This is a genomic window from Paraburkholderia elongata, from assembly GCF_013177735.1.
In the GTDB taxonomy this organism is placed as follows: Bacteria; Pseudomonadota; Gammaproteobacteria; order Burkholderiales; family Burkholderiaceae; genus Paraburkholderia; species Paraburkholderia elongata.
Genome location: NZ_WOEZ01000194.1, coordinates 1 through 57,671, shown reverse-complemented (window position 1 = coordinate 57,671; position 57,671 = coordinate 1). Strand labels below are relative to the sequence as shown.

Sequence of the window (57,671 nt, the reverse complement as noted above, 5' to 3'; positions counted from 1 at the left end):
TGTCGTTGACATGCGTGGCGATCTGCGCGCCCGCGACACCGTAAATATGCAGCGAGACAGCGGGCGCGTCGCTGCAATTTCCCAACTGGTGAATGCCGCCCCTGCCGCCGCGCACAAACGACACGGCTCCGGTATTGCGTGCTTGCGTACGGGTGGCGCTTGCGCAGTGCTGTGCGCCGTTCCATTCGAAGACCGTTTCGCTCAGCGTGCCGTCGAGCACCGCGTAGCCGCACCATGTGTGGTGCGCATGCACCGGGCTTGCCTGGCGCGGCAGCCACACCAGCGCGGCGATCGCATAGCGACCGTGCGGATCGGCGGCCAGCAAATGACGCCGGTAATTTTCAGCGGAGCCTTCGCGTTGCGCGGGTGTGAGCAGCTCGGGATTCGCTGCGGCTTCGGTCAGCGCGATGCGCATGCTGCGCGCGAAGAAGGTCGAATCCGAAGGTTCGGGGAATTTCACACAGGCTTCGAACATCGCGTCGAGCGCGTCGCACAGATGCGCGAGCGGCGTGCTACGGTGTGCGTGCGAGGGCGTTTCATTCGCCCCGGCAAACTGCGCGGCGTGGGCGGAGGAACGGGCGGCGGGTATGGAACTGAGATCTTGGTTCATGATCGCTGCGCAGCTGCATGGCTGCTTATGGGCTATTTTCGGATAGACATATTTATACCGGTTTGCCCGGAGAAAGAGTTTCCATATAATTCCCCTTGGAGACTTAAAAGTAGAATAATTTCCTATGAGGGTGTGACGATGGGAATGGATATCATCGATCGGAAGCTGCTCGAGCTGTTGCAGGAAGACGCAACCATGCCAATCGCCGAGCTGGCGCAACGCGTGAATCTGTCGCAAACGCCTTGCTGGAAGCGGCTGCAGCGTCTGAAGGAGACGGGCGTGATTCGCGCCCAGGTGGCGCTGTGCGATGCGCGCAAACTCGGCGTGGGCACGACCGTGTTCGTTGCGGTGCGAACGAATCAGCACACCGAGGCCTGGGCGCAGACCTTTACGCGTGCGGTACAAGAGATTCCGGAGGTGGTGGAGGTGTACCGGATGAGCGGCGAAACCGATTACCTGCTACGCGTGGTGGTGTCCGATATCGACGACTACGATCGCGTCTATAAACTGTTGATCGCCGCCGTGCCGCTGTATGACGTGAGTTCGAGTTTTGCGATGGAACAGATCAAGTACTCGACGGCGCTGCCGGTGCGGCCTTCGGCGGTGGTAGAGGGGCGCTGATTGCAAGCCGAGTGCAAGCTCAGTGGGCGTAGAATGCCGCCTTCCCAGACACTATCCGCGACTGCCTCGCGAACCGAGCCCGCCTCATGAACAAACCGCCGCGCAAGAAGAACCCGACCTTTGGCATTGCTGTTTTCATCGTAGTTGCGGTGTTGGTGGTGATTGCCACGCTCTTCTATAACGCCATCACGGAAAAGCGCGAATTCGACCGCCAGAACGCGTCAGCACCGACGATTTCATCGGACGTGACGGCTGCGGCTACCGCAGCGAAGCCCGCAAGCGGCGCCGCGCAATAAGACGACGCGATCGCTTCACTCTTCCGGCAGGCGGATCATGCTCGCATCCTTGCGAATCTGCGCCGACGCCGTCAGCATCTGCTTGCACTGATGGGCGAGCAATTTCATGTCGTGCACGGCGTCCGCCGAGTAGTCTGGCGATTTCTCCGTCTCGACCACCATCGCATCCAACTCACGCATCAGAAGTTTGATCTGCTCGCCCTGATCGGAGGGCGACGCGCTACCCGCTTCGGCCTCGGTCAGATTGTCGCGAACCACGCTCAACGCGCGTTGCAACGGCTGTAGCGAGACGCGGTCGGCGTGCTGCGCGGAGGTACGCAGCAACGGCGCGGCCGCTGTGATCTGCGAGGCGAGTACGTGGCTGCGCACCAGCAGGTCGTTCAATTCCGGTACGAACTTCTGCGCGGACTTCGGCTCGAGCATCATGCGCTGGAACGCCTGGCCCAGATTGGCAAACGCGACGTGGACGTTCTTGCGCGCGAGCCGGTAGCGATAGTCGCGATCGAGCGCGGTTGCAGCGGCGACGGCGGCAGGGGAGGCGCCACCGGCCGGCTTGGCGGCCGGGTTGCTGACCGTGGTGGTGCCGGCGCTGCCCGACTCAGCGTTTGTAGCTGCGCTGGCACTGGCGGTCGCGCCCGTGTTTGCACTAGCGCTTGCACCGGCTTTGGGAGCAGCGTTACCTCTCGCATTTGCTCCGGCATTTGCCACCGCGAGCGCCGGCTTGCCGAATTCGATCGCCGGATCAGCCATTGCCGCGGCGGGTGCAAACGCGCCGGCCTCAGTTACCGTGGCGACCACCGCGGCGGCCGGCTTGCCGCTCCACCACCAGCTCGCTTCCAGATACTGCCGCGTCGCATTGATCATGTTGTTGACGAGCTTGCCCATCAACCGGTATTCCCAGTAGGGGAACAGGTGGCTCGCCGCAATTGCGATCGCGCAGCCCACCACCGTATCGATTGCGCGTTCGCCGATGATGCGCATGCTGCCCGGCGCGAGCAGATGGAACATGAGCAGCACATACGAGGACGTGAACACCACGCTCGCCGTGTAATTGAACAGCAACAGGCTGTAGCTCATCACCATCGACGCGAACATCACCACCAGCAGGATGTGCGGCTCCTTGACGAAGATCATCAATGCGATGCTCGCCGCACAGCCGATCAGCGTGCCGATTATCCGCTGCCCGTTGCGCTGCTTGGTCAGCGAGTAGCCCGGCTTCAGAATGATGACGGTGGTCATCACGATCCAGTATGCGTTGGTGAGCGGCAGCAGACGGCCGAGCCAGAAACCCACGGCGACCGCAATCGTCACGCGCAGCGCATGGCGAAAGCTCGGCGAGGCCATCGTCAGATTCGAGAAAATCTGGCCGAACGGCACGCGGCGGCTCGATACGAAGCGGGACAGCGCCTTGTCGAGGCGCAGTTCGGTCTCGGTCTCGGTCGCGCCCGGATCGCTCGACAGGCTTTGGTGCATCTTGTCGATCAGGCGCGTGGCGCTCCAGATACGCCGGAAGGTGGACGATATCGCCGAATAAGCCTCGGGATTTTTAGCCGGCAGGTCCTGCTTGCGCATCAGGTCGATCTCGAACTCGATGGCGCGCAATTCGGCTTTTACATTCACGCGCGTGCGCGGCGGCTGGTTTTGCAGCACGGCGAGTCCGACTTCTTCGAGATCGGCTGCGGATTTGCGAATCAGATCGCGGTAGAACACCAGCAGATCGGAGCCGCCAAACGTGTTACGTACCAGCGAGTAATCGACATGTGTACCGACAAACAGTTCGTGAAGATCGACAGTATTGATGAACAGATTGAACAGCATCGCGCGGCGCGGTTCGAGCCGGCCGGTTTTCAGCTTCGGCAAGTTGCGCAGCACGATGTCGCGCGCGGCATCCTGACGCTCGACGGCGGTAATCTGCTTGTCGACCAGATTGCGATAGCACTCGTCGAGATCGTTATCGAGATCGTAAAAGGCGGCGCGCGCGAGCAGATACTCCGCGCACGCGAACACACTTTCGGCGAGCGCCTGCTGTTCGATGCGATGCATCATCCAGCGGCTCACGAAGGTCGACCAGTACGTGTACCAGAGACCGCCCACCAGAATCCACGACGCATTGACGAGCGCCTGCATCGGCGTGAAATGCTCTTCCAGCGTCATGATCATCATGAACAGCGTGGCGAAGCTGATCTGCGGCCAGCGGTTGCCATACACGACGATCAATGAGAGCACGAACGTGAGCGGCACGACCGTGCACCATAGCGCCACCGGGTTGACCGTGGCGAGGCCGGTGGCGAGTGCGGACAGGAAGCCGATCACCGTGCACGCCAGCATCTCGTTGTGCTTGTACTTGAGCGGGCCCGGCATATCGACCACGCATGCGCCAAGTGCGCCGGTCGCGATCGTGAAGCCGAGTTCGCGATCGTGAAATACGATCAAACACAAGATGGCCGGTAACGATACGCCGACTGCGATGCGCAGGCCGCCATAAAAGTACTGGCTATAAAGGAACTTTTTTATTTCAACCGAATAGCGCATCGACTGCCTGGATTCCATTCACTGAGAAAACGCGGTTGAAAAGGTCGACCCGGGGCCGACCCGGAGCAGACCCAAACTGCCGTCGAGTCTAACTGATTTTGTGCATGATCTGACCTCGTCCATTCGGCCAGGTTCTGCCCTGGGAGCGCGTTTGTTATGCTGTCGCTTCACTGTCTGTCGCGGCCCGGGCGTTCCGCTCGCGTCGCCTGCTTCCCCGGGATCCATGCTCCAACTCTTCTACTCGAACCGCTATGAAACCCTTGTCGGCGCGCTGCTCGACGACCTGGCGCAAGCGCCGTCCGATCCTTGGACCGCGCAGCCCGTGATCGTCCCGAGCGCGGCGGTGCGGCGCCGGCTCGAGCTCGACATCGCGGGGCGCCAGGGTATCTGCGCGAATGTCAATTTTGGTTATCTCGCGCAGTGGCTGTGGGCGCAAATCGGCGGCGTGATCGAAGTGCCCAAGCATTCGCCGTTCGCGCCGGACCGGCTGGTCTGGCGCTGCTACCGGCTGCTGGGAGAGGCGGATGAAGCATTGCCCTGGAACGCCTCTCCGCGTCTGCGTACTTATCTCGATGCGGCTGATGCGTCGATGCGCTACGAACTGTCGCGCCGCGTGGCCACCGTGCTCGACCACTATCTGACTTATCGCCCGGAATGGTTGCTGCAATGGCAGAAGGGCGGTTCGATCTTCGCGAGCGGCGCTGCGGACGACAACGGTCCACGTCTCGTCGGCGCAAGCGAGGCTGCGCGTGAGGACGAGCGTTGGCAAGCCGCACTGTGGCGCGCCGTGCTTGCCGAAGTGGCGGGCCACGCGCAAACGCCCGCGGCTGCGCTGCCGCCGGCATATCGCTTTCTCGAAGAAATCGGCACGCTCGATCTGGAAGCCATCTCGAACGCGCAGTGGCCCGAAGCGGTCAGCGTGTTTGCACTGCCGACCATGCCGCCGCTGCACGTCGCGCTGCTGCGTGCGCTGTCGCGCTGGGTCGATGTGCGTCTGTATGTGATGAACCCGTGCCGCGAGTTCTGGTTCGACGTGGTCAGCGCGGGCCGCGTGGAAGCGCTCGATGCCGCAGGCCAGCTCGACTATCAGGAAGTGGGCCATCCGCTGCTGGCTGAGTGGGGCCGCCAGAGTCAGGCGCAACTACACATGCTGCATGAGCTGACTGAGAGCGCCGCATCCGGCGAGACTGGCGACTTCACGGAGAATCCGGAGCCGAGTTGGCTCGCCGCCGTGCAGAACGGCATCCTCGATCTGCGGGCGGAAACGGAGACTGACGAATTGCCGATCGAGAACGGCATCGAAGTCCACGTGTGTCACAGCCTGTCGCGGCAACTCGAAGTGCTGCACGATCGCCTGCTCGGGTGGTTCGATGAGTTCGACGATCTGCAGCCGTCCGACGTGCTGGTTGCCGTGTCCGATCTCGCGGCCGCCGGGCCCTTGATCGACGCGGTGTTCGGCACCGCGCCCTTTGGCGATACTCGCCGCATTCCATATCGGATCACCGGCTTGCCGCCCTCGCAGGCTAATCCGGTCGCGCGTTTGCTGCTGGACTGGCTGGCCTTGCCTGAGCGTAGCGTGGGCGCGCCGGATCTGATCGAATGGCTGCGGGTCGATGCGATCGCTGCGCGTTACGGGATCGATTCCAGTGCACTCGAAGCCGCGCAGGAATGGCTCGCGGCAGCTGGTGCGCGTCGAGGGCTTGTACCCAGCGAGCCGACGGGCGAGCACGTGCCTGTCGCGCGTCATACGTTCGCCGATGCGCTGACCCGGCTGTACCTCGGCTATGCGATGCCGGATGGCGGCGAACCGGTCGATGCCTGGTTGCCCGTTGAAGGTGCCGATGGATCGGACGCTGAGCTTCTCGGCCGCCTGTCGCGTTTCGTCGACGATATCGAGACCTTCGCGCAGCGCTGCGCGGCCGAGCAGACACCTGCCGAATGGACGCAACTGCTGCTCGAAACGCTCGCGCAGTGTTTCGACGGCGGCGTGGAGTTTGCCGATTCGCTGGCGGCGGTGCGCGACGCCATCGACAAGATGGGTGACGCGATGCAAGCGGGCGCAGAAAACGTCGTGCTGCCCGCCGCCGTGGTGCGCGGCGCGCTCACCGAGGCGCTCGACGACCCGGCGCGCGGCGGCGTGCCTTGGGGTAGCGTGACGTTTTCGTCGCTGACCAGCTTGCGCGGGTTGCCGTATCGCATCGTTTGCCTGCTCGGCATGGACGACGGCGTGTTGCCGAGTCTCGCCCGCGCCGACGAATTCGACCTGATGGCCGCGTTCGGTAAAGCAGGCGACCGGCAGCGCCGCGACGACGAACGCAATCTGTTCCTCGATCTGCTGCTGGCTGCACGCGACCGGCTGTTCATCGCCTATACGGGCCGCAGCATTCGCGACAATGCGCCGTTGCCGCCGGCCGCGTTGGTCGACGAATTGCTCGATCACCTTGCGCAAGTGTCGGCGGGGGAAGGGGCGAGTCCCGCGGAAATCGAAACCGCGCGGCATGCGTTCGTCATCGATCATCCGCTGCAGGCGTTCGCGTCGGACTATTTCTCGTCGCAGCGAGGCCTCTTCACTTACGACATGGATCGCGCAGAACTGGCCAGTCTGCTGGCAGCTCCGCAACATCCCGCTGCCGCGCCGTTCTTCGATCAACCGTTGCCCGCCGAAGACGCGGCTCCCGTCGCATTCGACGAATTCGTGCGCTTCTGGCGTCATCCGGCGCGTGCGTTGTTGCGCGACCGCTTGGGTATCGTGTTGTCGGATGCGCAGGGCGAATTGCTCGACACCGAGCCGTTCGAACTCGATTGGGCCGGTCGGGATGCCTTGGCGGAGCGGCTCCTGCCGGTCCTGCTGGATAGCGATGCCGAAGATGACGACAGCATGTTCGAGCGCGTGCGCCGCGTCGCCGCGGCCAGTCCCGAACTGCCGGGTGGCGCGACCGGCGCGGTATGGCGCTCGCGCGAACTCGGCGCGCTGCGCCAACTCGCCGACAGCGTGCGCCGCGAAGTCGCGTCGGGTGTCGAGCGTTTGCCGTTCGTGCTCGATATCGTGCCACGCTGGCCCGATCGTGCCGACATCGCCGAAACGCTCTTCGGGCCTCATGACGTGGCGCTCTGCAAAGCGGCCGAAACGCCGCTGCAACTGCACGGCACCTTGAATTTGCTGACCGAAACAGGACAAGTGATTTTCCGTTACGCCAAACCTACTGCACGCGACTATCTGTCGGCGTGGCTTGCGCATCTGGTCTATTGCGCGGCGCAGCCGAACGGCCCACGCCGCACGGTGTGGCATGGCAGCGGCGAGAGCTTCGAGCTCACGCCGGTCGCCGCGCCGCTCGATGAACTGGCGCCGCTTGCCGCATTGTTCAGAGCAGGGCGCATGCTGCCGCTGCGCTTTTTCCCGAAGAGTGCGTGGGTGAAGGTCAGCGAGAGCGATTCCGCGGCGCAGGGTGTGTGGGTCAATGATCGTGTGCGCGGCGAATCCGACGACCCCGCCTTGCGCATCGCGCTGCGTGGCACGCCGCTTACGCTTGACGAACCGTTCGGCAGTCTTGCCTCGATCGTCTTCAAACCGCTAGTGCAGCATCTGCGGAGTGCATCATGAGCGGTGCCGTTCACCATCACGCGCTGGTCGCGGAAGAGCTCGACGTCTTCGCGTGTTCGCTCGACGGCGTCAATCAGATCGAGGCGTCGGCGGGAACCGGCAAGACCTGGAACATTTGCGCGTTGTACGTGCGGCTGCTGCTCGAAAAGAACCTGAACGCCGATCAGATTCTTGTCGTTACCTTTACGAAGGCGGCGACCGCGGAGTTGCACGAGCGGATTCGCGGGCGGCTCGCGGAACTGGATCGGGCTATCGATACGGACGACGATGGCGGCGATCCGTTTGTCCAGCGTCTCTTTGAAACCACCCTTGCGCCAGAGCGCGGCATCGATCGCGAGACTGCGCTGAAAGTCGTACGCCGCGCACTGCGTACGTTCGACCAGGCCGCGATTCACACCATTCACGCGTTCTGTCAGCGTGCCTTGCAGGAGGCGCCGTTCGCCGCGGCCATGCCGTTCGCCTTCGAAATGGAAGCCGACGACGCTGCCTTGCGTTTCGAAATGGCAGCCGATTTCTGGCGCGAGCAAGTGGAACCGGTGGCCTATGCGCATCCTGCTTTCGCTGCATGGCTGGTGGCCAAACGCGCTGGTCCCGCATCGCTCGATGAGCAACTCGCGCGGCGCTTGAAGAAGCCGTTGGCGCAGCTACGCTGGGGCAAGCTCGATGCAGGTGGAAACGATGCCGATCCGCAGGCGGGTTTCGCTGCTGCCTGCGCGATCTGGCAGGTGGAGCGCGACGCGATCGTGAGTCTGCTTGGAGGCGCACAAGACCGTCTGAGCAAGACCTCGCACAAGCCTGAGCTCGTGAGCGCCGCGATCGCCGCGTGGACCGAATACTTCGCCCAGGGCGATTGCCATGCGCCGCCGCCAAAGGCGGCCTTGAAGCTGACAGCGTCGGCGTTGAAGAAGGCCACCAAGGTCAAGTTTCAACCGCCCGAGCATCCGTTCTTCGAGCACGCCGAAGCGCTGGCTGCAGCCGTGGTCGCGGCCGAAGCTGCGCAACGCGCGCGCTGGCTCTCGCTCGTGGAAACCTGGCTCGACTACGCGCCCGCCGAACTGGTGGCGCGCAAACGCACGCGCAGGGTGGTGTCGTTCGACGATCTGCTGTCCAATCTGTATCGCGCGCTCGCTGCCAACCCCTGGCTTGCCGATGCTTTGCGCACGCGTTATCCGGCCGCGCTGATCGACGAGTTTCAGGATACCGATCCGTTGCAGTTCGCGATCTTCAGCCGCATCTTCGCGCCTGCCGGCCCGCTGTTTCTGGTCGGCGATCCTAAGCAGGCGATCTACAGTTTCCGCGCGGCGGATCTGCATACCTATCTCGCGGCGCGCGCGGCAGCTTCCGCGTGCTACACGCTGGCAGTCAATCAACGTTCGACTGCGCCGATCGTCGAGGCGTGCAACCGGCTATTCGAAGCCAACCCCCAGGCGTTCGTGCTCGACGGTCTCGACTATCAGCCGGTGCGGGCCGGCGAGCGGCGTCGTCCGCCTTTCTCCGAACCTGATGCGGGCGCAGGCGATTTCCGCATCTGGACGCTGCCGCAAGGCGACGCGGCGTTGACCAAACGCGAAGCGCAGCGCGCGGCGAGCGAAGCCTGCGCCGCAGAGATCGTGCGGCTCCTGCGCGGCGCACGCGAAGGGTCGGTGACGATTGGCGACGCGCCGCTCGCGCCGGGCAATATCGCGGTGCTCGTGCAAACGCATAAGCAGGGCAGTCTGATCAAGCGTGTGCTGGCGTCGTGGGGCGTCGGCAGCGTGGAGCTGGCGCAGGCTTCGGTGTTCGCAACGCTCGACGCCGAGCAGATCGAACGCGTGCTGGCCGCGGTCGATACGCCGGGCGACTTGCGCCGTTTGCGCGCCGCGCTCGCCACCGATTGGCTCGGCCTCGATGCCGCCGCGCTGTGGCGCCTCGAGCAGGTCGCCGACGCGCCGGCGTCGGCCGACGATCCCGCGCATGCCGCGGACGCAATGGGTTGGGTCGAACGTTTCTCACGCTATCGCACGCTATGGCACGAGCGCGGCTTCGCCTTGATGTGGCGCACGCTGATGCGCGAGCTGCGAGTCGCACAGCGTTTGGTGGCCGGACCGGACGGCGAGCGCCGTCTGACGAACGTGAATCATCTGGCCGAACTCGTGCAGGCGCGTGCCGCCACGCAACCCGGCATCGCGCCGACTTTGCGCTGGCTCGCCGCGCAACGCACGCAAGGTGGCGGCGAAGACGCGCAGTTGCGGCTCGAGTCGGATCGCAACCTCGTGCAGATCGTTACCGTCCACAAATCGAAAGGGCTCGAATATGCGGTCGTGTTCTGTCCGTTTCTGAACGACGGCGCGCTGCGCGAGCCGCCATCCTCCGGTCTGCCCGATGCGCGCGAGTATCACGACGAAACGGGCGGCGCAGTGCTGCACTACGGTTGCGATGACGACGAGGCCGAACGCGCGTCGCGTTACGCGGCGCGCGAACAGGCGGCGGAACGGGCGCGGCTCGTCTATGTAGCGCTGACGCGCGCGGTGTATCGCTGCTATCTGGTTGCCGGTACTTATCTTTCGTCGCGCTCCACCAAGGAGTCTCGCCGCAGCGTGCTGAACTGGCTGGTGGGCGGCAGCGGTCACAGCTTCGACGACTGGCTCACCGATCCACCCGACGAAGCTGGCTTGTCCGAGCGATGGCGAGCATTGGCGGGCGGCCCGATCACGTTGCAGCCGTTGCCGAAGGTGGAGCGCCGCGTGCCGTTGGAAAGCCTCCAGGACAGCGGCGCGCGGATGCAGGCGCGCGTCAATCGGCGGCCGTTGCGCGATCAGTGGCGCATGGCGAGCTTCAGCGGCTTGATCGCCGCCGGCAGCAAGGCCGAGGAGGCGCATACGCCGGTGGAAGAAGTGCGTCCCGATCACGATGAGATCGCCGATGCGCTCGCGCCTGCGCCGTTGCCGGTGCCGCAAGCGCCGTCCTACGCTGAGGACGACATTCTCGCGTTCCCGCGCGGCGCGGCGGCGGGCGACTGTCTGCACCGCATGTTCGAGCTCGCGGATTTCACCCGTCCGGATAAGTGGCCGGAGGCCATCCGGGGTGCCTTGCGCGACCGCCCGGCGCCGGCAGTGCCCGAACTCGCGGCACGTTTGCCCGCCATGATGCATAAGCTGATCGCGGACGTCGTGAGTACCGAGCTCGTGCCCGGCATGGCGCTCGCAAGACTGAATCCGCGGCGCCGCCTGAACGAACTTGAATTCCTGTTTGCCGCGCCTTCGCTTGATTTTCCGGCGTTGCGCGAGCTGCTGATCGAACACGGCTATCCCGACGTTGCGCTGGAGCCCGGCGTGTTGCGCGGTTTCGTCAAAGGATTTATCGACATGATCGTCGAGCACGACGGACGCTTCTGGATTGTCGACTGGAAGTCGAACCATCTGGGCGACACCGCCGCCGACTACGCCGCGGCGCCGCTCGAAGCGGCCATGGCGAGCCACGCGTATCACCTGCAGGCGCTGCTCTATACGGTGGCGCTGCATCGCTATCTGAAAACGCGGGTGCGCGATTATGCGTACGACACGCACATCGGTGGCTATCTCTATCTGTTCGTGCGCGGCGTTCGTCCGCAGTGGCGCGATGCCGACGGGGCGGCGGGCGTACATATGCGGCGGCCCGCATTCGAACTGGTGGCGCTGCTCGACGCGGCGATGATCGGAGGTGTCGCATGAGCACCTTCGAGCGGATATCTTCTGCGCCGCCGGAGCTCGACGACATCGGCGTGAATTTACCTGCGCCGGCTGATTTCAGCACAGCGCTAGCCGAAGGGTTCGCGCGCCGCGTCGGCACGCTCGCGCGGCGCGGCGGCGCGTCGGGCGAGGCGGTAAAGTGGGCGGCGCGGGCCGCCTTCGCCGCGAGCCGCGCGACTGCCGAAGGGCACGTGTGCCTGCCGCTTGCCGTGCTGGCGCGACGCTTCGATGCGTCGAGCGCCGAAGTGCGCGCGGCGCTGTTCGCAAGCAGCATGGCTAGCGACGGCTCTCAAAACGCGGCGGCGTTGCGGCCGCTGGTGATCGACGGGCAAGGGCGACTGTATCTGGCGCGCTACTACGACTACGAGCGGCGTCTCGCTCGCTCGCTGGTTATGCATGCGGGCGGGGGGCAGGTGGAGGGTATTCGGGCTCGCAATCAGACGCGGGTTGCAGCCAACGCCAACGCCAACGCCAACGCCAACGCCAACGCCAACGCCAACGCCAACGCCAACGCCAACGCCAACGCCAACGCCAACGCCAACGCCAACCTCCAGGGCGCGGGCTCCGGTGCAGGCGCAGACGCTGACACGACCGCCCAAACGCTACACGAGCGCCTGCTGCGCTACTTCGGCCCGCCGCAGGACGACGAGGTCGACTGGCAACGTGTCGCGGCAGTCATGGCGCTGTCCGGGCGGTTGACCATCGTCAGCGGCGGCCCGGGCACCGGCAAGACGACTACGGTGGTCGGCGTGCTCGCCTGTTTGCTGGATGCGCGGGCCGATCTGCGAATTGCATTGGCGGCGCCCACCGGCAAAGCCGCGCAACGGATGCAGGAAGCCTTGCTCGCCCGTGCCGGCGATTTGCCGCCCGAACTCGCTGCGCGCTTGCCGCAGACCTCGTACACCTTGCATCGGCTGCTCGGCTCGGGGCCGGGCGGGCGCTTTCGGCATCATCGCGACAACCCGCTGCCTTACGACGTCGTCGTGATCGACGAGGCGTCGATGATCGACGTCGCGATGGCGGCGCATCTGCTCGATGCCATTGCGCCGCAGACGCGTCTCGTGATGCTGGGTGACAAGGACCAACTCGCCGCCGTCGAGGCCGGTGCGGTGTTCGCTGAGCTCAGCGCGCGGCCTGCTTTTACGCCGAACGGACTGCAGCGGATCGCTGAGGCGCTTGGTATTGAAGCGGCGCGGTTGTCGCAAGCGCTGCCGGGTGCATCGAGCGGCTTCGACGAAAGGCCTGACGATCTTTTCGCGTATGCGGGTGCGCCGGACGATTTCGATACGCCGCCTGACGACCTGTTAGTCGATGCGGATGCAAGTGGCCCACTCGCCGACTGCGTCGTATGGCTCGAGCGCAACTATCGATTCGGCCTCGAATCGCCGATCGGCCGTTTGTCGCTCGCGATTCGCAACGGTGCGGCCGGCGCGGCGCTCGAAGTCCTTCGCATCGACCCTGCCGAACCCTGCGCAGCGGCGCTGTACGAAGACACGCATGCGACGCTTGCCGACCGCACCGTCGTGCGGCTTGCAGCAGGTTTCGCACCGTACGCGGATGCGCTTGCTGAAGCGCTCGCCGCCGATACACCAGACCCATTGCCGCTCTTCGATGCGCTGAACCGTTTTCGAATTCTGTGCGCGACACGTTCGGGGCCACGCGGCGTCGATCAGGTGAATGCCGCGATGGCCGCGCAGGTGAGGCGCTCGGCGGGCGTGACACTGGCGGTAGGCGCACAGTGGTTCGCCGGGCGCCCCTTGATGGTCACGCGCAACGATTACGCGCTCGGTCTGTTCAACGGCGACATCGGCATTGCGCTCCCGGGCGCGGGCGGGGCGTTGCGCGTGTATTTCCGTACCGGCGACGGTGGTCTGCGAGCCGTATCGCCTGCCGCGCTGCCGCCGCACGATACGGCATTCGCGCTCACGGTTCATAAGTCGCAAGGCTCGGAGTTCCAGCATGCGGTGTTGATGCTGCCGTCGGTGTTCAGCCGCGTGCTGTCGCGCGAACTCGTGTACACGGCAATTACCCGCGCGCGCGAACGGGTGGAGGTGATCGGCGCGCGCGCCGTGCTGGCGCAGGCCATCGCGACGCCGACGCAGCGTGACTCGGGCTTAGCCGCGCGAATTGCGGAGGCGTGGCGCGTCGCTTAACAGGATGGCGCGGGCAACGGACATAGTCGTTCGTGCTCAGCTCGCGATCTCACCCGCCTGCGCGCGCGCCTCGGCCCGGCTGCGCATGGCCTTGCGGTACCACAGCGTCCATAGCGCCAAGGCGCCGTAAATGCCATAGCCGATGAACGGCGAGACCACCAGAAAGCGCTCGATCGGCCACGTGAGTGCCATCCATGCGCGCAGCGCCGTTTCACCGGTCAGGCCGACGCCCCATACCAGCGTCATGAACCGCATTGCACTGACGAGAGCCGCGCGCTCGCGCCACAACGCTTCGAAGCGCGCGGCGCCGCCTTCCATCTCACGGGCGACGGTGGCGCGTGCAAGATAGAAGATCAGCGGGCGGCGCATCGGCAACGACAGCAGAAACACCACGCCCACCGCGCCGGACACCAGCGACTCTCGCAGCAACAGCATGCGGGGACTGCCGCCCAGCGCCATTGCCGCGACTGACAGCACGATGCCTGCCACGACCATCACGCTGAGCGCGTCGACGCGTCGAAAGCGCACTAGTTCGATCAGGCTCCAGACGATCGGCGGCACGGCGGAGGCGATCAGTGCGCCGGTCTCGCCCAAGTGCGGCAGCGCGAGGCGGTAAGCAAGCCACGGCAGCAGAAAGTTGACGGCCAGTTCCAGCACAAAACCCGGACGGAGCTTCATATGAATTTACGCTGTAAGCGAAAACGGCAGTATCGGCGAACCGGCTGCGGCGATGCAAATAGTTTTTCGCATCGGCGGCCGCGCCCGATAGTCCGTAGTCGGTAATCGGCTGCGTCCTGTGTACACTTGCGTCTCCTAGCTCAATCCAGTCATGACTTCCCGTTATCCGATCCCGCCGAACGAAATCGAATTGACCGCAGTGCGCGCGCAAGGAGCGGGCGGTCAGAACGTCAACAAGGTTTCGAGCGCCATCCATCTGCGTTTCGACGTGCACGCGTCGTCGTTGCCGGAAGTGCTGAAGATGCGCCTGCTCGCGCTGTCCGATCACCGGCTCACGCGCGACGGGGTAGTGATCATCAAGGCGCAGGAGCATCGCACTCAGGAGATGAACCGGGTGGCGGCGCTGGCGCGGCTCGATGAACTGATCGAAAGCGTCAGCGTGACGAAGAAGCCGCGCGTCGCGACCCGGCCGACGCGCGCCTCGAATCGGCGTCGCCTCGACAGCAAGGCCAAGCGCGGGGAGATTAAATCCGGCCGCGGGCGGGTAGAGGACTAAAGGGACTAAAAGGGGACTAAAGGGGGATTAAAGGCGGAGCAGCTCAGGCTCAGCGTTTGGCCCCGTGTCCGCCAGAACGCGTATCGGCCGGTGACGTCGCCGGTACAAAGTCAACGCAAAGCACATGCGTGCCGTCGTCACGGTCGAATGCGATTGCCGCGGTATAGCAGTCCTGGCCGTCCGCGAGCGAATAGTGCGGCCCCATCATGGCGACGCGCCCCGGCGCGGCGAGCGCATGCTTGAAATACGTCCGCCGCGACCAGTTACTGCGCGTATCGGAGTAGAGTGGCGCGAGCCGCAGCGGAATTGGCGGCACCGAGGCGGCCGTGATCGACGCTTGCGTCTGTTCGCCTTGTCCGTCGGTGATGAACACCCGGCGCGCTTCGGGCAGATGCCACACCTTTTGTGCCGCCTGCTGTAGATCGCCGGTGGCTTTGAAGGCGTCGGCGGCGGCGAGCACGGCTTCGGCGAACCCTTCGAAGCCGAGCCGCTGGTGGCCGGCGCGGGCGAGTTCATAAGCGGCGAACTTGGTCCACATCGACTCGATCAGCGCCGGTACCCCGGCGCACGCATCCTGCACCGAACTCTTCGGCTGGCCGAGCCAGAAACCCTGCACGAAATCGACGTCGGCTTGCATCAGAATCATCAACTCTTCGTCGGTTTCGACGCCTTCGGCCAGCACCAGCGTACCGGACTGATGGAGCATCGCGATCAGGTGGCTGATCATCGAATCGTCGCCTTCATGCTTGCCCGCACGGGCGACCAGGGAGCGGTCGAGTTTCACGATGTCGGGGCGAAAGCGCCACACACGGTCGAAGTTCGAAAAACCGGTGCCGAAGTCGTCGATCGCAATCAGGAAGTCGCGTGGCTGCGACGCCGCGAGCATGCTGGCGACGGCGGATTCATCGTCGGCGGGTTGTTCGAGTACCTCGATTACGATGCGCTCCTGCGGCAGGCCGAAGTGCGCCGAAAGCTCGTCAATGAAGGTGCGCTGCGGCCAGCCGGTTTCGAACACCTGCGGACGCGTATTCAGAAACAGCCACCCGGTGCTGATGCCTTGTTCCATGAAATTCGCCACATGCAGGCAGCGGGCGATGCGGTCGAGTTCGCGTGAGTCGGCGGCCGAGCGTGTGCCGGAGAAAAGCACTTCCGGTGACACCGGCAAGCCGACCGGATCGAACGCGCGCAGCAAGCCCTCATAGCCGACCACACACTGATGCGTGACGGACAGCACAGGCTGGAACGCGCTGTGCAGGGTCAGCGCGCGCCATGTCGCGGTCCAGCCGGACTCGTCCCGGACCAGATGCGGGAGCAGGCCGCTCAGGGTCAATCCGCTGACGGTTGGCATAAGGGCGGGCATGAGAGCGGGCATAGTGACGTCGCGGCAAGCGGGTGACGGGGCGCGCGAACAGATTCAGCGCGCAACGGATGTACAGCCCGGGTGTCGGCAGGATGAGGCGGGCACAGCCCGGGAACGCGGAGAGCAATGCCAGCCATGCTGGACTCCGGCGAGATTAGTCAAAACCAGTCTAACAGTTTGCACTTTGCATGAATGTGCGGGTTATCACAGACGCGGGACTTGGCCGAGTACCCGGCAATCCGACCGTGCCGCGGTAGCCAGCCGTGGCGTCCCGGGCGTCTCGCGTGAGCCTCGCACGCGTCTGCCTTGAGCAAGAACGATCGTGCCAAACGCAATCAATCGCGCGTATGAAGCCGAGGGTAGCAGGGCGGTGAGTGGCCGCCCGCCAAACTCCAGGCAAGGACGGTGCTCAGACGTTTTGCGCATGCGGAAGGCCTTGCATCACGGTCATCAAACCGCCATCGCGTCAGTTTGACCGCCCTGCGTAGCCGCCTGCAGGTTTGGCGGGTGGCGGGTATGCTGCTGTTTTTCGTGAAAAAACGGAGGGCAGGCATGGCGGAAATCGCGGTCGTCGCAATCTCGGTGGCAAAGCCGGGCTATGAAGAGCAACTGCGCGAAGCGCTCGAAGGCATCGTCGGGCCGACGCGCAAAGAGCAGGGTGCGCTTCAATACGATCTGCATGGTGACGTGCAGGAGCCGCGCCGGTTCGTGTTTGTCGAGCGTTGGGAAAGCCAGGAAGCACTGGCGGCACATGCCAGATCCGCGCACATTGCGGCTTATAAGAAAGCCGTGGCGGATTGGGTCGAACACGCGGAAATTCGAGTCGTGTCGAAGATCGCGTGAGCGCTTAATGGGCGAACAACAAGGGTCGAACAACGGCGAGTGAGCTGCCAGGCCGGATCCGGCCTGTGCGGCGCTCGCCGCTTATCTTTAGTGCGTGGCTTGCGGGACGTCGAGGATCAGGATGATGGTCCAGTCGGCATCGCCATCGTGGTGATACTGGCGCTCCGCGACGATAAACGGTTGCTGCTTGCCGTCCGGGCCAAGAAACAGCACGTCGCCTTCCATCGGCAGGCACTCGACGGGCGGCAGCGCGAGGAACGCTTCCTGACCGCCGCGCGGCATCAGTTTTTCGATTTTGCGAGATGCTGCTTCAGTCCATTCGATATCTAGCTGGATATTGCTCATGCTGTCCTCCGCACCAAGGTGCGCACAGGTTAGGGGGATTCCGGCCGGGCGACGGTCGCTGGGTGCCGGTCGGTGCGCGACTTTAGCATAACGTCAGCCGGGCACAACGGGCCTGTAGCAAGTCCATTAGACGACAAAAAAGCCGAAACCGGCGGTGCCGGCTTCGGCTTTTCACCTTCGCGGCGAGGCCGCGGGTGATGCTGTCAACTGCGCTTACGAACTGGCGGCCATCGGCTTCGCGGCCTTCTTATGATGCGGGGTCATCTTGTGATGTTTCTCCGGCATAGCCGGTGCGCTTTCCATTGCTTGCTGGCGGTTTTGTAAATCTTGCGCGCGTTGCTCGACGTCAGCGGCCTTGGCCGGATCGGTGCTCATCATGACGCCGGTGTCCTGCGCATAGGCCACGCCCGTTAAGGCACCGAGGGAAATCAGGATCGCCAGGGACACTTTCTTCATTGTTACCTCCGCAGAGTGGTTATGGACCCGAGTATTTGCCTGTCCAATCGGAAAGACAATGCATTCTAGCGAGCAATATCCGCTCCAGCGGACGTTTTGTAACTGCGATGACAATTGGTTACATCTTGTTACGCTCATGCCACTATCGCTGTCGATAACGATCTCGCGTCAAACTCGATAGAGCGTTGTCGACATAAGGAATATTCGCATCTCTAAATAAATTACCTCGTCACTGCGAGTGAGTTTCAGAACCATCCGATTGCACGATAGACATGAAATTGTGCAATTCCAATCAGTTCGTGCAGCGCAATCTCCGCATTCACCAGATTGTCATAGCGCGGCAGTACACCGAGATGTGCGCGTCGCGCGCTCGAGATCAGCGGCTGCGGCGTAAGACCGAAATGATGGAAGTCGAGCAACGCGCGCGGCATCTGATACGCGGAGGTGACGAGTATCAGGGAATCGTAGCGTGATCGTTCGAGAATAGCCGAGACGTTGCGCGCGTTTTCGTACGTCGTGCGGCTGCTGTTTTCCAGCACGATGTCCGTGCGCGGCACCTGTTTGCGCAGCAGGTAAGGCAGATAGGTGTCCGCTTCGGTTGCGGCACGCCGCTGCGGATTGCCACCGCTCACGATCACCTGACACATGGCTGCGGTACGCTTGCAGGCCGCATAGTTCTGCGCGCTCACTGCGATGCGCGCGAGCACATCAGGCGGCGGCACGAGGATGTCGTCATCGTCGTAGATGGTGCCGCCGCCGAGCATGATGATCGCAGTGCGCTGTGCGAAACTGGCAGGCGTGTCGGTCTGCCGATGCGGTTGCGCCAATTCCAGCAATGGCGCAGTGAGCCAGCCGGCGGCGAGCAGCCAGAACAGGGCGATCGTGACAATGGCGAGAGGCCGGCGGGCGCGCTTCCATAGCACGATTGCTGCAAAAAAAAGCGCTAATAAAGTGAATAGAATCAATTTAAATGGGGTAACGTATGACTTTCGGGACAAATCTATGGGCTTGCTATCGCGCCGTAGCGGTTGCATCGTCGGCCCGTAGAGAGAACGCTAACATACCGTTCTGACGGGGGTTCCGAAAAACGAGACTAGGCAGCACCTGGCGGAATTCGGCTATATGGCACGCAGCCGGCTTCCAGCCAAGGGCGGGTGCCATGCGCGTCACTGGTGGCGCGGTGACGTGTTGGGCATAGTTGTGTCATAGCTGCACTTTAAGAAAGAAGTGAGATGACCACGTATTCCAACGAAGCGGTACTTGAAGCGCTGCGGCGGGCGCAATATCGCCAGGTCCCATGGGCCAGACGGCCGGGTGTATTCCAATATCTTCGTGCGCTGGGCCTGATGGACACTGTTCGGCAGCGCACTGTCGCACCGGCTCCGGGTTTTCATGCACCTGTCGATATCGCCGTGCTCACCGAGCGGGGCAGGGCCGAGTTCGCGAGACTCGCGCACGACGAACGCCTGTTGAGTTGGACCTCACAGCGAATGAACGACTACGTCGTCGCTACAGCCGAGGCGCGGCCCACAGCCGTTCTCGAAGCCCGGCCTTAGGACGGCGGACAGACTGGCGCTGTTTTCCAGCCGTTTTACGCGGCTGGCGGTGATTTTATTGCTCAGCTTCATTGCTCAGCTTACACACCTGGTTACAGTGCGCACCGCCCGTTCGTTGACGCAAAAAAAAGCCCGTATCGCAAGGATACGGGCGTACCGGAATTGCTACTGCCACGCTGTGCTAATGGCGTTAAATCAGACTGGCGCAACGCCGGGTGGTTCCCCCAATCGTTCAATTCGCTATGCAGCGTGTTCTCTCGCGGTTTCGGCGAACGCTAGCCATAGCGGACAATAGCAGCGGTCCCGATACGCAGGATCACGCACGATCTGAAGCACGCCCAGTCAGTCATGGGCGCGTTGGCGCATGCCTAGCGGCGGCGCGTAGGATCTTCGCGCGGCGGTTCCGGCCGCGTGCGTACATTGCTCGCGATATCGCCGCGCAAGTCGCCACGCGGCACCGGCGGCGTGAATTCGCGGCTGCGTGCATCGCTTTGCTGCCAGGCTTCAACTGTGGCGGTGTGATCCGGCCGCCCGTTTCCGCCTTGTGGACGCTGCTGTGCGAGCGCCGGTGCGGCCATTGATGAAACGACAATGCCGCACAGAAGCAGTGACATTGGTTTCATGCTGAGCTCCCGTCAAGCCGATCGACTCAAGGCCTGTTTGCATACACATAAGGTATGCCGACTAACGAAAGCACGCTGTAAGTAATAGTAAATGGATGTTTCACCGGCAACCGTCAAGCCGCTTCAGGCGTCCGAAGCGACTTGGCGGTGAAGCAGGAAGGGACAACTGCGCTGGGCGCGCCGAGGAGCGGTGCCCATTGTTGGTCGGTCGGGCGTCGAGATACGGCGCCCGCAGGTGCCCGGCGGCACAGATACACGCCGGGCGCCCGCAGGCGCCCGGAGGCAAAACAATTCGCGTCAGGCCATCTTGACCGGCGCGCGCCACGATTCCGGATTAGTCCAGAACGCGCCACGCAGGCGGTCGCGGCTCGGCGGTGCCGGCGGTTTCGCCGCGGTCGCGCCAATGCGCCCGCGCAGCGAAATTTCACGGCCGCTCGTGCCGAGTCGCTTAACTATTTCGGCGAGCGTACCATCGGCTTGCCATTCGTCGAAGCGACGGCGGCAAGTCGGCGGCGACGGATAGCGGCCCGGCAGTTTCGACCAGCCTTCACCCGTCGACAGTACCCAAAGCACAGCGTTGACAACCGCGCGTGCTTCCACGCGTGGCCGACCGCGCCGTTCGCTCCGTGCTGGCTCCGCACAGAACAACGCCTCGACCAGCGCCCACTCGTTGTCTCTCAAATCGTCGAACAGCATCATGTTTCACCTCAGCGAAGCTAACTCCGGTGCGCTGCCCCGCGCCGCGCACTCTCCATGCACTCGATAGGCGAGTGCCAAGGGGGGTCGGGCTTGCCACGGTCTGCTATTCAGTCAGAAGTCATGGCGCCGACCCTGTGTGCATGTAAATGCAGGAAGTGTGCCAAGTTGAGTCCGACTACCTGAAAGCCCTGTGACAGCGGGCCAGCGCGGGCGCTAGCTAGGGCCGTATAAGAATCCAAAAAACCCATCTCGCAAATCGGGACAATCACCAATCTTGTGCAATCAGGCCCGACCAGCGTGCGTTTGCGCCTTATTGCTGCATTGCAGCGAGATCACTAAATGCCAATCTAGTGCGGTGTTTCGCCATACAATGCGCATCAAATGAGGTTATTAATGAGGTCGGTAAATGAATGTGACGCTGCGCCAGCTAAGGGTTTTCATTGAGGTCGCCCGTTTGCAGAGCTTCAGCCGGGCCGGCGATGAGATCGGTCTGACGCAATCGGCGGTCAGCCGCTGCGTACGCGAACTGGAGGGGGAGATCGGTCTGAAGTTGATCGACCGCACCACGCGCGAGGTGCAGCTCACGGATGTCGGCGGCAACCTGGTATCGAGCGTGTCACGCCTGCTGACGGATCTGGACGACGCGTTGCGCGAGATCCGCGAAATCGGCGAACAGCGCCGCGGGCGGGTAGTGGTGGCCGCGAGCCCGACGGTCGCCTGCCGGTTGATGCCTGGCGTGGTGGCGTCGTGCGGACGCCAGTTCCCCTACATCACATTGGGTCTGCGCGACGACGTGCAAAGCGACGTGGTGCGCAAGGTGAAGTCGGGCGAAGTCGATTTCGGCGTAATCATCGGCCCGTTTTCCGCCGACGACCTGCTTAGCGAATCGCTCATGACGGACTCATTTTGTGTCGTTTCGCGCGACGACCACCCCTTGGCGGCGCAGAAGCGGGTGGCATGGACCGACCTGGACGGCCAGCAACTCGTCATGCTCGATTACGCGTCAGGCAGCCGGCCGATCATCGACGCCGTGATGCAGGAGTACGGCGTGAGCGCCACCGTGGTGCAGGAGTTGGGGCATTCCGCGACCGTTTTTGGGCTGGTCGAAGCGGGTGTCGGCGTAAGCGTGCTGCCGTGGCTGGCGCTGCCGCTACCGGCGGGCGCCTCGCTGGTGGCGCGGCCACTCGTGCCGCGCGCCGAGCGCACGGTTGAACTGGTACGGCGGCGCGACCGCTCGCTGTCGCCGGCGGCGGAGGCCGTGTGGAGCCTGATTCGGCAATTGCCGGCGCGGGCGGAGGATCTGATCTGATGACTCGGGCACGCCTCGGCACCCGGTGACTTCGCCGTCCGAAAAACAGGCGCCGCGCTAAACTGTCGCCTCTCCCACGCCTCCCACGCGTCAGTCTTGACCCATTACCTGTCTACCACCGTCTGGAAGCCTCGATGAGCGAATCGGATCTGCCTGTGCCCTCCATCCCCAACGCGCGCGATGCGGTGCGCGCACTGCGTCCTTCGCAGATTCGTGAAGTAGCGAATGCCGGTTTCGGCGTCGCAGACGTGCTGCCGTTCTGGTTCGGTGAGTCCGACCGGGTGACCCCGGCCTTCATTCGCGATGCCGCCAGCGCCGCGTTGACCGCCGGCGCTACCTTCTATACACATAACCTGGGCATTGCGCCGCTGCGCGCAGCGCTTGCGGACTACGTCAGCGAGTTGCACGGGGCGACGTCGCCCGATCACATCGCGGTGACGAGCGCCGGTGTCAACGCGTTGATGCTGGCCGCGCAGTTGGTAGTGGGCGCGGGTGACCGTGTCGTCGCGATAACGCCGCTGTGGCCGAATCTGGTCGAGATTCCCAAGATTCTCGGCGCGCATGTGGACACCGTCGCGCTGGGCTACGGTGAACGCGGCTGGCAACTCGATCTCGAGCAGCTGCTGGCAGCGTTGACGCCGGACACGAAGATGCTGCTGATCAATTCGCCGAACAATCCGACCGGCTGGGTGATGAGCCGCGACGAGCAGCGAGCCGTGCTGGCGCATTGCCGTAGCCACGGTATCTGGATCGTCGCCGACGAAGTCTACGAACGTCTTTACTATTCGGACGCCGATTCCGGTGCGCGCGGCGCCCATTCGCGCACGGCGCCGTCGTTTCTCGATCTGGCCGCGCGCGACGAGCGCGTGATCTGCGTCAACTCGTTTTCCAAGGCATGGCTGATGACCGGCTGGCGGCTCGGCTGGATAGTCGCGCCGGCCTCGCTGATGGACGATCTGGGCAAGTTGGTCGAATACAACACGTCGTGCGCGCCGGCTTTCGTCCAGCAGGCGGGCGTCGCGGCCGTCCAGCAGGGCGAGCGCTTCACGCAGGAGCTGGTGCTCGACCTGAAGGCGTCGCGCGACCATCTGGTGCGTGCGCTGTCCACCGTGCCGGGTGTCGACGTGAAGGCGCCGCTTGGGGCGATGTATCTGTTTTTCTCGATGCCGGGTGCGTCGCGCAGCCTCGAGCTATGCAAAGCCATGGTGCGCGAAGTGGGTTTGGGCGTGGCGCCCGGCAGCGCGTTCGGCCAGGAAGGCGAGGGCTTCGTGCGCTGGTGCTATGCCTGCGACACGGCTCGGCTCGACGCGGGTGTCGAACGTCTGAAGCGGTTCCTGGCTCAGCACGGCGCGCATTGAGCCGTGGTGGAATGCGGCACGCGCCTCGGCTTAAGGACCGATTTCGGGCCTATTCGGGTCCGATTCCTGTTCATTTCCGCCAGCTTTTCCTTTTAAGCGGGCGCGTTGAGGCATAGCTGAAAAATGCGTCGGGGATTTCGTCTTTACGCACCGATTGTTTTTGCGTAATATGGCGCTCAGTCACGCGATTCCTTTCAGGAATATCGCTGCTCCGTCCGGCTGGGTTTGGCTCGATTGCCTGTTTCGCCTCCCCCCGGTGCGTGCTCCCATCAATATGACCGATCAGAATCGGGCGAGCGCGTCTTCAGTTCCACATCGTCTGTTTGATCCGGTTCTTTGACCACAGGGTCTGACCTAGCTGCATGAATACCCAAGAGGCGAAGATCGTCCTCGAGACTGCCTTGATCTGCGCGCAGGAGCCGTTAAAGCTCGGCGATTTGCGCAAGCTCTTTGCCGACGGCGTGTCGGCAGACACTGTTCGGAATTTGCTCGAAGACCTCAAGCAGGATTGGTCTGGGCGCGGTGTGGAGCTGGTCGGGCTGGCGTCGGGCTGGCGATTTCAAAGCAAGCCCGCGATGCGTTCGTACCTGGATCGTTTGCATCCCGAGAAGCCGCCGAAATATTCGCGCGCGGTGCTCGAGACGCTCGCGATCATTGCGTACAGGCAACCGGTCACGCGCGGCGATATCGAAGAGATTCGCGGCGTCACGGTGAATACGCAGGTCGTCAAGCAGCTCGAGGATCGCGGCTGGATCGAAGTGATCGGCCATCGTGATGTGCCAGGCCGTCCGGCGCTGTACGCGACCACACGGCAATTTCTCGACGACCTTGGTTTGAAGGCGCTCGACGAATTGCCGCCGCTCGCCGATCCGTCGGCGCAGCTGAACGCGGATCTGCTCGGTCAGCATGCGATCGAATTTTCCGAGGTCGAGGCTGCGCAGGCATTGGCTTCCGGCGAAATGGGCACGGAAGCGGGGGCGCCCGAGGAGCAGGTGGACTCCGCCGCAGGCGAGGCGAATGTCGCGCCGGCACCCGAGTCGCATCAGGATGCTGCTGCAGCCCCAGCCGCGCAGGAATATGCCGAAGCGGCAAACGTTGAACCGCAGGCCGGCGCTGCCGAGCCCGCACTGAATCTGAATCACGATCCGGTCTCCCAGGCCGATCCGGCAATACCCGCGCACGACTCGGGCGTACTCCGCGATACGGAGCACGCCGCCGAGCCGAACCCGACCACGGCGGCGCACGGCGATCCAGAGGATCGCCGCGATGCCGCGCAGGACGCAGGCATTCTGACCGACGACGAACCCGAGTCGCGCAGCGCCTGACGTAACCGAACTTTTTTTGCCACGCCCGCAATGGGCGTGCGCGACCTGACATTTTGAGGTTGTTTTGACACATACCCACGACACCGATTCGTCCGAATCCGAGCGCGCCGTGCCGCCGGCACGCGCCGACGAAACGCGCACCACGCAAGCGTCGGCCGGCGAGGGCGAGCGCCCGGCGCAGACCACGGAAGCAGACGGCGAAGACCGTCCGCGCCGCGGCCTGCGTCGAGGACCGCGCAGCCTGATCGCGCGGCGCCGCGCCGGCGCGAAGACGAAGGGCGCCGAAGGCGCGCCCGCGCAAGGCGCGCCGGTCGTCACCGAAACGCCGCCGGACGGCGAGGTGGTCGCGCAGGTGCGCATGCCGCGCAAAGATGCAGGCGCCAAGGGCCAAGGCCCGCGCCGCAATGCCGGCGGCGCGAAGCGCGAGGGCGGTCAACGTGAGGGTGCGCCCCGCGAGGGCGGCCCCCGCGAAGGCGGACCTCGCGAAGGTCAACGTGAAGGGCAGCGCGAAGGCGGACCCCGCGAAGGCGGACCTCGTGGGCGTCAGCCGCGCGAAGCCGGTCAGCGTCAGAATCGCCGTGGCGGCGAAGCACCGGTGGCAGCCGCAACCGAAGCGAGCCCGGACGACCTGTTCTCGTACGTCACCTCGCCGGCATTCGATGCGGACAACAGCGCTACCGGCGGCGTGCGTGCCCCGATGCTGCGCCGTGGCAAGCCGGCCGCGCCCAAACGAGTTCTCGCCGCGGACGACGACGCGCCGAAGCTGCACAAAGTGCTGGCCGAAGCCGGCATGGGCTCGCGCCGCGACATGGAAGAATTGATCGTTGCCGGCCGCGTGTCGGTGAACGGTGAGCCGGCTCACATCGGCCAACGCATCATGCCGACCGACCAGGTCCGCATCAACGGCAAGCCGGTCAAGCGCAAGCTGGCCAACAAGCCGCCGCGCGTGCTGCTGTATCACAAACCGACCGGCGAAATCGTCAGCCACGCCGATCCGGAAGGCCGCCCGTCGGTGTTCGACAAGCTGCCGCCCATGAAGACTGCCAAGTGGCTCGCGGTCGGCCGCCTCGACTTCAACACCGAAGGTCTGCTGATGCTGACCACCTCGGGCGATCTGGCAAACCGTTTCATGCATCCGCGTTACAGCGTCGAGCGTGAATATGCGGTGCGCGTGGTCGGCGAACTGGCGGAAGGCATGCGTCAGAAGCTGTTGCACGGCGTCGAGCTGGAAGACGGCCCGGCGAATTTCCTGCGCATCCGCGATGGCGGCGGCGAGGGCACCAATCATTGGTATCACGTCGCGCTCGCCGAAGGGCGTAACCGTGAAGTGCGCCGCATGTTCGAAGCGGCCGGCCTGATGGTCAGCCGCCTGATCCGCACGCGTCACGGCCCGATTTCGCTGCCGAAGGGCCTGAAGCGCGGTCGTTGGGAAGAACTCGAAGATAATCAGGTGCGCGCGCTGATGGCGTCGGTCGGCCTGAAGGCGCCGACGGAAGAAAAGGGCGGCCGCAGAGAGGCGCCGGAGCGTAAGCAGCCGGACCCGATGCAGACGTCGATGGGCTTCATTAGCCGCGAACCGGTGCTGATGTCGCATGGCCGTTTCGATCAGCAGCAGCCGCGCGGTCAAGGCCGTCGTGGTGCGGCGGGTGGAGGCTTCGGCGGCGGTGCGGGTGGTGGTTTTGGTGGTGGAGGTGGTGGTGGCTACGGCAATCGCGGCGCTGGCCGCAGCGCCGGCGGCTTCAGCGGCCCGATGGGCGGCGGCGCTGCGTCTGGCCCGCGTGGCGGCCGTGACGTCGACGGCAATCGCGCGCCGTCGGGCAATGGCAACCGTGCGGCGGCGGGCGGCGGTAAGCGTGCCGGCGGCCCCGGCGGCAATCCGGGCAGCGGCGGTGGCAGCCGCGGGCCGGGCGGCAATCGTGGCGGTAATGCCAACCGCGCCGGTGGCGGCAACCCCAACGCGGGCGGCGCCAATCGTGGCGGCGGCGCGCCGCGCAGTCGCACGCGTGGCCGCTAAGCACCAAGTGAATTAAGCATGACGGTCGGCCGTTGATCGTTCCTCAACGATTTACGCTTCGCCACCGTCAGAATCGATCGACGAGCGCCGTGGGTTTCATCGCGGGTTTCATATAACGCATAAAACCACGGCGTGCGCATAAGTAGGGGCAGAGTTTGTTGGCCCTGCTTGTCCGGCGCCGGCCTGAGGCGGCGCAAGTCGCCTTGCAAAAGGCCCGGAGCGTCGCTATATCGTTGAAAGATTCCCATGAAATCAAGCGGAAATGCGCTTCGTGCGGCGTTCTGCGGTTTGCGTTTGTCCCGAAAAATGGCTACAATCGCGAAGTCGCTGGGCGTGCGGCTTTTCATGTGCGGCTCAGGTGCGACCACCGGTAATAAGATGATGGGCGTTTAGCCCATTTTTTTTTGCCGCTCAGTTCTCAGTGGTTCGGCATCTCGGGTAGCACGAACGTGCGCCGGCTTGGCGCGCGGCCCGCATTGGTGTTTGCAGACAAACCCGGCAGGTCTCGCCGCGCGAACATCTTAGAGGGCACTGTGCAACTGACGGAACTGATTGAAACCACGGTCGTGGGACTCGGCTACGAGCTCGTCGATCTCGAGCGCACTGGGCGCGGCATGTTGTGTATTTATATCGACCAGCCGGCCGGCATCGCGATCGAAGACTGCGAGAAAGTCACGCGTCAGCTCCAGCACGTTCTGACGGTCGAAAATATCGATTACGAGCGGCTTGAAGTGTCGTCGCCGGGTCTCGACCGCCCGCTGAAAAAACTGGCGGATTTCGAACGCTTCGCAGGCAGCGAAGTGGTAATCACATTGAAAAAGCCATTGGACGGACGGAAATCGTACCGGGGCATTCTGCATGCTCCGCAAGGCGAGACGATCGGACTGGAATTTGAAGGGAAGGAAGGCGCCGCGATGCTCGATTTCACCGTCGCGGATATCGATAAGGCACGCCTCGTTCCGAAAGTTGACTTTAGGAGCCGCAAACAATGAGTCGCGAAGTGTTGATGCTGGTGGATGCGCTGGCACGCGAGAAGAACGTCGATAAAGACGTGGTATTTGCCGCGCTCGAGGCGGCCCTCGCTTCGGCCTCCAAGAAACTCTTCGAAGAAGACGCGGACATCCGCGTCCAGATCGACCGTGAAAGCGGCGAGCACGAAACGTTTCGCCGCTGGAAGGTGGTGCCGGACGAAGCTGGCCTGCAAGAGCCGGATCAGGAAATTCTGCTGTTCGAAGCACGCGAACAGAAGCCGGAAATCCAGCTCGACGAATACATCGAAGAACCGGTGCCGTCGATCGAATTCGGCCGTATCGGCGCGCAAGCCGCCAAGCAGGTGATCCTGCAGAAGGTGCGCGACGCGGAACGCGAGCAGATCCTGAACGACTTCCTCGAGCGCGGCGAGCACATCATGACCGGCTCGGTGAAGCGCCTGGATAAGGGCAACTTCATCGTCGAAACCGGCCGTGTCGAAGCGCTGCTGCGCCGCGACCAGCTGATTCCGAAGGAAAACCTGCGCGTGGGTGACCGCGTGCGCGCCTACATTGCGAAGGTCGATCGCACCGCTCGCGGTCCGCAGATCGAGCTGTCGCGTACGGCGCCCGAATTCCTGATGAAGCTGTTCGAAATGGAAGTGCCGGAAATCGAACAGGGTCTGCTGGAAATCAAGGCGGCAGCCCGCGATCCGGGCGTGCGCGCCAAGATCGGCGTGGTCGCTTACGACAAGCGCATCGATCCGATCGGCACTTGCGTCGGTATCCGCGGTTCGCGTGTACAGGCCGTGCGTAACGAGCTCGGTGGCGAAAACGTCGACATCGTGCTATGGTCGGAAGATCCCGCACAGTTTGTGATCGGCGCGCTCGCGCCGGCAGCCGTCCAGTCGATCGTCGTCGATGAAGAAAAGCATTCGATGGACGTCGTCGTAGACGAAAACGAACTGGCGGTCGCGATCGGCCGAAGCGGCCAGAACGTGCGTCTTGCCAGCGAACTCACCGGCTGGCAGATCAACATCATGACGCCGGACGAATCTGCGCAAAAGCAGAATCAGGAGCGCGGCGTACTGCGTGACCTGTTCATGGCGCGTCTCGATGTCGACGAAGAAGTGGCCGACATCCTGATCGACGAAGGCTTTACGAGCCTCGAAGAGATCGCCTATGTGCCGCTCAACGAGATGCTCGAAATCGAAGCATTCGACGAAGACACCGTTCACGAACTGCGTAATCGCTCGCGCGACGCGCTGTTGACGTTGGCGATCGCGAATGAAGAAAAGGTCGAAAATGTTGCACTCGACCTGAAGAGCCTGGACGGCATGGATGCCGACCTGCTCGCCAAGCTTGCCGAACACCAGATCCAGACGCGCGACGAACTCGCCGAACTGGCTGTGGATGAACTGGTCGAGATGACCGGAATGGAAGAGGATGCCGCTAAGGCGTTGATCATGAAAGCACGTGAACATTGGTTCCAGTGAGAAATGACCATGGCGCACTAAATTGAACGCGGCCGTTAGGCCGCATGACAAGATGCTAACCGCAAGGAATCGGTCCTTGCATTAAGAGGAATGAATGGCGAGTAACAACGTAGCCCAATTTGCCGCGGAACTGAAAATGCCTGCAGGCGTGCTCCTTGAGCAGCTTCAGGCAGCAGGCGTCACTAAAGCGAGCGAAGACGACAGCTTGTCCGAAACGGACAAGGCGCGTCTGCTCGACCACTTGCGCAAGTCTCACGGCTCGACTGATGCGGACAAGCGCAAGATCACGCTGACGAAACGGCATACGTCGGAGATCAAGCAATCCGACGCGACGGGCAAAGCTCGCACCATTCAGGTCGAGGTGCGTAAGAAGCGCACTTTCGTCCGCCGCGACGAATCCGCCGCTGAAGGCGGCGATGCATCGAATCATGTGGCCGAGGTCGACGTCGACGATCTCGAACTCCAGCGTCGTGAAGAGGAAGCTCGTCACGAAGCCGAGCTGCTCGAAAAGCAGGCTCAGGAGTTGAAGGCGCGTCAGGAGCAGCTCGAACGCGAAGAAGCCGAACGTCAGGCGCGCGAGCAGGCTGCTGAAGCCGAGCGCCGTCGTGCGGAAGAAGAAGCGGCGAAGAAGCGCGCGGCGGCTGCGGCCGAAGCGGCTGCTCGCGAGCAGGCTCAAGCTGCGAAGCCGGCGAAGGCTGCCCAGCCGGCGGCTGCGAAGGCTGAACCGGTCGCGGCCAAGGCTGCGGAACCGGGGGTTGCCAAGGAAAGCGAGCAGGAAGACGAGCGCGCTGCGGCAGAACGTGCCGCTCAACGCGAAGCGGCGAAGAAAGCGGAAGACGCAGCGCGTCAGGCCGCCGAGAAAACGCGCGCCGAGCAGGAAGAAATCAGCAAGCGCCGTGCCGCGGCAGAAGCCGAAGCGCGTGCGATTCGCGAAATGATGAACACGCCGCGCAAGGCGCAGGTCAAGGCGCCGGAACCGGCACCGAAGCCCGCTGAGCCGGTCAAGGCTGTGGAAGCCAAGGGCACGCTGCACAAGCCGGCGCGTCCGGCAGGCGAAGCACCGGCACGTCCGGCAGCCAAGAAGCCGGCTGCTGCGGCTCCGGCTGCAACGACCACGCCGTCGGCTGGCGACAAGAAGAAGCCGGGCGGTGGCAAGGGCGGCTGGCAGGACGACGCAGCGAAGCGCCGCGGCATCAAGACGCGCGGCGATACGAGCGGCGGTGTCGATCGCGGCTGGCGCGGTGGCCCTAAGGGTCGCGGCAAGCATCAGGATCAGAACACCACGTTCCAGGCGCCGACCGAACCGATCGTGCGTGAAGTGCACGTGCCGGAAACCATTACGGTCGCCGATCTGGCGCACAAGATGGCGGTGAAGGCCTCGGAAGTCATCAAGTCGATGATGAAGCTCGGCCAGATGGTCACGATCAACCAGATGCTGGACCAGGAAACGGCGATGATCATCGTCGAGGAACTGGGCCACCACGCGGTTGCGGCCAAGCTGGACGATCCGGAAGCGATGCTGGTCGAAGGCGAGATCACGGACGCAGAAGCACTGCCGCGTCCGCCGGTCGTCACGGTCATGGGCCACGTCGACCACGGCAAGACCTCGCTGCTCGACTACATCCGCCGCGCCAAGGTTGCAGCGGGCGAAGCGGGCGGGATTACGCAGCACATCGGCGCATATCACGTCGAAACGCCGCGCGGCGTCATCACGTTCCTCGATACGCCGGGCCACGAAGCATTTACGGCCATGCGTGCTCGCGGTGCGAAGGCAACCGACATCGTGATTCTGGTGGTTGCAGCCGACGACGGCGTGATGCCGCAAACGAAGGAAGCCATTGCCCACGCGAAGGCAGGCGGCGTGCCGCTCGTCGTCGCGATCAACAAGATCGACAAGCCGGATGCGAATCCGGAGCGCGTGAAGCAGGAACTCGTCGCGGAAGGCGTCGTGCCGGAAGAATACGGTGGCGATTCGCCGTTCGTGTCGGTGTCGGCTAAAACCGGCGCGGGCATCGACGACCTGCTCGAAAACGTGCTGCTGCAAGCCGAAGTGCTGGAACTGAAGGCACCGATCGAAGCGCCCGCCAAGGGTCTGGTCATCGAAGCGAAGCTCGATAAGGGTAAGGGTCCGGTCGCAACGATCCTGGTCCAGTCGGGTACGCTGAACCGTGGCGACGTGGTGCTGGCAGGCAGCGCTTACGGTCGCGTGCGAGCCATGCTCGACGAAACCGGCAAGCCGACCAAGTCGGCAGGCCCGTCGATCCCGGTTGAGATTCAAGGCCTGTCGGAAGTGCCGCAAGCAGGCGAAGAAATGATCGTCATGCCGGACGACCGCAAGGCACGTGAAGTCGCGCTGTTCCGTCAAGGCAAGTTCCGCGACGTCAAGCTGGCCAAGCAACAGGCCGCGAAGCTCGAGAACATGCTGGAACAGATGGGCGAAGGCGAAGTGGCGTACATGCCGCTCATCGTCAAGGCCGACGTGCAAGGTTCGCAGGAAGCTTTGGTGCAGTCGCTGCTCAAGCTGTCGACCGACGAAGTCCGCGTGCAGATCGTGCACGGCGCCGTCGGCGGCATCAGCGAGTCGGACGTCAACCTGGCTACGGCTTCGAAGGCGGTCATCATCGGCTTCAACACCCGTGCGGATGCCCAGGCACGCAAGCTGGCGGAAAGCAACGGCGTCGATATTCGCTACTACAACATCATCTATGACGCAGTAGATGAAGTGAAGGCTGCGATGTCGGGCATGCTGGCACCGGAGAAGCGCGAAATCGTGACGGGTACGGTCGAAGTGCGTCAGGTCTTCAAGGTACCGAAGATCGGCGCGGTGGCCGGCTGTATGGTCACGGACGGTTTCGTCAAGCGCTCCTCGTCGGTGCGCGTGCTGCGCAACAACGTCGTCATCTTCACGGGCGAGCTCGATTCGCTCAAGCGTTTCAAGGACGACGTGAAGGAAGTCCGTCAGGGCTTCGAGTGCGGTATGTCGATCAAGAACTTCAACGATATCGTCGAAGGCGATCAGTTCGAAGTCTTCGAGATTACCGAAGTCGCGCGTACGCTGTAATTCACGCGGCATTGGCTCAACGGGCGGAGCGGGCTTAAGCGCCCGCTTCGCCCGTTGTTTTTGGGCCGGCGCATTTGTCGCGTAGTGCGCCCCGCGGTGGTTTGCAGTCGCTATCAAGGCGCTCATTGCCGCTCATTGCCATAGAGGCCGCAACCCCCACGGCTCGCGCGAACAACTTTTTTGCATCCGTCAGAACGGATCACACACACCATGCCTAAAAAACGTTCTTCTCCCAATCGCAACGTGCAGATCGCCGATCAGATCCAGCGCGATCTGTCCGAGCTGCTGCGCGAGGTCAAGGATCCGCGCATTGGCCTCGTCACGATTCAAAGCGTCGAGCTGACGCCCGACTACGCGCACGCGAAGGTTTACTTCACGACGCTGACCGGCGATCCGCAACAGACGCTCGAAGCGCTCCAGCACGCGGCCGGCCATCTGCACAATCAGCTGTTCAAGCGCCTGCACATCCATACCGTGCCGACGCTGCATTTCCACTATGACCAGACGATCGAACGGGCCGTCGAAATGTCCCGTCTGATCGACGAGGCGAACGCCAATCGCGCGAAAGAAGACTGAGCGCGCCGTTATCCGTGTGCCTGGCTGCAATGCCTCAGTTGCAGTTCATCTAGTGCTGTTTCCGACCACTTCGAAGACCCTGTCTTTCTGACATGACCGCACCTCAACGCCCCCGCGTGCCGCGTCGCGCGCTCGACGGCGTGCTGCTGCTCGACAAGCCGCTCGGCCTGTCGAGCAACGACGCGCTGATTCGCGCGAAGCGTCTCTATCTGGCTAAAAAGGCGGGCCACACCGGCACGCTCGATCCACTCGCCACGGGTCTCTTGCCGCTGTGTTTCGGTGAGGCGACCAAGTTTTCGCAAGATCTGCTTGAAGCCGACAAGACCTATGAGGCAACCATGCGCCTCGGTATCCGCACGACCACCGGCGACGCCGAAGGCGAGCCGATCGACACGCGGAGCGTGAGGTGCGATCAGGCTGCGGTCCAGGCGGCGATGCGGAAATTTCTCGGCGACATCGTCCAGGTCCCGCCGATGTATTCGGCGCTCAAGCGCGACGGCAAGCCGTTATACGAATATGCACGCGCTGGTCAAACGGTCGAGCGGGAAGGGCGCCAAGTGACGATTCACGCGCTCGACATGCTGGCCTGTGCGTTGCCCGACGTGACGTTTCGCGTGACGTGCAGCAAAGGCACATATGTGCGCACGCTCGCCGAGGATATCGGCGAAGCGCTCGGTTGTGGTGCGCATCTGGTCGCGCTGCGGCGTACGGGCGTTGGTGCGCTTACACTGGAGAATTCGGTGACGCTCGACGCGTTGTCCGATGCGACGGAGAGCGAGCGTGATACGTGGCTGCAACCGGTCGATGCATTGCTGTCCACGTTCCCGCTCGTCACACTGGACGAAGACGCGACCCGGCGCTTCCTGCACGGTCAACGTCTGAAGCTCTCCGAGTTGACCATCACCGGCGATGCTGTGAATGCGCCTCGTGTACGCGTGTATGCGGCACAAGGGCGTCTGCTAGGTGTCGCGAAGCAAGGCGAGGGCGTATTGGCGCCTGAGCGACTAGTCGTTACCGCAGCAAGCTAGGCCGAAATATCAGCAGCAACAACAAAAAAGGCGGGACCGCTCAGCAGCGGTCCCGCCTTTTTTCCTGCATACAGCCAGCGTCGCGGACTGAAGCTAAAACCTCAATGCGCCGCCGCAGCCGCCGCACCGGCATCACCACCGGCGCGTTCCGGCTTTGCCATCCAGATCAGCGCGATCAGCGCGACAAAGATTCCCGCCGATACAAAGAACAGATCATTCACGCCCAACTGCGCGGCCTGCTGCGTAGCCATCGTATTGAACAGACCATACGCCTGCGGCTGACTGAAGCCAGCCGCACCCATCTGTCGGATCGACCGATCGAACACCGGGTTGTACGCGCTCGCCTGTTCGGCCAGTTGCGCATGATGCATGATGGTGCGGTGATCCCACGCGGTCTGGAAAATCGACGTGCCAATACCGCCGCACATGATCCGCACGAAATTCGACAAGCCCGACGCTGCAGGAATCCGGTTGCCCGGCAGACCCGACAGCGTGATCGACACCAGCGGGATGAAGAACCCGGCCATGCCGATTCCCTGAATCAACGTGGGTAGCAGCAGCGAATAAGTATCGACGCCGGTCGTATAGCGCGAGCGCATCCAGAAACACAGCGCGAACACGAGGAACGACAAGGTCGCGATATAGCGCGGATCGGTACGCGGCAACACCTTGCCGGTGATCGGCGACAGCAGCACGGCGAACAGGCCGACCGGCGCCATCACGAGGCCCGCTTCGGTGGCGGTGTAGCCGATATCGGTTTGCAGCCACAACGGCAACAACACGAGGTTGCCGAAGTAGAGCCCGTAGCCGATCGACAACGCAATCGTGCCGCTCGTGAAATTGCGCCGGCTGAAGAGCGACAGATCGACCACCGGATGCTCGGCCGTCAATTCCCACACAATGAAGAACGCGAGCGAAATCACCGCGACCAGCGCCAGCACGACAATGGTCGTCGACGAGAACCAGTCGAGGTCCTTGCCCTTGTCGAGCATCACCTGCAACGAGCCGACCCAGAGGATCAGCAGGCCGAGACCGACGCCGTCGATCGGTGCCTTTTTGATGACCGAATCGCGGTTGCGGAAGATCGTCCACGTTGCTACGGCCGCGATCGCACCGACCGGGATGTTGACGTAGAAAATCCACGGCCACGAGATGTTGTCCGAGATCCAGCCGCCGAGAATCGGCCCGGCCACCGGCGCGATCAGCGTGGTCATCGCCCACATCGAGAGAGCCATCGGCGCCTTGGCGCGTGGATAGCTGGCAAGCAGCAGCGTTTGCGACAGCGGAATCATCGGGCCGGCCACGGCGCCTTGCAGCACGCGCGAGGCAAGCAGGAACGGCAGGGTGGGCGCGAGGCCGCACATCCACGACGAGATCACGAACAGGATGATCGACGCCATGAACAGGCGCACCTGGCCGATACGGTCGGTGAGCCAGCCGGTCAGCGGCACGGAGATGGCATTCGCCACCGCGAACGACGTGATCACCCATGTGCCCTGGTCGGACGACACACCGAGGTCGCCCGAAATGGACGGGATCGACACGTTCGCAATCGACGTGTCGAGCACGTTCATGAACACGGCGAGCGACACCGCGATGGTGCCGATCACCAGTTGCGCGCTCTCGAGCGGCGGATGAGGGACTTGCGCCTGAGCCTGAGCCATTAAAAAAAGCCTTCTATGAACCGTCGCGCCCCTTACATCAGCTTCGCTGCGGGCTTGACAGCGCCGCCGGCTTGAGTCGATTTCTGCGAGCCGCCGTTCGGGCCAGCATTTTCCGAAATGATGCGAGCAATTTCAGCGTTGGCTTCGTCGCCGTACTTGTCGAACACGTTGGTCTGATAAACCGTATTCGGCGCCTGGCCGAGCTGGCCGCCGTTACCGTCCTTGATGCTCACGTCGGCTTGCATCGACAGGCCGATGCGCAGCGGATGCTTTTCAAGTTCCTGCGGGTCGAGCGCAATCCGTACCGGCAGACGTTGCACCACCTTGATCCAGTTGCCGGTTGCGTTCTGCGCGGGCAGCAGCGAGAACGCCGAACCCGTGCCCGCCGAGAAGCCGACCACCTTGCCGTGGTACACCACCGACGAACCGTACACGTCGGCCGTCAACTCGACCGGCTGGCCGATGCGCATGTGCTTCAGTTGCACTTCCTTGAAGTTCGCATCGACCCACACGCCGCCCAGCGGCACGATGGCCATCAGCGGGGTGCCCGGCGAGACGCGCTGGCCGACCTGCACCGAGCGCTTCGCCACGTAGCCAGTGACCGGCGCCGGCAGGTTGTTACGCGCGTTGTTTAGGTACGCGTCGCGGACCTTCGCGGCGGCGGCCTGCACGTTCGGGTGATTCGCGATCGTGGTATTGGCGGTCAGCGCGCGGTTCGACGCCAGTTGTTGCTGGGCGGCGTCGACAGAGGCTTGCGCGCTCTTCACGGCGTCGCGGGCGTGCGAGATTTCTTCCAGCGACACGGCGCCGGTTTGTGCGACCGTCATGCGGCGCTTCAGGTCGTCCTGCGCGCGCGACAGATCGGACTCACGCTGGGCAACTTGCGCCTGGTATTGATTGTCGTCGGCGAACAGGCCGCGCACCTGGCGCACCGTCTGCGCGAGATTCGCTTCGGCTTGTTCGAGCGCGACGCGCGCGTCGGCCGGATCGAGTACGACGAGCGGGTCGCCGGCCTTCACGGTTTGCGTGTCGTCCGCGTTCACGGCGATAACCGTGCCGGTGACTTGCGGCGTGATTTGTACGACGTTGCCGTTCACGTACGCGTCGTCGGTGTCTTCGTGGAAGCGTGCGTCGAGGAAGTAGTAAAGGCCGTAGGCGACCGCGGCGATCAGGATCACGATGACGAGCAGCGTCATCATGCGCTTGCGTTTGCCGTTGTTCGCCGGTTGTGTGGGGGCCGCGGGCTGCTGGGGGGTGCTCATTGATGTGCTCCGGGTTCTCTCAAGCGTCGTCATTTATTCGGATGTTCGTGCGAGTGTGGGTCGCGTCGATGTGGCTTCAGTTTGCAGCGGCGGTCGCGGCGGTGACCGATGCCGGGGCATCGGTCGGCACCACGAGGCCGGTCTGCGTTGCGTCGAAACCGCCGCCGAGCGCCTTGATGAGGCCGATCTGCAGATCGCGGCGGCGCATCTTCAGGCTCGTTACCGTCTGTTCGGCGCTAAGGCGGTTCTGGTCGGCGGTCAACACCTGCAACTGCGGCGACAAACCGGCCTTGTAGCGGATCACCGCCAGCTGATAGGCCTTGGTCGACGCGTCGAGCGCGCGCTGGGCGTCGCCCGATTGCTGGTCGATCGAACGGATCGACGACACTTGCGTCGCGACATCCGAAAGGGCATTGATCAGCGTCTGGTTGTAGTTCGCCACATCGAGGTCGAAGTCGGCGTAGCGGCCCTTCAACTGCGAGCGCAGCGCGCCAGCGTCGAAGATCGGCAGGTGAATCGCCGGGCCGAACTGGATCTGCCGGCTTGCCGAGGTGAGGAAACGGCCCCAGCCGAACGCATCGAAACCGAAGCCGGCGGCGAGGTTGACGTCCGGGAAGAATTCAGCTTTTGCTTCCTTCACGTCGTGCATCGCGGCTTCGACCTGCCAGCGTGCGGCGACGATGTCCGCGCGGCGTGCCACGAGGTCGGCCGGCAAGTTGTTCGGCAGCGCTACCGTGTCGCCGGTGGTCAGAACCGGTTTGGCGATCTGCAGGCCACGATCCGGACCCTTACCGAGCAGCGCGCCCAACTGATAGCGCACCACGGTGATCTGGCCGTCGAGATCGGTCAGGTTCGCCTGGCTGGTCGCGATGTTGCCGTTCGCGGTTTCACGTTCGACGTTGGTGTCGAGCCCGGCGGTTACTCGGCCGTTGGTGATGCGGCTGATGTCCTGGCGGTTGGCGATTTCGCGCGCGGCGATGTCGCGGAATGCGTACAACTGGGCGAGCTGGTTATAGGTGCTCGCCACGGAGGAGGCAAGCGTCACGCGCGCCTGCTGCATGTCGGCTTCTGCGGCCTTTTCCTGCGACACGGCCTGGCCGAGGCGCTGGCGGTTCTTGCCCCACAGGTCCAGATCCCACGACGCGCTCGCCAGCACGTTGTTCTCGCTATACCAGGTGCCGCCGAACGGAGGCGGGTAGAGCGCGTTTGCCGAGAACAGCTCGCGGTTCCAGGAGTAGCTGCCGTTGACCTTCGGGTACAGCGCCGAGCGCGAGCTTTCGATGTACGACGAAGCCTTGGCGAGGCGTGCCTGCGCCTGCGCGATCGAGGGGCTGCCTTCCAGCGCTTCCGCAATCAGCTTCGGGAGCTGCGGATCGCCGAACTGGTTGGCCCAGTCGAGCGACGGCCATTGGCCGCCCTGGCCGGGCAGACTCTGGGTGGACTCGTACTGAGCCGGCGACGAGATCTGCTTGTCGCTCTTCATGCCGAAGTAGTTCGCGCACCCCGTGAGGGCGAGCGCCGTCACCGCGGCGGCGACAGCGGCCCGGCTCGAAAGCGCGGGCGCGGACAGGGAAAGGGATTTCATCGCTCGACTCTTTGAGTGGAATGTAATGATGGACACTGCAAGCAATTTATTACGATTTGCTGTCAAAATTGCTTGCTGCATCACGGGTTAGTCCCGTTTGTTCGCCGGAATTGACAAGTACGCGGCGCAGCATGCTCTTCAGGAAGCCCACCTCTTCAGGGGTGAAGCCGCCCAGCAGACTGTCCAGCACGCCGTTGAAAATGGCGGGCATTTTTGCCGCGATCGCCTGGCCTTCCGGGGTCAGCGCGAGCCGGACGACCCGCCGGTCTTCGTTGCTGCGCACTCTTGTCAGCAGGCCGCGTTTCTCCAACCGGTCGACCAGACGTGTCACGGCGCTAGCATCTATGCCGTATTCACGCGCCAGTTCGGCCGCCAGCAGGCACTTGCCGCTCGCCACCATGAACAGGATGCTGCCCTGCTGGCTGGTGATGCCCAACTCGGCCATGCTGCGTTGCGTGACCAGGTTGGACATGGTCGATTTCACTCGCGAGATCAGATAGCCGACGCTTTCGCCTAGCTGGTACTGGCTGAGGTCTGAGCCGGGTGTTGAAGACGGATCCGTCATGATTCTCGTGCGAATGCAATGGTTGACTAGGCAGGATTATAGGCAACGGTTGATTGACGCGGCAAGCGTTATTACAGCTTAGGCAAGGATCTTTTCCTGCTCAAGACAGAATGCGCGCGGTTTCGCGTAGGGTATTGCCGATGCATGGCGAGTTCATTTCCTACTCACCGCTGCATGGAATACGATGGGTCCATCAGGGAATACCAGAAAGCTTCATTTGGGCGTGCTATAATGTTGGGTTCCCAAAAGTGCGCTTTGGGCTTTGTTGGCTTCGTACACAATGCTGCTGCTGGCGCACTCAACTGTCTCCAGGTTCCTATGACTCGCGCCCTACGCAACATCGCCATCATTGCCCACGTCGACCACGGCAAGACCACGCTCGTCGACCAGCTCCTCCGCCAGACGGCCACGTTCCGCGACAACCAGCAGGTTGTCGAGCGCGTGATGGACTCGAACGACATCGAAAAGGAACGTGGCATCACGATTCTTTCGAAGAACTGCGCGGTCGAGTACGAAGGCACGCACATCAACATCGTCGACACCCCGGGCCACGCCGACTTCGGCGGTGAAGTGGAGCGCGTGCTGTCGATGGTCGACTCGGTGCTGCTGCTGGTCGATGCAGTCGAAGGCCCGATGCCGCAAACGCGCTTCGTGACCAAGAAGGCGCTGGCGCTCGGCCTCAAGCCGATCGTGGTGGTCAACAAGGTTGACCGGCCGGGCGCGCGGATCGACTGGGTGATCAACCAGACCTTCGACCTGTTCGACAAGCTGGGTGCAACGGACGAACAACTCGACTTCCCGATCGTCTACGCATCGGGTCTGAACGGCTACGCCGGCCTGACGCCGGACGTGCGCGAAGGCGACATGCGTCCGCTGTTCGACGCCGTGCTGGAACACGTTCCGGTCCGCCCGGCCGATCCGGACGGTCCGCTGCAACTGCAGATCACGTCGCTCGACTACTCGTCGTACGTCGGCCGTATCGGCGTGGGCCGTATCACGCGTGGCCGTATCAAGCCGGGTATGCCGGTGGCCGTGCGTTCGGGTCCGGACGGCGCGATTTTGAACCGCAAGATCAACCAGGTGCTGTCGTTCAAGGGTCTTGAGCGTGTGCAGGTGGAGTCGGCTGAAGCCGGCGACATCGTGCTGATCAACGGTATTGAAGAAATCGGTATTGGCGTGACCATCTGCGCGCCGGAGCAACCGGAAGCGCTGCCGATGATCACGGTCGACGAACCGACCTTGACGATGAACTTCCTCGTCAATTCGTCGCCGCTGGCCGGCCGCGAAGGCAAGTTCGTCACGAGCCGTCAGATTCGCGACCGCCTGATGAAGGAACTGAACCACAACGTCGCGCTGCGCGTGAAAGAAACCGGTGACGAAACCACCTTCGAAGTGGCAGGTCGCGGCGAGCTGCATCTGACGATTCTGGTGGAAAACATGCGTCGCGAAGGTTACGAGCTCGCTGTGTCGCGTCCGCGCGTCGTGATGACGGAGGTCGACGGCGTCAAGCACGAGCCGTACGAAAACCTGACGGTCGACATGGAAGATGCGCATCAGGGCGGCGTGATGGAAGAGTTGGGTCGCCGCAAGGGTGAAATGCTCGACATGGCGTCGGACGGCCGTGGCCGGACGCGTCTCGAGTATCGTATCTCGGCGCGTGGGCTGATCGGTTTTCAGGGCGAATTCTTGACGCTGACGCGCGGTACGGGGCTGATGAGCCACACGTTTGACTCGTACCAGCCGGTCAGGGAAGGTGGTGTCGGCGAGCGTCGTAACGGCGTGCTGATTTCGCAGGACGACGGCGCGGCAGTTGCGTACGCACTGTGGAAGCTGCAGGATCGCGGCCGTATGTTCGTGTCGCCGGGCGAGCCGCTTTACGAAGGCATGATCATCGGCATTCACAGCCGCGACAACGACCTGGTCGTGAACCCGATCAAGGGTAAGCAGCTGACCAACGTGCGTTCGTCGGGTACGGACGAAGCGGTGCGCCTCGTGCCGCCGATTCAGATGTCGCTGGAATACGCGGTCGAATTCATCGACGACGACGAACTGGTCGAAGTTACGCCGCAATCCATCCGTCTGCGCAAGCGTTACCTGAAGGAACACGAGCGCCGCAGCGCGAGCCGTAAGGGCGCAGTGGACTAAATCAGCACCGGCCCTAATCCTGGGTAAGCGGCGCGATGTCAGGCAAAAGCCACCTCCGGGTGGCTTTTGCCGTTTCAGGCGTCCAATTCGCGTTGCCTGTAATTGCTCGCTGTTGGCCGCCTGTTTGTCGTGTTTGTCCCCGTTTTTACACAAGACTGTTGCGAGTCCTGGAAATGGTGCTGAAAGCCCGTCGCGACGGGCTTGAGCGGCAATCCGCCTGCTATCTGCACTATCCGTTCTGTGATATGCTCCCCGGGTGCAAAGTTTTAGGTCCTTCCAAGCAAGACTTGATTCGCGCAATCCGCTAAACGGTCAGGCCGTGTCGCGGAAGGTTCTGTAACCCGCTATTTCTCGAGAAACTCGAAGAAAGGTGAGCGTAAAAATGATGAAGCAATTCCAGTCGAACTCTTATCTGTTCGGCGGCAATGCTCCGTACGTAGAAGAAATGTACGAAGCGTATCTCGATAATCCGGCGTCAGTGCCCGAGAACTGGCGCAGCTATTTCGACGCGTTGCAGAACGTCCCTGCATCGGATGGCAGCAATGCCAACGACGTGGCCCATGGCCCGATCGTCGAATCGTTTGCGCAACGGGCCAAGGCGAATGCCTTCATCCCGCGCACGGCGGCCGGCGGCGAAGATCTCGCTACCTCCCGCAAGCAAGTTTATGTGCAGTCCCTCATCGGCGCATATCGCTTCCTCGGCTCGCAATGGGCCAATCTCGATCCACTGAAGCGCCGCGAACGTCCCGCTATCCCCGAACTTGAACCCGCGTTCTACGACTTCACCGAAGCCGACATGGACCAGGAGTTCAGCGCCACGAATCTGTATTTCGGGTTCGAGCGTGCGTCGCTGCGCGAGATCGTCCAGGCCCTGCGTGACACGTACTGCGGCACGATCGGCGCCGAGTACATGTACATCAGCGATCCGGAACAGAAGCGCTGGTGGAAAGAGAAGCTCGAGTCGATCCGTTCGACGCCGAACTTCTCCAATGAAAAGAAAAAGCACATCCTGAATCGCCTGACGGCCGCTGAAGGCCTCGAGCGCTTCCTGCACACCAAGTACGTCGGCCAGAAACGCTTCTCGCTCGAAGGCGGTGAAAGCTTCATCGCCTCGATGGACGAAGTCGTGCGTCATGGCGGCGCCAACGGCGTCCAGGAAATCGTCATCGGCATGGCCCACCGTGGCCGTCTGAACGTGCTGGTCAATACGCTCGGCAAGATGCCGGCGGATCTGTTTGCCGAATTCGAAGGCAAGCACGTCGACGACCTGCCGGCTGGCGACGTGAAGTACCACAAGGGTTTCTCGTCGGACGTCTCGACCGATGGCGGCCCGGTTCACCTGTCGCTCGCGTTCAACCCGTCGCACCTCGAAATCGTCAACCCGGTGGTCGAAGGTTCGGCGAAGGCGCGTATGGACCGTCGCGGCGACGACAGCGGCCTGCAAGTGCTGCCGGTGCAGATCCACGGCGATGCGGCCTTCGCAGGCCAGGGCGTCGTGATGGAAACGCTGAACCTCGCGCAAACGCGCGGTTACGGCACGCACGGCACGCTGCACATCGTCATCAACAACCAGATCGGTTTCACGACGTCGGACCCGCGCGACTCGCGCTCCACGTTGTACTGCTCGGACGTCGTCAAGATGATCGAGGCGCCGGTGCTGCACGTGAACGGTGACGATCCTGAAGCGGTCGTGCTCGCTACGCAGCTCGCCATCGACTTCCGGATGCAGTTCCACAAGGACGTCGTCGTCGACATCGTCTGCTTCCGCAAGCTGGGTCACAACGAGCAGGACACGCCGGCTGTCACGCAGCCGCTGATGTACAAGACGATTGCGAAGCATCCGGGCACGCGCGCGCTGTACGCTGAAAAGCTGGTGCAGCAAGGCGTGATCACGGCTGCTGACGCAGACGAATTCGTTAAGGCATACCGCAAGGCGATGGACGAAGGCCATCATACGATCGACCCGGTGCTCTCGAACTACAAGAGCAAGTATGCGGTGGATTGGGTTCCGTTCCTGAACCGCAAGTGGACCGACGCAGCCGACACGGCAGTGCCGCTGGCTGAGCTGAAGCGCCTCGCGGAACGCGTCACTACGATCCCGGAAAACTTCAAGGTTCACCCGCTGGTTGAGCGCGTCATCAACGACCGTCGCGCGATGGGCCGTGGTGAAGCAAAGCTCGACTGGGGCATGGGCGAACACCTGGCATTCGCGTCGCTGGTCGCATCGGGCTACGCGGTGCGCCTGACCGGTCAGGACTCGGGCCGCGGCACGTTCACGCACCGTCACGCGGTGCTGCACGATCAGAACCGCGAACGCTGGAACGACGGCACGTACGTGCCGCTGCAGAACATCGCCGAAGGTCAGGCGAAGTTCACGGTGATCGACTCGGTGCTGTCGGAAGAAGCGGTGGTGGGCTTCGAATACGGTTACTCGACCGCTGAACCGAATACGTTCGTCGCGTGGGAAGCGCAGTTCGGCGACTTCGTGAACGGCGCGCAAGTCGTGATCGACCAGTTCATCTCGTCGGGTGAAGTGAAGTGGGGCCGTGTTTCGGGTCTCACGATGCTGCTGCCGCATGGCTACGAAGGTCAAGGTCCGGAGCACTCGTCGGCACGTATCGAACGTTTCCTGCAACTGTGCGCAGACCACAACATGCAGGTCGTTCAACCGACCACGCCGGCGCAGATTTTCCACCTGTTGCGCCGTCAGATGATCCGCCTGTTCCGCAAGCCGCTGATCGTCGCTACGCCGAAGTCGCTGCTGCGCCACAAGGAAGCCGTGTCGGATCTGTCCGAGCTGGCGAAGGGCGCGTTCCAGCCGATTCTCGGCGAAATCGACGAAGCCATCGAAGCGAAGAAGGTCAAGCGTGTGGTGGCCTGCTCGGGCCGCGTGTACTACGACCTGCTGGCACATCGCCGTGAATCGAAGTCGAACGACGTCGCGATCATCCGTATCGAACAGCTCTATCCGTTCGCGCATAAGCAGTTCGAAGCGGAAATGAAGAAGTACGACAACGCGACCGAAGTGGTCTGGGTGCAGGACGAGCCGCAGAATCAAGGCCCGTGGTTCTACATCGAGCACCACCTGAAGGAAGGCATGAAGGACGGGCAGAAGCTGGCATACAGCGGACGTCCGGCTTCGGCCTCGCCGGCAGTCGGCTACTACGCGAAGCACTACGAGCAGCAGAAGGCGCTGATCGAAGGCGCTTTCGGTCGCCTCAAGAGCGCGTCGATCGCTAAATAACCAAAACAGACGAACCGGGAAAGCGCGATGCGCTTTCCCGTGCCGCGTCTGAAGGTTCATTCGCGGCAGTTATGGTTCGCAGGCGGTCGTCGCGGGTCCATAGATCGCGCGCCGTCACCCGATACGTATTCAGGATATTCATAATGGCTATTGTTGAAGTCAAGGTTCCCCAGCTCTCCGAGTCGGTCTCGGAAGCCACGATGCTGCAGTGGAAGAAGAAGCCCGGCGAGGCTGTTGCTCAAGACGAAATTCTCATCGAAATCGAGACCGACAAGGTCGTGCTCGAAGTGCCGGCACCCTCCGCCGGCGTGCTCGCACAAGTGATCTCGAACGACGGCGACATCGTCGTTGCGGATCAGGTGATCGCCAAGATCGACACTGAAGGCACGGCAGGCGCCGCTGCTGTCGAAGCCGAAGTGAAGCCGGCGCCCGCCGCCACATCGGCACCGGCACCGGCTGCTGCGCCGGCCGCTCAGGCTGCATCCGCAACGGGTGCGAACACCGCTGCTTCGCCTGCTGCCGGCAAGCTGATGGCCGAGAAGGGTCTGGGCGCGGGCGACGTCGCCGGCACGGGCCGCGACGGCCGCATCACCAAGGGTGACGTGCTGACCGCGGGTCAAGCCGCACCGGCACCGGTTGCCAAGGCTGCACCGGCACCGGCTGCCGCACCGAAGGCTGCGAAGCCGTCGCTGCCGGACGTTAAGGCACCGGCATCGGCCGACCAATGGCTGAAGGACCGCCCGGAACAGCGCGTGCCGATGTCGCGTCTGCGTGCGCGTATCGCCGAGCGTCTGCTCGAGTCGCAGCAAACCAACGCCATCCTCACCACGTTCAACGAAGTGAACATGGCGCCGGTGATGGACCTGCGCAACAAGTACAAAGACAAGTTCGAAAAGGAACATGGCGTGAAGCTGGGCTTCATGTCGTTCTTCGTGAAGGCGGCTGTTCACGCGCTGAAGAAATTCCCGCTGGTGAACGCTTCGATCGACGGTAACGACATCGTCTATCACGGCTACTTCGACATCGGTATCGCTGTCGGTTCGCCGCGTGGCCTGGTGGTGCCGATCCTGCGCAATGCAGATCAGTTGAGCCTCGCTGAAATCGAGAAGAAGATTGCCGAATTCGGCCAGAAGGCCAAGGACGGCAAGCTGTCGATCGAAGAAATGACGGGTGGTACGTTCTCGATCTCGAACGGTGGTGTGTTCGGTTCGATGCTGTCGACCCCGATTATCAACCCGCCGCAATCCGCCATTCTGGGCGTGCACGCCACGAAGGAACGCGCTGTGGTCGAAAACGGCCAGATCGTGATCCGTCCGATGAACTATCTGGCGCTGTCGTACGACCACCGGATCATCGACGGTCGCGAAGCGGTGCTGTCGCTGGTCGCCATGAAGGATGCGCTGGAAGACCCGGCGCGCCTGCTGCTCGACCTGTAAGCACTGGCTCGGCTGGCGTCGGCTTGGTCATGCGAGTCGGCGCCATATAAGCATCACGTCTTTCGCATTCCGCAGTACTGGAGCGACGCCCGCCACGAAGCGTGGCCGCGCGTCGTTCCGTCATAAAAAGGATTGTCATGTCCAAAGAATTTGACGTCGTCGTGATCGGCGCCGGCCCCGGCGGCTACATCGCCGCAATCCGCGCAGCGCAACTCGGCAAGACCGTCGCATGTATCGAAAAGTGGAAGAACCCGGCCGGCGCGCTGAAGCTCGGCGGCACCTGCCTGAACGTGGGTTGTATTCCGTCGAAGGCTCTGCTCGCGTCGTCGGAAGAATTTGAAAACGCGCAGCATCACCTCGCCGATCACGGCATCAACGTGTCGGACGTAAAGCTCGACATCACGAAGATGCTGGCCCGCAAGGAAGGCATCGTCGAGAAGATGACCAAGGGTATCGAATTCCTGTTCCGCAAGAACAAGATCACGTGGCTCAAGGGCCATGGCAAGTTCACCGGCAAGACGGACGCCGGCGTGCAGATCGAAGTGAGCGGTGAAGGCGAAACCGAAGTCGTGACGGCGAAGAACGTCATCATTGCAACGGGTTCGAAGGCGCGCCATCTGCCGGGCATTCCGGTCGACAACAAGATCGTCGCCGACAACGAAGGCGCATTGAGCTTCGACACGGTACCGAAGAAGCTGGCCGTGATCGGCGCGGGCGTGATCGGTCTGGAACTCGGCTCGGTGTGGCGCCGTCTGGGTGCTGAAGTCACGGTGCTCGAAGCGCTGCCGGAATTCCTCGGCGCGGCGGACCAGGCTCTCGCGAAGGAAGCGGCCAAGCAGTTCAAGAAGCAGGGCCTCGACATCCACGTGGGTGTGAAGGTCGGCGAAGTGACGACGACCGACAACAGCGTCACGCTGAACTACACGGACAAGGACGGCAACGCGCAGAAGCTGGAAGCGGACCGCCTGATCGTGTCGATCGGCCGCGTGCCGAACACCGACGACCTCGGTCTCGAAGCCATCGGCCTGAAGGCGAACGAACGCGGCTTCATCGACGTCGACGACCACTGCGCAACGGCTGTCCCGAACGTGTACGCGATCGGCGACGTGGTGCGTGGCCAGATGCTCGCGCACAAGGCTGAAGATGAAGGCGTGATGGTTGCTGAAATCATCGACGGTCAAAAGCCGCACATCGACTACAACTGCATTCCGTGGGTGATCTACACCGAACCGGAAATCGCGTGGGTCGGCAAGACGGAACAGCAACTGAAGGCCGAAGGCCGCGAGATCAAGACGGGCCAGTTCCCGTTCATGGCGAACGGCCGCGCGCTGGGCATCAACAAGGCGGATGGTTTCGTCAAGATGATCGCCGACGCGAAGACCGACGAGCTGCTGGGCGTGCACATCATCTCGGCAAACGCATCGGACCTGATCGCGGAAGCCGTGGTGGCGATGGAATTCAAGGCGGCGTCGGAAGACATCGGCCGCATTTGCCATCCGCACCCGTCGCTGTCGGAAGTCATGCGCGAAGCGGCTCTGGCCGTGGACAAGCGCGCGCTGAACATGTAATCACGCGCACGCCTGACTGATCGCAGCACTCTGGCATCACCACAAAGGCGGGCGGGTTCACTCCCTCCCGCCTTTCTTTTTTGCAGCAACACAATGAACGTCACCGAATACTACGAAAAAGAACTGCAGACGCGGGGTTATCAATCGGACCCGGCGCAACGCGCGGCGGTCGACCGTCTGCAGCGGTGCTATGAAGAGTGGGTCGAGTACAAATCGCGTCGCTCGAATGCGTTCAAGAAACTGATCATCCACCCGGATCTTCCACGCGGCGTGTACATGTGGGGCGGCGTAGGGCGGGGCAAGAGCTTTCTGATGGACAGCTTCTATATGATCGTGCCGGTGCAGCGCAAAACGCGGCTGCATTTCCACGAGTTCATGCGCGAGGTGCATCGCGAACTGGAAGACCTGAAGGGCACGGCCGATCCGCTCGACGAACTCGCGCGTCGTATCGCCAAGCGCTACCGGCTGATCTGTTTCGACGAATTCCACGTCTCGGATATTGCCGATGCGATGATTCTCTACCGTCTGCTCGACAAGCTGTTCGAGAACGGCGTGCAATTCGTGATGACGTCCAACTACGATCCGGACACGTTGTATCCGGACGGTCTGCATCGCGACCGCATGCTGCCGGCAATCGAACTGATCAAGTCGAAGCTCGATGTGATCAATGTCGACGCGGGTATCGACTACCGCAAGCGCACGCTGGCCCAGGTCGAGGTGTATCACACGCCGCTCGGCGCGGCTGCGGACAAAGCATTGCGCGATGCATTTTCGCGCCTTGCAGCGGTTCCTGATGAGAGCCCGATCCTGCACATCGAAAAGCGGGAGCTGAAGGCGCTACGGCGTGCTGACGGCGTCGTATGGTTCGATTTCGCGACATTGTGCGGCGGTCCGCGCTCGCAGAACGACTACCTGGAACTGGCGAGCCGTTTTCACGCGGTGATCCTGTCCGGCGTGCCACAGATGTCGGCGCGCATGGCCTCGGAGGCGCGCCGCTTCACGTGGCTGATCGACGTGTTCTACGACCACAAGGTCAAGCTGCTGATGTCGGCAGCGGTGCCGCCCGATCAGTTGTATGTGGACGGTCCGATGGCCAACGAATTCACGCGCACGGTGTCGCGCATCGTCGAAATGCAATCGAAAGAGTATCTCGACACACCGCGCCGGATCGTCGATACGTCGCTGACTTAAGCCGCGGCGTGACGCGGACGCGGACGCGGATGCTTTTGCGATAGATCACGGTCCGCTCGCCGAAGAGGCGGAGTCTGAAGGCGTATTTTCAAGATTCGGATTGGTCTTATATTCCGCCCGCGGACGACTGGATATCTTCTTTGTCATGGTTCTGACAAAGGAGAAACCATGAATCCGTACCGTGATATCAATGATGAAGAATGGCAACGTGTTGCACCGTTGCTCCCTGAACTGCGTCCGCGCTCCGAACTGCGTGGCCGGCCGCTTGCCAACACGCGCTCGGTGCTCAACGGCGTGCTGTGGGTGATGTATAGCGGCGCGACCTGGTCCGCCATGCCGCGCAAATATCCGTCGTATCAAACCTGCCATCGCCGCTTCAAGGCATGGTATGAGTCCGGCGTGCTCAAGCGCGTCATGGACCAGCTGTTCGGCGCAGCGAGCGAAGAACTCTGTAACCTGATGGAAGCGCGCATGCGCACGCATGTGGGCGCGGAGCAGAAGAGCGTTGACGCAGACAAAGTTCCGGCCACGGTGCCCACGGCGTATAGCCCGGCATCGGTCAAGCCGTTACCGTCTTCGCCGTTCGCGTATACGTCGCCCTTCAAGCACGCTGCATGACGACGCCAACCAGCCAAACTCAAACAAAAAAACGGCCGGACGATGGCGATCGTCGGCCGTTTTTTCTGGTTCCATCCTGGCGGCCATAGCGGTCTTGATGGACCCCCCCTTCGCATATCAAGCTCAAGCATCGGCGCCTGAACTACTCGCGCACTATTGCTGACGAATCCAGGTTTGCGAGCGGCCCAGCAGCGAAACGCCAATGTAGCCACGCACCACCAGCTTGTTCCCACCATCTTCCAGGTGCATCTTGCACTTGTAGACCTTGCCGTTTTCCGGGTCGAGAATCTGCCCCTGATCCCAGCCGTCGCCGTCCTTTTTCATATCGTTGATGATCGTCATGCCGAGAATCAACTGGTCCTTGCGCGCGTCCGTACATTCAGTGCAGCGGCGATCCGGTTTATCGTTCGCACCGAGTCCCTTGATCACCTTGCCGTTCAGCGAGCCGCTGCTGTCCTGCGCAATTTGCACGAGCGCCTTGGGCTGGCCGGTGCTGTCGTCGATGGTTTGCCACGTGCCAATCGGGGAATCGGCCTGCGCCATTGCCGTGACGGCGCTGGCGAGCAGCACGCCGGCGAGGGCGGCATGTTTGGCTGTGCGAAGCGCGATTGCGCGCGCGCGTTGAGTGAATTGCATCATTGTCTTCCTCCTTGATTAAAGACGGCGCGATCATGGTCGCGCGGCGTTATTGGCATCTCGGGCGGTTTTCAGTCGCCGGCCGCCGTGATGCCTGGTGTGCCTGTTATGCCTGGCACTGTCCCTCAGGTTCAACTTCGGCTACATCGGTCTGCGACTCGTGGCTTGGGTGCCGCCAGTCGCACATCGTCAGCGCAGAATACGTGAAGTGCGCGTGAAAGTGCGCGCGCCGTTTGATAGTGGAACCTCTAATCGGGCGCGGCACTTTTGAACATCAGTTCAGCTGGTACGAGAACGTCGCGTTGATGCGTGGGCTGCGCGACGCGCTCTCCACCGGTGCGTCGCCGATCGGCTTGGCCACCGACAAATCCAGGCTGTAATACTTCGCGTCCGATATCCGGAAGCCGAACGCAATCGACGAAAGCTTCGACGGCGACGGCGTCCCTGCATGCAGATAGACGCGGGCCATGTCGAACGAGACGTAGGGGGTGAAGGTGCGCAGATAGGTGAAGCCCGGCGTGAACGCCCGGTTGACTTCGAACGTGGCCCCCCAGCCCGAATCGCCCGACGCCTCGCCCGGCTCATAACCCAGCGCGAAACGTTGCGCGCCGAACGAGATCTGTTCCGACGTCGGCAGCGAGACGGCGCTGTATTGGCCGGTCAACGAAACCGCGGTGCCGATCTTCAACGGCCACTCGTTGGTTTGCGAAAAGCTTGCGCCGGTGCGCACGAAGTTGATCGACGCCGGATTCGTGACGGTTGTGCCAGGAACGTTCGAGTCCCCGGATTTCGATGCGCCGAGGATATCGAATGCCTTCGCCACCGTGATACTCGCGCGGCGCACCTGGCCGGTTTGCACGTTGCTGTAATCGGCCTGCAATTGCATCACGCGCACTTGCGAGCGCAAGCCGATCTGCGCCCCGGTCTGCTGGTTGTTGTAGCGGTCCTCGTCGTGCGACGCATAGACCGAGGCCGTACCGATCAGGATGTGCGTGTCGTTCAGCAGGATCGGATAGGCGAGCGAGCCGCCGACCTTGTCGTTGATGACCGTGCGTTGGATGTAGGAGGGCAGGCCGGGATTGTCGACCGGATTGCCGCGGTAGTGCGACGCGTCGATCTTCGCGATCAGTCCATCGCTGCCGACCGGTACCGTAGCGTGCGCAGCGAGATAGGTCACGTTATCGCGACCCTTCGGCAGCAACGCCGATACGCTCAATTGTTCGCCGAGCGCGGTCAGACCGTTCTCGGTAGCAGTCAGTAGACCCTGCACACCGGGATGGTTGAAATCGATCCCGGTGCTGACGTCGAACGGTTTGCGCTCCACGTTCAGTTCGAGTGTGGTGGCGCCGTCGGTATCCTGCGGCGGCGGCACGTTGGCCGCGACTTTCACGCCGGGCAACAGGCCCAGCACGTGGATGTAGCGCTCGAAGGTGGCGCGCTTGAGCGGCCGGTCGGCGACGATGTGGTCGGCGATCGCGCGGATCTTGTCTTCGACCACGCCCGGGTTGCCCGTCACCTTGACCACAGACACGTAGCCTTCCACCACAGTCACGCGCACCACGCCACCCTCGAACGTCTGCGCGGGAATGAACGCGAACGAGAGCGCATAGCCGCGCTCCTGATACAGCTTCGTGACGCCGTCGGTGACCTGCATCAGATCGGCGATGGTGATGTCTTTGCCGACGAGGGGAGTGAAGCGTTGCGCGACTTCGTCGAACGGAATGGACTTCACGCCTTCGACCTGAATCTTTGAAGGCGTCAGATGGCGGGCGAGCAGTTCCTGAAGTTGGGGGGCTTGCGGTGCGACCTGCAGGGTCACGTTCGGGCCTTTGTCGGGCGCCTTGATCTGCGGCAGCGAATCGAGCGGGTTGCCGCCGACTGTCGGGCTGGCCGGGCGTGACTGTGCTTGTGCTTCTACCTGCATCGCGCTCGCCGCAATAGCAGCGAGCAGAAGGGTCCATTTGCTACCGTACCCGAGTTTCATCGGATTTTCCTCGTATGCCGTTCTTGTCTTGCGGACGCGCCGCCTGGCCGGGCTGGTCGCGATCGCTTATGTGTGGCTCGACGCATACTGCCATGCTGCATGTATTACGTCACGTGCTCCGTCGGGCTTGAGCATCGTCTGCAAAAGCGCGGAGCACGTGATGAGGCGGGACTGCTTATGCACACTGCGTAATGGAACGTCTGACGGGACGTCTTATGCGCGCGGCATCGATGAGCGACTTATGCGGACTACTTATGGCTCACCGGCACCAAGCCGCCGAGTAGCGTCGTCAAGCCGCCCGTCGGACTGCTCGAGCTGCTCGTCGAGCCGGCCGCCGAGTTGAGCGTGCCGGTCAACTGGCCGACGAGCGCGGTTACGGGGGCGAGCGGGCCGCCACCGCTGCCGCTGCTGCCCGATGCGCTGCTGGTGACGCCGGAGAGCGCGCCGGTCACCGTCGACAGCGGATTCGATGCGCTAGCCGTGCCGCCCAACGCCGAGGTCAGCGAACTCAAGGGCGTGCCACCCAGCACCGAGGTCAGCGAACTCAGCGGCGAGCCGCCCGTCGCCGAGGTCAGCGAGCCCAAGGGCGCGCCGCCCAGCACCGAGGTCAGGCCGGACAGCGGTGTGCCGCCGAGCAGCGTCGACAGCGAGCCGAGCGGGTTGTTGCCGAGCCCGAGACTTGCGAGCGAGTTTTGCAGCGGGCCGAACGGGCTGCCGTTGGCAGGCGGCCCATTGACGACGGCCACGTTCGTGCCGCCGACGAGGCTTGTAATCAAGCCGGGAGTCGGATTCGCGCCATTCGGGCCGTTCGGATTGACGAGGCCGCCGGCGTTGGTCACCGTGTTGCCGAGCGAGCCGACCAGCGTGCCGAGATCGGCGCCGACCGGATTCTGCGTTGTCGCGCCCACTTGCGAGCCGGCCGAACTCAACGCGCCGCCGATTTGCGCGAGCACGCCGCCGACCGGCGCGCCGAGGCCGGTCTGCGTGCCGACCGTCTGCGTCACGAGTCCGGCGGTCTGCACGATCGGCGTGATCGCCGTGCTGATCGGCTGGGTGATCTGTTGCACCGGCGCGGAAGCGAGCGAATTGCCGAGCGTCGCGCCACCGGCGTCTAGTGCCCCGGCGGTCGTGGAAAGCACGGTTGCAAGCGGCGTGGTGAGCGGCGACAGCGGCGCGAGATTGCCGGTGCCGAGGCCGCCGACCGCGGTGCTCAGACCTTGCACGACACCGCTTGTCGAGCTGACCACCGAGCCGAGTCCGGCGACCGTGGTGCCGACCGGATTGGAGGTCGTGCCGATTTGCCCGACGCCGCCGCTCACCGCATTGGCGAGCGAGTTCAGTGTGCTGCTCGTACTCGACACCGCGTTGCCGAGACCTTGCGTGACTTGCGGGCTGAGGCCCGGGATGGTCTGCGAGGCGATCGTGTTGCCGAGGTCGCTGGTGGTCTGTGCGGCGGCGGTGGCGACGCCGTTGGTGCTCGACGTCGAGGTGGGGGGCGGGCCGCCGGTGGTCGAACCCCCGCCGCCGGCGTTACCGCTGCCGGATACGCTCGGCGGCGAGCTGACGGTGTTGCCGCCACACGCCGCGAGCAAGCCGGCGACCGCTACGGCGATCAACGATGCGCGCAATGACGACACGGTCGCGCACGCCGCATGGAGAGTAAAAAAACGTTGGATGGACATGTGTGCTCCTCAGTGTCTTCTAGGTGTCGAGTGCGTAGGTTCCGTGCGCCGGTGCAACGGGTGTCTGAGCGGCGCGGCTCAATTCAGCCAGGTTCCGGCAGAGCCGGGGCGCGGCTGGCGGGCCGCACTCCGGGTTCCGGACGCCGGGTCTCCGGTTACTGCGCTTCGTTCGATGGCTGCGACGGCATTGCTTACTTCTTCGTCAGACCGCCGAGCAGGCCGCCGACGAGCGACGTCACCGGGGCGAGCGGGTTGCTGCCCGTTCCCTTGCTGCTGGTGCTCGACAGCGACAGGCCGGGGCTCGAGTTGGTCGAGGTGGTAGTCGTCGTGGTCGGCGTGGCGGCCGCCGTGGTCGTGACGCCGCCGAGCGCGCCGGTGACGCTCGACAGCAAGCCGGTAACCGGGGCGAGCGGGCTGCTGCTGCCGCCGGTCGCGCTGCTCAGGCCGTTGGTCACGTTCGAGAGCAGGCCAGTAACAGGCGCCAACGGGCTGCCGCCGCTCGAGGCGCCGCCGAGGCCGCCAGTTGCGCTGCTGAGTGCGCCGGTGAGCGGAGCGAGCGGGCCACTGCTGGTGCCGCCGGTCAAGCCGCCGAGCGTGCCGGTGAGCGGGGCGAGCGGGCCGCTGCTGGTGCCGCCGGTCAGGCCGCCGAGTGCGCCGGTGAGCGGAGCGAGCGGGCCACTGCTGGTGCCGCCGGTCAAGCCGCCGAGCGCGCTGGTGAGCGGGGCGAGCGGGCCGCTGCTGGTGCCGCCGGTCAAGCCGCCGAGTGCGCTGGTGAGCGGAGCGAGCGGGCCACTGCTGGTGCCGCCGGTCAAGCCGCCGAGTACGCTGGTGAGCGGAGCGAGCGGACCGCTGCTAGTGCCGCCGGTCAGGCCGCCGAGTGCGCTGGTGAGCGGCGCCAGCGGATTGCCGCCGGTGCCGCCGGTGAGGAGGCCGCCCACCGATGTGACGATGGTGCCCGTATCCGTGACCGTATGGCCAAGAGAGGCCGTGATCGGGTTGCCGCCGGTTGCGCTGATCAGCGTGCCGGCCTTGCCCAGACCGCCGCCGAGGGTCGAGAGCAGGCCGTTTAGCGGTGTACCGAGGCCCGTGGTGTTGCAAACCGTCTGAGTCGTCGCGGCGAGCATCGACGTAATCGGCGTGATCGCGGTGCTGAGCGTTTGCGTGACTTGCTGAACCGGACCCGTCGAGAGCGCGGTGGTGAGCGTGCTGCCGCCGTTGGTCACTGCGCCGCCGAGCGTATTGACGACGCCGCCGAGCGGTGTGGTGATGGCCGCCAACGGCGCGAGCGGGCCGCTGCCGAGACTCGTTACAAGGTTGCCTGCATCCGTCACTGCGCCGCCGACATGACCGACCACGCCACCGAGGCTCGAGACCGTCGTGCCGACCGCGTCGCCGCCGGTGCCGAGTTGGCCGAGTCCCTGCGATACGCCGTTGCCAAGCGTCGAGACCGCCGAGCCGACTTGCTGCACGATGCCGCCGGCGGCCTGGGTGGTTTGCGGGCTGACGCCGGGCAGGGTTTGCGAGCCGATCACGGTACCGATGCTCGAGACCGTCGAGCCGGCATCGCTGACCACACCGCCGGTGTTGCCGACTACTGTGCCGAGCGCATTCGCGACTGGGGTCGTGCTTGTTCCCGTGCCGGTACCGGAGCTGCTTCCCGAGCCGGTGCTGCTGGTGCCGGAACCGCCCGAGCCCATCGAACCGCTGCCGCTGCTGGCGGTGGAAAGTGTGCCGCCGGCGGAGCCGCTACCGCTACGGCCGCTGCCGGTGCCGGAACTCAGGGCTCCGGAGCCTCCGCAAGCACCAAGAGAAAGCATCGCTGCCACGCTGGCCGCAATCAAGGTTGTTCTTACTGTGGTGTTGGCCGTTTGAATGTTCATGTCGCCCTCGCATCGCATGTGTTATTGGGTGTTGCTGCGTGCTTGTCTCTGCATGAGCCGTGCCATTTCGACTGACTAATGCAGAATATTTCTATACCGAGGGGCGTGAAACCATGCGTGATATGGCTTTGCGAGGAATTGATGAAGCATCCGCTAACTCAGATATACCGCGCGAAAATGAATTTGCTAAACGTTTGCGAGGGCTGCGTAACGTAACGAGCTGCGCGCGCCGTTACGAAACACGGCGTAACGCAAGCGCAACGGGAGGGTCCGAACGCTTGAAACGTTCTGTTCAAACAAATAATTAGTGCAGCGAATCTAACTTATGGTTATTCCTATGTGCTGCAACGCACGAACTGCCGTTAACCTGAGTACGACGCGAAAACTCATATGGCATCGAGCTAGGGGCAGCGGACAATTGCTTAAATATGATTGTTCGGCTATAAAACCCGGAAAGCATCAAGGATTGACGAGGGAGGTGCGTAATCGAACAGACAGCTCATCGACATCTGTTTTATTGAAGCCGACTGCAAGGCGGTGCTTCTGCAGCGCAACACGCAGGACCAGGAATGAGAGACCAATGGTCCGCAGCGCTCAAGACTCCGTCATCCGAAGCAGCACGTAAACAAACGAAATAAATGAAAGTCCGAGGGTAAGAATGAAAAAATTCACACAACGCTTCCTGAGAGATAACCGGGCTGTAACGGCCATCGAATATGGTCTTATCGCGGGGTTAGTGGTACTCGTCATCGTTGCGTCGGTAACGTCGATCGGCACGAATCTCAAGACTGCGCTTGGCAACGTCGCGGCCGCAATCCCGACTGGTGCCTCAGCCGGCGGCTAAAAAGGCAACCTGCAAGCGTCCCGCGAAGCGGCCGGCGTTATTACGTCTGCTCGCATCGTCGGCGTTTTCTAACGCATCGCCAAATGGCTAATGCGAATTGCATTGCAATTCGCATGGCGTTGCTTCGCCTGTCGAGTGCGAAATGAATGTCTCCGTTGGTATTTTGTTATTTATCGCCTGGGCCGCGGTGGTTGCTATAAGTGACTGCCGAAGCCGGCGTATTTCCAATTCAGTTATCGTCGCCGGTTTGGTGGCGGCGTTCGGCTGCGCGTTTCTTCAATGCGGGCCTTTCGGCGTGTCGTGGACCCAGGCGGGCATTGGAACGCTGGTCGGTCTGGCCGCGTTGTTGCCATTCTTCGCGCTCGGTGTGATGGGCGCGGCGGACGTCAAAGTGTTCGCCGTCCTGGGCGCGTGGTGCGGCATGCAGGCGTTGCTCGGCCTGTGGATGGCGGCTAGTCTCGCCGCGGGTGTTCATGCGCTCTGGCTGTTGATTGCGACGCGCACACGGCTCGCCGGTTTGGTCCGTCACCACGGCGCGACTTTCGAACTGGCCGGCAAAACTTCCACGCCGTACGCTGCATGTCTTACGGTGGCCGCCAGTGCATGGCTTGTGCTGCAAGGACTGGCCGGGGGGCTGCGATGAAACCGCCAGCAACCAAGCCTGCGCGCGCGTCGCTCAAGCGCATCCAGGTGTGCCGCGCGCGTGCGCAACGGGGCTCGACGGCTATCGAGTTCGCGTTGTTGTTCCCTCTGTTCTTCACCGTTCTGTACGTGATCGTTACTTTCAGTTTGATCTTCGTGGCGCAGCAGAACCTGACACTCGCCGCGGAAGAAGGCGCGCGCGCCGCGCTGAACTGGCAGAGCAACACGTCGCTGCAAAACGCGCTCGTCAATCGCGGCAACGCCGCCTGCGCGGCGGCCAAGCTGATGATCGCGACACTGGCGCAATCCGCGCAATGCACGCCGTCTTCCGCACCTTGCGGCCCGGGTAACGCGATGCAGTGCGTGAACGTCTCGCTGACTTACAACTACCAGGCCAATCCGCTCGTGCCGAGCTTGCCGCTAATGAGTTTCACATTACCCAACGCCCTGTCGAGCAGCGCCACGGTGCAACTCAACCCGGAGAACATTCAGTGACACGCGCGCCGGCTCCCAATCTTTATGTCCATCGATGCGGCTTCGAGCGCTCGTGCGGCACGGCATCGTTTAACCGAAGCAGCGAGTCGTCATGCCGAATCTGACCAAAATTCTTGCCGGCGTGCTGATCGCGGTCGCGTTGCTGCTCGGCCTGTTCGCGTGGACGCTGTCGCGCCGTCCGGCGCCGGTGGCCGTGACCTCCGCCACGCACGCAAGCTTCCCGGTGGTGGTGGCCACCCGCACGTTGCCGGCAGGCAAGCCGATCACCTTCGACGAATTGCGCGTGCAGTCGCTGCCGATCAATCCGAACGGCGCCTTCACCGATCCGGCGCAACTGACCGGCCGCGTGCCGAACGCGGAGATCGGCGTGGACTCGCCGGTGCTCGAAACCCAGTTGTCGTCGGGACTCGCCGAGCGCATCGAGCCGGGCGAGCGCGCGTTGGCCGTGCGGGTCGACGG

At 63.1% G+C, this 57,671-nt stretch carries 44 protein-coding genes and 1 pseudogene (1 of these 45 running past the window's edge); 27 read left to right on the top strand and 18 right to left on the bottom strand.

Annotation, left to right across the window (positions count from 1 at the left end):
* Positions 1 to 610, bottom strand: partial view of a cysteine dioxygenase family protein gene (locus GNZ13_RS34610; RefSeq protein WP_172172935.1) — the 5' portion only. It extends 35 nt beyond the left edge of the window; only the first 610 of its 645 coding nucleotides appear in the window; its start codon is at positions 608 to 610; the stop codon falls past the left edge of the window.
* A gap of 138 nt (positions 611 to 748) precedes the next feature.
* On the opposite strand from GNZ13_RS34610, the gene GNZ13_RS34605 reads away from it, so the two are divergent.
* Together GNZ13_RS34605 and GNZ13_RS34600 are read left to right on the top strand one after the other, a co-directional pair.
* The gene (locus GNZ13_RS34605; RefSeq protein ID WP_120305114.1) at positions 749 to 1,231 is read left to right on the top strand and encodes an Lrp/AsnC family transcriptional regulator; all 483 of its coding nucleotides are present in this window, start codon (positions 749 to 751) and stop codon (positions 1,229 to 1,231) included.
* A gap of 86 nt (positions 1,232 to 1,317) precedes the next feature.
* The gene (locus GNZ13_RS34600) at positions 1,318 to 1,527 is read left to right on the top strand and encodes a hypothetical protein (RefSeq protein WP_172172933.1); all 210 of its coding nucleotides are present in this window, start codon (positions 1,318 to 1,320) and stop codon (positions 1,525 to 1,527) included.
* Positions 1,528 to 1,542: 15 nt separating this feature from the next.
* Here the strand turns inward: GNZ13_RS34600 and GNZ13_RS34595 are convergent, their stop codons facing one another.
* Positions 1,543 to 4,059: an FUSC family protein gene (locus GNZ13_RS34595; protein WP_172172931.1), complete on the bottom strand. Its 2,517-nt coding sequence runs from the start codon at positions 4,057 to 4,059 to the stop codon at positions 1,543 to 1,545.
* A 223-nt stretch (positions 4,060 to 4,282) separates the two neighbouring features.
* Between GNZ13_RS34595 and recC the strand changes: the two genes are divergently transcribed.
* From recC to GNZ13_RS34580, 3 genes are read left to right on the top strand one after another with little or no spacing between them, the layout of a single operon-like run.
* Positions 4,283 to 7,660: an exodeoxyribonuclease V subunit gamma gene (recC, locus tag GNZ13_RS34590; RefSeq protein ID WP_172172929.1), complete on the top strand. Its 3,378-nt coding sequence runs from the start codon at positions 4,283 to 4,285 to the stop codon at positions 7,658 to 7,660.
* The gene (recB, locus tag GNZ13_RS34585; protein ID WP_172172927.1) at positions 7,657 to 11,349 is read left to right on the top strand and encodes an exodeoxyribonuclease V subunit beta; all 3,693 of its coding nucleotides are present in this window, start codon (positions 7,657 to 7,659) and stop codon (positions 11,347 to 11,349) included. The genes recC and recB overlap by 4 nt, the downstream gene beginning before the upstream one ends.
* Positions 11,346 to 13,520, top strand: a complete 2,175-nt coding sequence (locus tag GNZ13_RS34580) for an AAA family ATPase (protein WP_172172925.1) — start codon at positions 11,346 to 11,348, stop codon at positions 13,518 to 13,520. The genes recB and GNZ13_RS34580 overlap by 4 nt, the downstream gene beginning before the upstream one ends.
* A gap of 36 nt (positions 13,521 to 13,556) precedes the next feature.
* On the opposite strand, the gene GNZ13_RS34575 is transcribed toward GNZ13_RS34580, so the two are convergent.
* Positions 13,557 to 14,198 (bottom strand): VC0807 family protein, encoded by a 642-nt coding sequence (locus GNZ13_RS34575; protein ID WP_172172923.1) that lies wholly within the window; start codon positions 14,196 to 14,198, stop codon positions 13,557 to 13,559.
* Positions 14,199 to 14,349: 151 nt separating this feature from the next.
* Between GNZ13_RS34575 and arfB the strand changes: the two genes are divergently transcribed.
* Positions 14,350 to 14,754: an alternative ribosome rescue aminoacyl-tRNA hydrolase ArfB gene (arfB, locus tag GNZ13_RS34570; protein ID WP_172172921.1), complete on the top strand. Its 405-nt coding sequence runs from the start codon at positions 14,350 to 14,352 to the stop codon at positions 14,752 to 14,754.
* Between the two features lie 49 nt (positions 14,755 to 14,803).
* Here the strand turns inward: arfB and GNZ13_RS34565 are convergent, their stop codons facing one another.
* The gene (locus GNZ13_RS34565; protein ID WP_172172919.1) at positions 14,804 to 16,102 is read right to left on the bottom strand and encodes a sensor domain-containing phosphodiesterase; all 1,299 of its coding nucleotides are present in this window, start codon (positions 16,100 to 16,102) and stop codon (positions 14,804 to 14,806) included.
* Positions 16,103 to 16,666: 564 nt separating this feature from the next.
* Here GNZ13_RS34565 and GNZ13_RS34560 point away from each other — a divergent pair.
* Entirely contained in the window at positions 16,667 to 16,957 is a 291-nt protein-coding gene (locus tag GNZ13_RS34560; RefSeq protein ID WP_172172917.1) for a putative quinol monooxygenase, read from the top strand.
* 87 nt (positions 16,958 to 17,044) lie between these two features.
* Here GNZ13_RS34560 and GNZ13_RS34555 read toward each other — a convergent pair whose 3' ends face one another.
* From GNZ13_RS34555 to GNZ13_RS34545, 3 genes are all read right to left on the bottom strand, one after another.
* Positions 17,045 to 17,302: a hypothetical protein gene (locus GNZ13_RS34555; RefSeq protein WP_007182306.1), complete on the bottom strand. Its 258-nt coding sequence runs from the start codon at positions 17,300 to 17,302 to the stop codon at positions 17,045 to 17,047.
* Positions 17,303 to 17,515: 213 nt separating this feature from the next.
* A complete protein-coding gene (locus GNZ13_RS34550; RefSeq protein WP_172172915.1) occupies positions 17,516 to 17,758 on the bottom strand; it encodes a hypothetical protein in 243 nt (80 codons plus the stop codon).
* A 245-nt stretch (positions 17,759 to 18,003) separates the two neighbouring features.
* Positions 18,004 to 18,723: a YdcF family protein gene (locus tag GNZ13_RS34545; RefSeq protein WP_236002320.1), complete on the bottom strand. Its 720-nt coding sequence runs from the start codon at positions 18,721 to 18,723 to the stop codon at positions 18,004 to 18,006.
* A gap of 267 nt (positions 18,724 to 18,990) precedes the next feature.
* Here GNZ13_RS34545 and GNZ13_RS34540 point away from each other — a divergent pair, with 267 nt between their 5' ends.
* Entirely contained in the window at positions 18,991 to 19,314 is a 324-nt protein-coding gene (locus GNZ13_RS34540; protein ID WP_172172911.1) for a hypothetical protein, read from the top strand.
* A gap of 368 nt (positions 19,315 to 19,682) precedes the next feature.
* On the opposite strand, the gene GNZ13_RS34535 is transcribed toward GNZ13_RS34540, so the two are convergent.
* Positions 19,683 to 19,937, bottom strand: a complete 255-nt coding sequence (locus GNZ13_RS34535; protein WP_172172909.1) for a hypothetical protein — start codon at positions 19,935 to 19,937, stop codon at positions 19,683 to 19,685.
* A gap of 300 nt (positions 19,938 to 20,237) precedes the next feature.
* Positions 20,238 to 20,633, bottom strand: a pseudogene (locus GNZ13_RS34530) (transposase); the annotation flags it as partial.
* Positions 20,634 to 21,042: 409 nt separating this feature from the next.
* On the opposite strand from GNZ13_RS34530, the gene GNZ13_RS34525 reads away from it, so the two are divergent.
* The 4 genes from GNZ13_RS34525 to rluB all read left to right on the top strand — a co-directional run bounded on the left by GNZ13_RS34525 (position 21,043) and on the right by rluB (position 26,642).
* The gene (locus GNZ13_RS34525; protein ID WP_172172907.1) at positions 21,043 to 21,945 is read left to right on the top strand and encodes a LysR family transcriptional regulator; all 903 of its coding nucleotides are present in this window, start codon (positions 21,043 to 21,045) and stop codon (positions 21,943 to 21,945) included.
* 134 nt (positions 21,946 to 22,079) lie between these two features.
* Entirely contained in the window at positions 22,080 to 23,303 is a 1,224-nt protein-coding gene (locus tag GNZ13_RS34520) for a pyridoxal phosphate-dependent aminotransferase (protein WP_172172905.1), read from the top strand.
* A 362-nt stretch (positions 23,304 to 23,665) separates the two neighbouring features.
* The gene (scpB, locus tag GNZ13_RS34515) at positions 23,666 to 24,628 is read left to right on the top strand and encodes an SMC-Scp complex subunit ScpB (RefSeq protein WP_172172903.1); all 963 of its coding nucleotides are present in this window, start codon (positions 23,666 to 23,668) and stop codon (positions 24,626 to 24,628) included.
* Between the two features lie 64 nt (positions 24,629 to 24,692).
* Positions 24,693 to 26,642 carry a 23S rRNA pseudouridine(2605) synthase RluB gene (gene rluB / locus GNZ13_RS34510; protein WP_172172901.1) on the top strand — a complete coding sequence of 650 codons (1,950 nt, stop codon included), beginning with the start codon at positions 24,693 to 24,695 and terminating at the stop codon, positions 26,640 to 26,642.
* On the opposite strand, the gene GNZ13_RS34505 is transcribed toward rluB, so the two are convergent.
* A complete protein-coding gene (locus tag GNZ13_RS34505; RefSeq protein ID WP_172172899.1) occupies positions 26,639 to 26,989 on the bottom strand; it encodes a hypothetical protein in 351 nt (116 codons plus the stop codon). The two genes, rluB and GNZ13_RS34505, sit on opposite strands and share 4 nt — an antisense overlap.
* 186 nt (positions 26,990 to 27,175) lie before the next feature.
* On the opposite strand from GNZ13_RS34505, the gene rimP reads away from it, so the two are divergent.
* From rimP to truB, 5 genes are all read left to right on the top strand, one after another.
* Positions 27,176 to 27,634: a ribosome maturation factor RimP gene (rimP, locus tag GNZ13_RS34500; protein WP_028199738.1), complete on the top strand. Its 459-nt coding sequence runs from the start codon at positions 27,176 to 27,178 to the stop codon at positions 27,632 to 27,634.
* A complete protein-coding gene (nusA, locus tag GNZ13_RS34495; protein WP_115782614.1) occupies positions 27,631 to 29,106 on the top strand; it encodes a transcription termination factor NusA in 1,476 nt (491 codons plus the stop codon). Before rimP ends, nusA begins: the two co-directional genes overlap by 4 nt.
* Before the next feature lie 94 nt (positions 29,107 to 29,200).
* Positions 29,201 to 32,167, top strand: coding sequence for a translation initiation factor IF-2 (infB, locus tag GNZ13_RS34490; protein WP_172172897.1), 2,967 nt, complete (start codon positions 29,201 to 29,203; stop codon positions 32,165 to 32,167).
* A 210-nt stretch (positions 32,168 to 32,377) separates the two neighbouring features.
* Entirely contained in the window at positions 32,378 to 32,743 is a 366-nt protein-coding gene (gene rbfA, locus GNZ13_RS34485; RefSeq protein ID WP_028199735.1) for a 30S ribosome-binding factor RbfA, read from the top strand.
* A 92-nt stretch (positions 32,744 to 32,835) separates the two neighbouring features.
* Entirely contained in the window at positions 32,836 to 33,771 is a 936-nt protein-coding gene (gene truB, locus GNZ13_RS34480) for a tRNA pseudouridine(55) synthase TruB (protein WP_172172895.1), read from the top strand.
* Positions 33,772 to 33,872: 101 nt separating this feature from the next.
* Here truB and GNZ13_RS34475 read toward each other — a convergent pair whose 3' ends face one another.
* From GNZ13_RS34475 to GNZ13_RS34460, 4 genes are all read right to left on the bottom strand, one after another.
* Positions 33,873 to 35,435: a DHA2 family efflux MFS transporter permease subunit gene (locus GNZ13_RS34475; protein WP_172172893.1), complete on the bottom strand. Its 1,563-nt coding sequence runs from the start codon at positions 35,433 to 35,435 to the stop codon at positions 33,873 to 33,875.
* A gap of 32 nt (positions 35,436 to 35,467) precedes the next feature.
* Positions 35,468 to 36,697 (bottom strand): EmrA/EmrK family multidrug efflux transporter periplasmic adaptor subunit, encoded by a 1,230-nt coding sequence (locus GNZ13_RS34470; RefSeq protein ID WP_172172891.1) that lies wholly within the window; start codon positions 36,695 to 36,697, stop codon positions 35,468 to 35,470.
* 76 nt (positions 36,698 to 36,773) lie between these two features.
* Positions 36,774 to 38,282: an efflux transporter outer membrane subunit gene (locus tag GNZ13_RS34465; RefSeq protein ID WP_172172889.1), complete on the bottom strand. Its 1,509-nt coding sequence runs from the start codon at positions 38,280 to 38,282 to the stop codon at positions 36,774 to 36,776.
* A 49-nt stretch (positions 38,283 to 38,331) separates the two neighbouring features.
* Complete coding sequence (locus tag GNZ13_RS34460; RefSeq protein ID WP_172172887.1) at positions 38,332 to 38,847, bottom strand: MarR family winged helix-turn-helix transcriptional regulator; 516 nt, start codon at positions 38,845 to 38,847, stop codon at positions 38,332 to 38,334.
* A 318-nt stretch (positions 38,848 to 39,165) separates the two neighbouring features.
* Here GNZ13_RS34460 and typA point away from each other — a divergent pair, with 318 nt between their 5' ends.
* The 6 genes from typA (at position 39,166) to GNZ13_RS34430 (ending at position 49,049) form a co-directional block, all read left to right on the top strand.
* Positions 39,166 to 40,992, top strand: a complete 1,827-nt coding sequence (gene typA / locus GNZ13_RS34455; RefSeq protein ID WP_172172885.1) for a translational GTPase TypA — start codon at positions 39,166 to 39,168, stop codon at positions 40,990 to 40,992.
* A gap of 382 nt (positions 40,993 to 41,374) precedes the next feature.
* Positions 41,375 to 44,236, top strand: coding sequence for a 2-oxoglutarate dehydrogenase E1 component (locus GNZ13_RS34450; RefSeq protein WP_172172883.1), 2,862 nt, complete (start codon positions 41,375 to 41,377; stop codon positions 44,234 to 44,236).
* A gap of 143 nt (positions 44,237 to 44,379) precedes the next feature.
* Positions 44,380 to 45,672: a 2-oxoglutarate dehydrogenase complex dihydrolipoyllysine-residue succinyltransferase gene (gene odhB / locus GNZ13_RS34445; RefSeq protein WP_172172881.1), complete on the top strand. Its 1,293-nt coding sequence runs from the start codon at positions 44,380 to 44,382 to the stop codon at positions 45,670 to 45,672.
* Between the two features lie 137 nt (positions 45,673 to 45,809).
* Positions 45,810 to 47,240 carry a dihydrolipoyl dehydrogenase gene (gene lpdA / locus GNZ13_RS34440; RefSeq protein WP_172172879.1) on the top strand — a complete coding sequence of 477 codons (1,431 nt, stop codon included), beginning with the start codon at positions 45,810 to 45,812 and terminating at the stop codon, positions 47,238 to 47,240.
* A 93-nt stretch (positions 47,241 to 47,333) separates the two neighbouring features.
* Positions 47,334 to 48,431, top strand: a complete 1,098-nt coding sequence (zapE, locus tag GNZ13_RS34435) for a cell division protein ZapE (RefSeq protein ID WP_172172877.1) — start codon at positions 47,334 to 47,336, stop codon at positions 48,429 to 48,431.
* A 168-nt stretch (positions 48,432 to 48,599) separates the two neighbouring features.
* On the top strand, positions 48,600 to 49,049 hold the full coding sequence (locus GNZ13_RS34430; protein ID WP_172172875.1) for a transposase: 450 nt from the start codon (positions 48,600 to 48,602) through the stop codon (positions 49,047 to 49,049).
* Between the two features lie 153 nt (positions 49,050 to 49,202).
* Here GNZ13_RS34430 and GNZ13_RS34425 read toward each other — a convergent pair whose 3' ends face one another.
* The 4 genes from GNZ13_RS34425 to GNZ13_RS34410 form a co-directional block, all read right to left on the bottom strand.
* A complete protein-coding gene (locus GNZ13_RS34425; protein WP_172172873.1) occupies positions 49,203 to 49,688 on the bottom strand; it encodes a DUF2147 domain-containing protein in 486 nt (161 codons plus the stop codon).
* A gap of 271 nt (positions 49,689 to 49,959) precedes the next feature.
* A complete protein-coding gene (locus GNZ13_RS34420) occupies positions 49,960 to 51,669 on the bottom strand; it encodes a ShlB/FhaC/HecB family hemolysin secretion/activation protein (protein ID WP_172172871.1) in 1,710 nt (569 codons plus the stop codon).
* A 248-nt stretch (positions 51,670 to 51,917) separates the two neighbouring features.
* The gene (locus GNZ13_RS34415; RefSeq protein WP_172172869.1) at positions 51,918 to 53,351 is read right to left on the bottom strand and encodes a collagen-like triple helix repeat-containing protein; all 1,434 of its coding nucleotides are present in this window, start codon (positions 53,349 to 53,351) and stop codon (positions 51,918 to 51,920) included.
* 191 nt (positions 53,352 to 53,542) lie between these two features.
* On the bottom strand, positions 53,543 to 55,231 hold the full coding sequence (locus tag GNZ13_RS34410; protein ID WP_172172867.1) for a collagen-like triple helix repeat-containing protein: 1,689 nt from the start codon (positions 55,229 to 55,231) through the stop codon (positions 53,543 to 53,545).
* A 658-nt stretch (positions 55,232 to 55,889) separates the two neighbouring features.
* Between GNZ13_RS34410 and GNZ13_RS34405 the strand changes: the two genes are divergently transcribed.
* The 4 genes from GNZ13_RS34405 to cpaB form a co-directional block, all read left to right on the top strand.
* Positions 55,890 to 56,075 (top strand): Flp family type IVb pilin, encoded by a 186-nt coding sequence (locus GNZ13_RS34405; RefSeq protein ID WP_172172865.1) that lies wholly within the window; start codon positions 55,890 to 55,892, stop codon positions 56,073 to 56,075.
* Positions 56,076 to 56,217: 142 nt separating this feature from the next.
* On the top strand, positions 56,218 to 56,718 hold the full coding sequence (locus GNZ13_RS34400; RefSeq protein ID WP_172172863.1) for an A24 family peptidase: 501 nt from the start codon (positions 56,218 to 56,220) through the stop codon (positions 56,716 to 56,718).
* Positions 56,715 to 57,212 (top strand): TadE/TadG family type IV pilus assembly protein, encoded by a 498-nt coding sequence (locus GNZ13_RS34395; protein WP_172172861.1) that lies wholly within the window; start codon positions 56,715 to 56,717, stop codon positions 57,210 to 57,212. Before GNZ13_RS34400 ends, GNZ13_RS34395 begins: the two co-directional genes overlap by 4 nt.
* A gap of 91 nt (positions 57,213 to 57,303) precedes the next feature.
* A partial coding sequence (gene cpaB, locus GNZ13_RS34390; RefSeq protein WP_172172859.1) for a Flp pilus assembly protein CpaB occupies positions 57,304 to 57,671 on the top strand: 368 nt, incomplete at its 3' end.

What these genes read in the sequence shown, in the direction of transcription:
- GNZ13_RS34395 (WP_172172861.1), top strand. Translation starts at nt 56,715, where the DNA reads ATGAAACCGCCAGCAACCAAGCCTGCGCGCGCGTCGCTCAAGCGCATC.
- GNZ13_RS34430 (WP_172172875.1), top strand. Translation starts at nt 48,600, where the DNA reads ATGAATCCGTACCGTGATATCAATGATGAAGAATGGCAACGTGTTGCA.
- GNZ13_RS34605 (WP_120305114.1), top strand. Translation starts at nt 749, where the DNA reads ATGGGAATGGATATCATCGATCGGAAGCTGCTCGAGCTGTTGCAGGAA.
- odhB (WP_172172881.1), top strand. Translation starts at nt 44,380, where the DNA reads ATGGCTATTGTTGAAGTCAAGGTTCCCCAGCTCTCCGAGTCGGTCTCG.
- typA (WP_172172885.1), top strand. Translation starts at nt 39,166, where the DNA reads ATGACTCGCGCCCTACGCAACATCGCCATCATTGCCCACGTCGACCAC.
- recC (WP_172172929.1), top strand. Translation starts at nt 4,283, where the DNA reads ATGCTCCAACTCTTCTACTCGAACCGCTATGAAACCCTTGTCGGCGCG.
- arfB (WP_172172921.1), top strand. Translation starts at nt 14,350, where the DNA reads ATGACTTCCCGTTATCCGATCCCGCCGAACGAAATCGAATTGACCGCA.
- GNZ13_RS34400 (WP_172172863.1), top strand. Translation starts at nt 56,218, where the DNA reads ATGAATGTCTCCGTTGGTATTTTGTTATTTATCGCCTGGGCCGCGGTG.
- GNZ13_RS34560 (WP_172172917.1), top strand. Translation starts at nt 16,667, where the DNA reads ATGGCGGAAATCGCGGTCGTCGCAATCTCGGTGGCAAAGCCGGGCTAT.
- GNZ13_RS34520 (WP_172172905.1), top strand. Translation starts at nt 22,080, where the DNA reads ATGAGCGAATCGGATCTGCCTGTGCCCTCCATCCCCAACGCGCGCGAT.
- infB (WP_172172897.1), top strand. Translation starts at nt 29,201, where the DNA reads ATGGCGAGTAACAACGTAGCCCAATTTGCCGCGGAACTGAAAATGCCT.
- rbfA (WP_028199735.1), top strand. Translation starts at nt 32,378, where the DNA reads ATGCCTAAAAAACGTTCTTCTCCCAATCGCAACGTGCAGATCGCCGAT.
- GNZ13_RS34410 (WP_172172867.1), bottom strand. Translation starts at nt 55,231, where the DNA reads ATGAACATTCAAACGGCCAACACCACAGTAAGAACAACCTTGATTGCG.
- GNZ13_RS34535 (WP_172172909.1), bottom strand. Translation starts at nt 19,937, where the DNA reads ATGAAACCAATGTCACTGCTTCTGTGCGGCATTGTCGTTTCATCAATG.
- GNZ13_RS34415 (WP_172172869.1), bottom strand. Translation starts at nt 53,351, where the DNA reads ATGTCCATCCAACGTTTTTTTACTCTCCATGCGGCGTGCGCGACCGTG.
- GNZ13_RS34580 (WP_172172925.1), top strand. Translation starts at nt 11,346, where the DNA reads ATGAGCACCTTCGAGCGGATATCTTCTGCGCCGCCGGAGCTCGACGAC.
- recB (WP_172172927.1), top strand. Translation starts at nt 7,657, where the DNA reads ATGAGCGGTGCCGTTCACCATCACGCGCTGGTCGCGGAAGAGCTCGAC.
- GNZ13_RS34550 (WP_172172915.1), bottom strand. Translation starts at nt 17,758, where the DNA reads ATGAAGAAAGTGTCCCTGGCGATCCTGATTTCCCTCGGTGCCTTAACG.
- scpB (WP_172172903.1), top strand. Translation starts at nt 23,666, where the DNA reads ATGAATACCCAAGAGGCGAAGATCGTCCTCGAGACTGCCTTGATCTGC.
- GNZ13_RS34450 (WP_172172883.1), top strand. Translation starts at nt 41,375, where the DNA reads ATGATGAAGCAATTCCAGTCGAACTCTTATCTGTTCGGCGGCAATGCT.
- GNZ13_RS34420 (WP_172172871.1), bottom strand. Translation starts at nt 51,669, where the DNA reads ATGAAACTCGGGTACGGTAGCAAATGGACCCTTCTGCTCGCTGCTATT.
- nusA (WP_115782614.1), top strand. Translation starts at nt 27,631, where the DNA reads ATGAGTCGCGAAGTGTTGATGCTGGTGGATGCGCTGGCACGCGAGAAG.
- GNZ13_RS34475 (WP_172172893.1), bottom strand. Translation starts at nt 35,435, where the DNA reads ATGGCTCAGGCTCAGGCGCAAGTCCCTCATCCGCCGCTCGAGAGCGCG.
- GNZ13_RS34525 (WP_172172907.1), top strand. Translation starts at nt 21,043, where the DNA reads ATGAATGTGACGCTGCGCCAGCTAAGGGTTTTCATTGAGGTCGCCCGT.
- GNZ13_RS34575 (WP_172172923.1), bottom strand. Translation starts at nt 14,198, where the DNA reads ATGAAGCTCCGTCCGGGTTTTGTGCTGGAACTGGCCGTCAACTTTCTG.
- GNZ13_RS34465 (WP_172172889.1), bottom strand. Translation starts at nt 38,282, where the DNA reads ATGAAATCCCTTTCCCTGTCCGCGCCCGCGCTTTCGAGCCGGGCCGCT.
- GNZ13_RS34425 (WP_172172873.1), bottom strand. Translation starts at nt 49,688, where the DNA reads ATGATGCAATTCACTCAACGCGCGCGCGCAATCGCGCTTCGCACAGCC.
- GNZ13_RS34540 (WP_172172911.1), top strand. Translation starts at nt 18,991, where the DNA reads ATGACCACGTATTCCAACGAAGCGGTACTTGAAGCGCTGCGGCGGGCG.
- GNZ13_RS34595 (WP_172172931.1), bottom strand. Translation starts at nt 4,059, where the DNA reads ATGCGCTATTCGGTTGAAATAAAAAAGTTCCTTTATAGCCAGTACTTT.
- lpdA (WP_172172879.1), top strand. Translation starts at nt 45,810, where the DNA reads ATGTCCAAAGAATTTGACGTCGTCGTGATCGGCGCCGGCCCCGGCGGC.
- GNZ13_RS34405 (WP_172172865.1), top strand. Translation starts at nt 55,890, where the DNA reads ATGAAAAAATTCACACAACGCTTCCTGAGAGATAACCGGGCTGTAACG.
- GNZ13_RS34460 (WP_172172887.1), bottom strand. Translation starts at nt 38,847, where the DNA reads ATGACGGATCCGTCTTCAACACCCGGCTCAGACCTCAGCCAGTACCAG.
- zapE (WP_172172877.1), top strand. Translation starts at nt 47,334, where the DNA reads ATGAACGTCACCGAATACTACGAAAAAGAACTGCAGACGCGGGGTTAT.
- GNZ13_RS34565 (WP_172172919.1), bottom strand. Translation starts at nt 16,102, where the DNA reads ATGCCAACCGTCAGCGGATTGACCCTGAGCGGCCTGCTCCCGCATCTG.
- GNZ13_RS34600 (WP_172172933.1), top strand. Translation starts at nt 1,318, where the DNA reads ATGAACAAACCGCCGCGCAAGAAGAACCCGACCTTTGGCATTGCTGTT.
- truB (WP_172172895.1), top strand. Translation starts at nt 32,836, where the DNA reads ATGACCGCACCTCAACGCCCCCGCGTGCCGCGTCGCGCGCTCGACGGC.
- GNZ13_RS34470 (WP_172172891.1), bottom strand. Translation starts at nt 36,697, where the DNA reads ATGAGCACCCCCCAGCAGCCCGCGGCCCCCACACAACCGGCGAACAAC.
- GNZ13_RS34505 (WP_172172899.1), bottom strand. Translation starts at nt 26,989, where the DNA reads ATGAAAAGCCGCACGCCCAGCGACTTCGCGATTGTAGCCATTTTTCGG.
- GNZ13_RS34555 (WP_007182306.1), bottom strand. Translation starts at nt 17,302, where the DNA reads ATGAGCAATATCCAGCTAGATATCGAATGGACTGAAGCAGCATCTCGC.